Here is a 57,195-nt window from a genome sequence, read left to right as displayed (position 1 = left end):
GCGATTCAAGAAGTACAAAAAGAGTTAGAAATTCCTGTACATGCTTTGATTACCATGAAAGATTTGATGGACTATTTAGATGCAAAAGGTGAAAAAGAAGCCTTAGCTAAAATGGAAGCATACCGTGTGAAATACGGTATTTAATCTTTTAGATTACATAATTAAGATTTAAGGAGCGTATCGCTCCTTATTTTTGTTAAATAGATTTGCTTCAGGTTAATGCACTCATGGTGTTTTTAGTTTTGGTTGCTGTTGTTGTTATATTTGGTTTTGTTATTGTGCAAAAAATGGATGAGCGACGCTGGCAACGTTATCAGTTTGAACGAGATATGTTTTTTAGATCTCATCCCTTAGTTATTGAAGATACAACAGAATTTTCCTATCAACTCAAGATCAGCTATGCAGCTCAGCGTAAGATCATTACTGAGCAGATGTTGAAACCGACAGCACAGCCATATTATAAAAAAGTACGCTTACAACGTGTGCCAGAGTCTCAGCATGAAAAATATATGATCGATGTGATGTTAAAAGACATTAAAATTGGTCAATTAGATTATATTTATGCACAACAGCTTGGGCAGTATTTGGAAAAAACGGATTTTAAAGTTGGGCGCCCAATAGAAGTATTATCCGAAATTTTGGTTATCCAAAAAAGTGAATATGAATTAGGTTGTCAAATTCGTTTAAATTTGCCTGCTGACTCAACAGAAATTGAATATTTGGAAGTTAAAGAGCAAAGTAAATAATGCTCAATCATTTTCAGTCATACTTAGTTTTCAAAGTCCAAGAAGAAAAATAATAACAGGGACTGCTCTTTTAAGACAAAGCTGAAAAAAATAAAAATTAAAAGAAATTTACAACAAAAACAATTCTGTTATTGTCCTATTACTAGTATTCAGCGTATTAAATGTTATCTAGGTCAAATCTTGAAAATTGACTAGAATATGGATAGATCAGCATCGCCATCGCAAATTTTATGCAGCATTTATTTAGGATAAAAATATGACAAATACCAATTATAGTGAAATCTCTAATTCTGATGATTGCGAAAAATACGTCAATCAATTTATTCAAAACTTTCAAATTCGCTCTGCGGAGATCGGCAAAGGCACTGTGATTAAACGTGCTTTACCAAGCCGTCATAAGCGTATGATTGGCGCATGGTGTTTTTTAGATCATGCAGGACCTGTAACTTTTCCTCAAGGTGATGGCTTAGATGTAGGACCACATCCACATATTGGTTTACAAACCTTTACTTGGATGATTGAAGGGACGATGTTGCATAGTGATAGTCTGGGTACGACTAATCAACTCATTCAACCTAAACAAGTTAATCTCATGACCGCAGGTTATGGTATTTCCCATACAGAAGTCGCACCTGACAATGAAACAAAAATGCATGCGGCTCAGCTTTGGATTGCTTTGCCTGATGATAAAATAAATATGGCTCCACAGTTTGACCATTATCCTGAGTTGCCTGTGGTTGAACAAGATGAGGTTGAATTTACAGTTTTAGTGGGTGAGTTTCTAAAAACAACTTCACCTGTGAAGGTACATTCTGAACTGGTTGGAGTCGATTTTTATGCAAAAGAATCAACCACCACCATCATTCCTTTAAATCCAAAATTTGAATATGGTTTTATGGCACTCGAAGGTGAGGCTGTTGTGAATGGACATGAACTCAACAGCGATAATATGGTGGTATTAGAACCTGGTATTCATAAAATTGAAGTACAACTCCATAAAGGTGCTCGTCTATTGCTCATTGGTGGTGAGCCTTTTGAATCTCCAATTTTACTGTGGTGGAATTTTGTTGGTCGTACCCAAGAAGAGTTAAAGATCGCACGTGAGCAATGGGTTGCTGAAGATGCGCGTTTTGGACGTATTCCAAGTTATGACGGTCCTCGTTTAGAAGCACCTGTATTTCCTGATAAAATGCGTCCTTCAAAATAAAAATAGTGAAAAGTGAGTAAAAGAAAATGGCAATTATCGCAAATGCAAAGGTAAAAACATTGTCCGAAGCATGGTCAGGAGAAGTCAGTAGTGGTCAGCACAGACTCATTACAGATAAACCCGAGTCATTTGGTGGACAAGATCAGGGTTTAGCGCCTTATGATTTTATTTGTTCAGGGTTAATCTCATGTACCATGATTACGCTACGCATGTACGCACAGCATAAAGGTTTTGACTTAGGTGAATTTACAGTTGAAGCTGATTTTAATGCCAATAAAGAAGGCAAAGAATGGATAGATCGTCGTTTGGCTTTTGCACAGCCTTTGACTGAAGAATTACATCAAAAAGTTTTGGATATTTGTCAGAAAACCCCTGTAACAAAGACATTATTGCGTAGTGTAGAAATCAATACGTCTATTCTTTAGTCATAGAAAAATAAAAAATGGTGTTTTTTAAGGAAAATGCCATTTTTATATTGGGTTTTATTGATGAATTTGATCTTTTTACCTGGTGCGTCAGGCAATACCGCATTTTGGAATAATGTTATTCAGTGCTTAACCTTAGATGTCACTACACAGGTGATTGCCTATCCAAGCTTTGGTGGTCATCCTGATAATGATCATGTGCGCAGTTTTGAAGACTTACAACACCATGTATTGCAGCAAATTCAGCAACCTTCTGTATTGATTGCGCAGTCTATGGGGGGAATATTTGCAGTACAAGCCGCTTTACAAAAATCAACGCAGGTTACTGCTTTGGTTTTGATTGCAACTTCAGGTGGAATTGATTTGAGTCAGTTTGAGGTTGCCGATTGGCGTACAGATTATCAACTTAATTTTGCTGTACCTGATTGGTTTGTTCAACATCATGTTGAGCTTGATGCTGAGTTGGAAAAAATACAGTGTCCCGTTTTACTGATTTGGGGCGGTTCAGACCCGATCAGCCCTGTAACAGTTGGGCAGTATTTACATCAGAAAATCGTTCAATCTGAACTGCATATCATTGAAAATGGACAACATGATTTAGCACATGTGCATGCTGAGCAAGTTTCGGCATTCATTGAAAAATTTCTCATCACCCATAAAAAATGCCTAACTGAGGAAAGTTAGGCATGATCCATTTTAGATGTTTAAGCGAGACAATCTTGTTTAGAGATCAAGTCAGGGCATCCTAATGGATTTAACGCGCATTTAAGATCATCGATTTGCTCTTGGGTTACATAATCTTTTGACTTTAAATACTCTGCAACACGATCATCACGTAAACTTAGGAAAGCAGCATCATAAACTTCAAGATCAACAAATAAAGCTGCTGTTTCTAAGCTATTGAAACGATCTAAGAAAATGTCATCACCATACATTAAAAAGACATGATCATAATCTGCATGTGTGTCTACATTTAAGCGTTGTGCCAATGTGGTTGGTGAGGTTTTCACAAATAATAAGTCAGAAAGTTCATCAAATTGAGTTAAATCTAAACTATTTTCACCTGTTTTAACTTTACCTAGCCATGCTTTAAAAACCAGAACAGCACCACCTCGTAGCAACATACTCCAAATTTGATGGCGTGTTTCTTCATCTAAAGATTTGCATTCATCTTTAAGTTCTTGAATGAGTAATTCTTCTTGTTGTGCGATTTTATCAAATAAACCTAAACCTTGTGGTTGATACGCAGCAGGCAAAAACACATCAAATTTGAGCTCTTCAAAGACTTTCAAAGCCAAAGGAACGGCTGCCTGATAAAGCGCATTCAAAGCATTTAATTGAGTATTTTCTAATTTAGTATGTGGGAAAACAGTTTTCCAATCAATTTCAGGCAATATGGCATTGACGCCATATTGACGATGGAATTGTTGGGTTTGATGGATACCATGAGGCACTGATTCAGAAATATTCATGGAAAACTCCTAATTTTTAAAATTTTGTTTATGCATCATTCCAGATGCAAATTTATCTAATCAATAGGCTAATTTTATGATTTATCTAAGATGCAATAGGAATAAGACTAAAGTTGTATGTGGGTTTTTTTGTTTATTATATTTATAAAATTCAAATATTTAAATAATTGTAACCAAGTGTGCGAATGTATGGAAATAAATTTGATTGAATTTGCCATAGAAAATAGTTCAGTGAATTTTTTGGTCAATCAATTTGATTAAAAATCACTAATTTTTGATCATTTTTGCCTAAACTTGTTCGCAGGATTGCTATTTGTCTTAAAAAAATGCGCCTAAAAATAATTTTTTAGACGCAATAAATGTATCAAAACATATTTTTCAAACTTTTAGCTTGAGCTTATTTTGATATTTTTAGACCTGATAACCATGAACGTAATGAAGCAGGTTTGAGTGGTTTTTTCAGTAAGACAATATTTAACTCTTTTAAATGTTGTGGAAGTTCTGGATCAGAATCGGCTGTAATCAGTGCAACAGGAACATTTTCCTGACGATTTTCCAAAATAAAATCTAAACCAATTTTATGATGGTTAAGATGCTGATCAACTAACCAAACTTGAATATTTTCATTTTGGATAATTTCTAAAGCTTGTTCAGGTTCAGTGGCTTTAAAGACTTGATAACCCCATTTGGTTAATAAAGTATTCATGCCTTCTAAAATGGTTTCATCGTTATCTAAACATAAAATTTTATACGCTTTAGTCCGTAAAGGAACCGCTTGTACGGGTGTTGCAACTACTTTTGGTGCATCAACTATAGGCACTTCGATCATAAAGCATGAGCCTTTGCCTAACTCAGAAGCAACATGTACAGGATAATCAAGCAAACTCGTCATACGCTGTACAATGGCTAAGCCCAAACCTAAACCTTGCTCGCCCCACGGTGAAGTATGCCCACAGCGTTCAAACTCTTGGAACAGCTTAATACGTTGTTCCTCAGCAATACCCGGACCTGTATCCCACACACCTATGCGAATATGTCTAGGCTTTGAGGCGGAACGTAATACACCAACAACAACACGTCCTTTAGCGGTATAACGTAGCGCATTACTCACAAAATTTTGAATAATACGGCGAATCCATTGTGGATCAGTGTCTATCCAGAACTGAGCATCATGTACCACTAATTTGATATTACGCTGCGCTGCAATGGATTTAAATTGCAGTTCTAAATCACGTAATAAATCATGTAATGGGTAAATCTGGCGTTTAGGTTGAATAGTGCCGCCCTCTAAACGAGCAATATCTAGCAACGCAGAGAGCATGCTTTCTGCACCATATAAAGCACGATCAAGTTGTTGTAAAGTTTTACGGTCTTCATCGGTCTGTACACTTTGTTCAAGTGCTGTACTAAATAAACGAGCAGCATGCATGGGCTGCAATAAATCATGACTGGCTGCTGCAATAAATCGACTTTTCGACATATTGGCTTTGTCAGCTTGTTCACGTGCTAACTGTTGTTCTGCTAAAGCATTTGCTAACTGTTGGGTTCGATCTGAAACACGAGCTTCAAGAACGGCTTCATTTTCACGGAAAGCTGTAATATCAGCAAATGTCGTAACGAAACCACCACCTTCGATTGGATTTCCACGCATTTGAATGACGCGCCCATCTTTACGAATACGTTCAAACTCATGCGCACTACCGACTTTCATCCAATGAATACGTTTGCGTACATGCTCTTCGATTGAGCCTGGACCACATTCGCCACGTTCTGCGTTATAACGAATCAAATCTGCAATTGGACAACCGACATAGACCAAGTCTTTTGGATAATCAAAAAGTTTGAGATATTGATTATTCCAAGCCACTAAACACATATTCTCATCAACAACACTGACCCCTTGGGTCATGTGGTCGATCATGGTCATAATCAGGTTTTGATTAAAACGTTGCCACTGTGAAGCTTGGTCAAGAATATTAGCAACTTGTCCTAACGCTAAACCATTATTGACCATTGCCGTTGTGAGTAGAGTACGTGCTGAAGCAGCACCGATTGTTCCTGCGAGATATTGTTCGGTAAATCGCCACCACATGCCATTTGCACTACTATTTTCATTCAGTACCACATTATTCATGATACAAAATTGGCGGAAAGCTTGGACAGTTGGACCTTCACCCGTAATACGTTTTGCTAGAGCAATTAAATCTCCAACTTTTAAACGCGCAACATCATGGTTTAAATAACTGATATCTGTTGAGGTATTTTGTGCAGGTAAAGGCTTGGTTTCATAGTAAAAGAAACTTTCAGCTTGGATTTGTTCTGCAACAGAAGGGCGGTAAATACGAGAAACCCAAATATAAAGTAGAATATTTAAGCCCAAAGCCCAAGTGACGCCATGAGTCAGTGGCGCGAAGGACTCAAAACCAAAGAGTGCTTCAGGTCTTAGCCATTGAATATGCATGGGACCATGAACTAAAAACTGCTCTGCAAAAGCACTATATTCGGTAGGTAAACTACGTAAAACAGTCGGTAGAAGTAGAGTGTATATCCATAAAATAAAGCCAATGACTAAACCTGCATAAACACCTTGACGACTTCCTCCGCGCCAATATAACCCGCCAATCAGCGCAGGTGAAAACTGTGCAACCGCACTAAAAGCCAGTAAGCCAAATGTTGATAATTGGTCAATATCATTGAAGAAATGGAAAAATAAAAAGCCTAAAAACATCACTGCCAAAATACAAATTCGACGCGTGAGTTTTAATACTTGTGGGAGGCGCTTATCATGTCTGGATAAAACATTTAAACGCCAAAGTGCAGGCATAATTAAATCATTACTGAGCATAATCGACAGCGCTACAGAGGATACCAGTAACATGCCTGTTGATGCTGAAAATCCACCTAAAAATGCCAATAAAGTCAGCCAGTCTTGCCCATAACTCAGTGGTAAAGACAGCACAGCAACATCTGGAATACTTAAGTAAGCAGGTGCAGCATGGAGTGCCCAACTGGCGATCGGAATAATGGCAATGATGGTTAAAATTAAATAGGCTGCAAACCAACGACGTGCGCCACGAATATGTTTTTCGTCACGCAGTTCGACGACTGCAACGTGAAATTGACGAGGTAAACAGATGATTGCTAAAGCTGCAAGTAAGGTTTGCACCCAAAATGTTTCAGGAACTCCAAAAAGTTGTACTTCATGAAATGTTTTACTGACATCTTTGGAAATTTGTAACAGATTTTCTGGGTTTTCAAAAATAAAAAAGAATGCGACACAGAGTAAGGCAAATAATTTAACAAATGACTCAAATGCAACAGCAAGCATTAAACCACCATGTTGTTCGGTATTGGCAATTTGTCGTGTACCAAACATCATGGCTAAAATGGCTAAAACAGCAGTTAAGCCCAATACACCATTGGTGGTGGTTGAAATGACTTGCGTATTATGTTCGAGCATGACGGATGCACTGAGTGCGATCGCGCGTAGTTGTAAAGCTAAATAAGGAATAATCGCAATGACGGCTAAAATGGTGACTAAAGAGGCGAGTGTTCCACTTTTTCCATAGCGCGCCGCAACAAAGTCTGCAATGGATGAAATGGCATGATGCTGACGAACTCGACCTAAACGCCGCCAAATATCGTAGCCTAAGCCGACAAAAAGCAAAGGACCTAAATAGATAGGAAGAAAAATAATCCCTTCACGAACTGCCGCGCCTGTAGCACCATAAAATGTCCAAGAAGAGCAATATACGCCTAATGTTAGACTAAAGAGAAGCATTCGCCCACGTGTACTTAATCTACTTGCATGCTTCTCACCAAAGAAGGCGCAGGCAAATAAAATTATGATGTAAAGGGCGAGAACCCCAATAATCAACCAACTATTCATAATCACTACAGTCTAACAAGCTATGTCTATGATAACGCATCCCAGAACAGAGGCATTTATTCTGATTAAAATTTAACGACCAAAGTCTAAGTTACGTGAAGCTTCAACATTGTTAATTTTGTCTCATCAAAATAATGATTAAAAATTGCAACCAGTGGACTGGTCGCGAATCAAGGAGCGAGATGATGGATGAGAGACAGGTAGATGCAATTCTACAAAATCCAAAATTTAAAGAAATGGTAGCGAAAAAGAGAAATTTGAGTTGGACATTAACAGCAATTATGTTGTTTGTTTATGTTGGATTTATGCTTTTAGTCGGCTACAACAAAGAGTTTCTACTTACACCAGTATCGCAAGGTAGTGTAACGACTTGGGGAATTCCTTTAGGACTGAGCATTATTGTTTTATCTTTCGTTTTATGTGGCGTGTATTCATATATTGCCAACAATAAGCTTGATCACTTAAATGATGAAGCAATGCGAGAAGTAGAAGCGATTGCTAAAGAAAAAGGGAAATACTAAGATGAAATGGAATGCTTTAAAAACCAAAGCAGCGCTAGCATCTACAGCTCTGTTTTCTACACTTGCTCAAGCTGGTCCAGATCTTGGTGCAGCAGAACAACAAGCAACCAACTGGCATGCAATTATCATGTTTGCTATTTTCGTTGGCTTAACGCTATTTATTACGAAATGGGCAGCAAAACAAACCACAAGTACTGCTGACTTCTATACTGCTGGTGGTGGGATTTCAGGTTTCCAAAATGGTTTAGCGATTGCAGGTGACTATATGTCAGCAGCATCGTTCCTCGGTATCTCCGCAATGGTGTTCAGTTCAGGCTTTGATGGCTTGCTGTACTCACTTGGTTTCATGGTGGGTTGGCCAGTTGTACTTTTCTTAGTTGCTGAGCGTTTACGTAATTTAGGTAAATTTAATTTATCTGACGTGGTTTCATTCCGTTTAGAAGAAAAACCTGTGCGTACACTTGCGGCTGTGAGTTCATTGGTTGTTGTTGCTTTCTATTTGATTGCTCAAATGGTGGGTGCAGGTCAGCTCATTAAACTTTTATTTGGTTTGAACTATAACGTTGCTGTTGTGATCGTTGGTCTTCTGATGATGGCTTACGTTATCTTCGGCGGTATGTTGGCAACCACTTGGGTGCAAATCATTAAAGCAGTAATGCTACTTTCAGGTGCAACATTCATGGCATTTATGGTCATGAAAGCAGTTGGCTTTAGTTTCGCTGAAATGTTCAATCAATCGATTCAAGTTTTTGCAAAAGTTCATGATGTAAGCTTTGAAAAAGCAGCGCAAATCATGGGTCCAGGTAGCTTAGCTGCAAATCCATTAGATGCTTTATCTCTTGGTTTAGCTCTCATGTTTGGTACCGCAGGTTTACCACATATTTTAATGCGTTTCTTTACGGTTAAAGATGCAAAAGAAGCACGTAAATCAGTTGTTGTTGCAACAGGTTTCATTGGTTACTTCTACTTGTTGACGTTCATTATTGGTTTCGGTGCGATTCTTTTCGTATCAAACAACCCACAATTTATTGATGTTGCAAAAATGGCAGTCACTGGCAAGTTAGAACTTGTTGGTGGTAATAACATGGCTGCGGTTCACTTGTCTGATGCGGTGGGCGGTGACTTGTTCATGGGCTTTATTTCAGCAGTTGCATTCGCGACAATTCTTGCAGTTGTTGCTGGTTTAACACTATCAGGTGCTTCAGCAATTTCTCATGACTTGTATGCAAACGTATTGAAGAAAGGTCAAACGACACCTGAATCTGAACTTCGTATGTCTAAAATCGCAACTTTAGGTTTAGCTATTTTTGCCATGATTTTGGGAATCTTGTTCGAGAAACAAAACGTAGCATTCATGGTGGGTCTAGCATTCTCTGTTGCTGCATGTGCTAACTTCCCAGTACTTGTACTTTCAATGTTCTGGAAAGGCTTAACAACACGTGGTGCAGTGATTGGTGGTTTGGTTGGTTTGGTAACAGCGGTAACTTTAATTATCTTATCTAAAGCAGTTTGGGTAGATACATTAAATATTTCTGATACACCTGTGAACCCATTTAATGGTCCAGCAATCTTTGCAATGCCATTAGCATTTATCTGCTGTTGGTTGTTCTCTGTAACAGATAACTCACCACGTGCACAAGCAGAACGTAAAGCATTTGATGCGCAGTTTGTTCGCTCACAAACAGGTATTGGTATCTCTGGTGCTTCAGATCACTAAGTCAGTTTTTTTAAAGTAAAAAAAGTCCCAAAAGGGACTTTTTTTATGCTGAGGAGTAGATGTTTTGAGGTTAATGTCGTGTATAAATCTCACCATCTAAAATCAAACGCCATTCATTATCTTGTTGATAAGGTGCTTTATTAATTTTAAAGTCCTTTGATAAATCACCTTCACCAATATGCAAATGCTGCTGATTAAGTTGAGTAAGTGGTGCTTTGATATTTGAAATTGTTGAAGACTTCATATCACTTGAGGCATTTTTTTGTTCTGAATGCAGGTGCTGTGAAAACTTAATTTCACCATTCTTTTTAATCTCAAGTGTACTATTTTCACTTTTCCATTCACCAATATAGTTTTGATTTTTTTCAAGTAAAGGATCTGTTTTTGTACAGCCAAATAAAATTAGACTGCTACATAAAATAACCCCATATATTTTTATTTTCATCATGATGTCCTTGTATGATGTTTTTGGGCTAAACGATTTTGAGTTTAAAATCTGACATAGTATCGAATGAAAGATAGGCAATGTATTGATGATTTTTTAAAATTTTCTGTAAGATATCGTATCATTCACCACAAAAAAATAAGAACGAAAAGGAAAATATATGCAAACGCTAGTGCAGTTTTGGAGAGGTTTTAAGCTTTTGCCATCAGCATGGTTGTTATTGGTACAACTCAATATGCTTATTTTATATTTAGTGACAAGTACCAGTCGTAGCTACCAAACTTTAATGTGGGCACTTGGTGTATTGGCATTATTAATGATTGCAAAGGTCATTCGACAGACACCTGTTTATAGTGTGATCGGGCTTTTCTTTGTGACAGGTGCATTTATTTTTTCTATTTTGATGTTGATCGGTTTACGTTCTGTCCCTATGCAAATCACAGCACATTTATTTGAAGCGGCTGCTTATTTTTGTGCTGCTTATGGTTTAGTGCGCTATATGTTTGCAGACCGCTATTTAACCAAAGATGAGCTATTTGCAGCAGGAGCAGTATTTACATTGCTTGCATGGGGTTTTGCATTTTTATATAGCATTTGTCAACTAACCGTACCCAATAGCTTTCAAAACCCAAATCATGTTGGTGAATATCAAACTTGGTTGGACTTACTGTTCTTAAGTTTTAGTTTGCAGTCTGCAACAGGACTTTCTGATGTTATTCCAATTGCACCCGCAGCACGTATTGTTGCAATGTTACAAATGTTTGGCGGTGTAATGTACTTAGCACTAATTGTGTCGCGCTTAATTGCTTTGCATTATATTGCACATAAGACCGATTAATCACCGATTGTGTTTTTACAGTAAGCCAACGTTTTGACTGTTTTAGATGAATTATCATGTTTTACAAGTTCTTTTTAGCTGAACTTGCTCTTTTTTCATGTCATGTGAATGCCTTTATTGACCTTTTGGTCTGTCCTTTAAGTAAAAAAATGTGAGGAAGATATGCCTTCCAAAAAACGATCTTGGTTTGATAATGTCAATCCAAATGTATTTTTTAGTAGCGTTGGGATTATTGTTTTATTTTTAGCAGTTGTAATTTTTACACCTAATGCTTTTGAACTGATCACTCAACATATGAATCAGTGGATTACTGATTCATTTAGCTGGTTTTATGTACTCTCTGTCGCCATTTTTCTCATGGTATTGGTTTTTATTGCTTTATCCGATATGGGGAAAATTAAATTAGGTCCTGACCATAGTCAGCCGTCATATAGTAACGGCTCATGGTTTGCCATGTTATTTACTGCGGGCATGGGGATTGGTTTAATGTTTTTTGGCGTAGCTGAGCCAGTCATGCATTATGTCAATCCACCTACAGGTGAGCCTCAAAGTATTGAAGCTGCTCAGCAAGCAATGCGGATCACCTTTTTTCATTGGGGCTTACATGCATGGGCGATTTATGCTTTAGTCGGTTTAACATTGGCATACTTTGCCTTTCGTTATCATTTACCACTCAAAGTACGCTCTGGTTTATATCCCATTATTGGTCAAAAAATTTACGGTCCTTTGGGGGATGCTGTAGATACTTTTGCCACCATTGGTACAGTGTTTGGTGTGGCAACCACGCTAGGATTTGGTGTAACGCAAATCAATTCAGGGCTTAGCTACCTGTTTGGTTGGGAAACTCAAATCAGTACACAAATTATTTTGATTATTTTTGTGAGTGCATTGGCTTCTTTATCTGTATTTCTCGGTTTAGATAAAGGAATTAAACGCCTCTCTGAATTGAACTTAGTTTTAGCATTGGCTTTACTGGTCTTTGTATTTTTGGCAAGTTCAAGTGTCTATATTTTACAAACCACAATTCAAAATGCTGGGCAGTATATGTCCAATTTATTTTCCATGACTTTTAATCTCTATGCTTATCAACCCAATGGCTGGATTGGTGGTTGGACGATTATGTACTGGGCATGGTGGATTTCTTGGTCTCCATTTGTTGGTATGTTCATTGCACGTGTATCACGTGGACGAACCATCCGTGAATTTATTGTTGGTGTTTTACTTATTCCAACAGGATTTACCCTGATTTGGATGGGGTTTATGGGGAATGCGGCATTATTTAGTATTTTAGAACAGGGAAATACTAGCCTGATTGCCGCCGTGCAACAAGATTCCTCTGTAGCATTATTTGAATTTTTAAATCATTTACCTTTTGCGAGTATCTCTAGTTTTATTGCAACGATTTTAGTGATTTTATTTTTTGTCACCTCAGCTGACTCTGGTGCGCTGGTCACAGATTATTTAACAGCGAAAACTGAAAATTCACCTGCATGGCAACGTTTATTTTGGACAGCTTTAATGGCTATTTTGTCCATTATTTTACTGTTGGTCGGTGGGTTAGGTGCATTGCAATCGGCAACCATGATGAGTGCTTTGCCATTTACTTTGATTATGTTGCTGCTCTGTTGGGGGCTACTCAAAGCATTACGTTTAGATGTGACAAAAATGCATGCTTTACAAGTTGCACGTATTACGCCACGAGCAGTACAAAATCCAAGAAGTTGGCAACAACGCCTTGGGCTGATTATGCATTATCCGCATACCCATCACGAGGTTGAACAATATATACAAACAGTGGTACGACAAGCTTTTGAAAATATTCAACGTGAATTTAAACGCCGACATTTAGATGTGAAAATTCAGGAAATTGAAGAAGGTTTGGTGCTAAGCGTTGACCATCAAAGCGAAGTCAATTTTGTGTATAAAGTTTTTAATCATGTCACAGAAGCTGCGAGTTTTATGCTCGATGAGCAGCATGAAAATATTGATACATTTTATCAAGCAGAAGTCTTTTTACGTGAAGGTGGACAGGGCTATGATGTAATGGACTGGACACAAGAAGATGTTTTACAAGATATTATTGACCAATATGAACGTCATTTACATTTTTTAAATGTGATTCGTAATTCAAACCTAGATTGATTTTTCAGATCAACAATAAAAAAGGACTCAAATGAGTCCTTTTTTGCTTCTGAAGAAATATTCTTAGAAACGGAATTTAGCATTAACGCCCACAGTTTGGGTGTCGTTTGCTGCTTTAGAGTTCGCATTTACGTAGCTTGCACCCACTGCAACAGCAGGAGTGATGAAGTAATTTACGTTTGCGCCCCAAGCTGAATCAGGAGTTGCATCAAAGCTAGACTCTGCATAAGAAGCACCAACGCTTAATTGTGGGTTCAAATACAAATCAGTTTTTAATTGGTAAGCAGTGTCATCACCGTATACAAGACCAGTTTCAAAACCAATCGCCATATTTGTACCGTCAATGTTACCTACATATTTAGTACGTGCAGTGATTGCATCTTGGTCATCGCCAATTGTTGCAGATTCTGCAACAGCTTTTGCAATGCCTGTACCCATAACATTGAATGCATCAAGCGCAGCTTGGTCTGCAACACTTGTATAACCAACAGCAACTAAGAAGTTTTTAGTTGCAAGCGCACCCACTTCTAATGCATAACGATCACCATTGTCGTCAGCACGATTTTGGTTTTTGCTGTCTAAAATAGTATGACTATAAGAAGCACTTACATAAGCAGGAACAAATTTAGTTGGAATATAAGCTTCAGCTTTAGCACCAAAGTTATGAGCGATTACGTCAACACCATTTGAACCAACTTCGCCATAGTTATAAGCAAGCGAAACGTTAGAAGCTTGGTTTAAAAATGCAGCTTCAGCCAAAGGACCTTTAGAAGCATCAACGTCTTTAAGGTAATATGTACCTTGAATTCCACCTGTAAAATCTTTGTCATTTACAGTTGTGTCGATGTATTCAGATTGACCTTGAACTTCGAATTGATACGCTTGAGCACCGGTCATGGCTAATAATAAAGCAGTGGCTAAACCGAGTTTTTTCATAATCATTTCCAGTTTGTGAAATGGGTAAAATATACTGCATTGTATTGTAACAATGTATTAAGTCAATGAAGTATAAAGATATTATATTTTGAGTTTGTTTTTTAAATATGGTAGCGGTCGAAAATTGGACAAATGAACCTCAACCTGTCAACCCTGAAAAAATATCAATGAGAACAACTAACTAAACCTATAAAAATTATAAAATATGTATGTAGATTAGGTAAAAAAACCTTGAAAAGTGGATTGGTTTTATGGATTATTTTTATTTAATTGATCGAAATAATTGATTATTTCAGTTTTGTTTCAGTGGCTTTATCTGATGTGAATATGTGATTTGTTTCGTAATTTAAAAAGATAGATATTTTGCTAAAAAGCTTCTTTTGTTTAAAAAATAAACATACAAAATTATTTTTGTTGATTTTTTATCATATTGTACAAATTATGTGATTTATTTCAAATCCTACTAAAACAATCTGCTTTACTTTATTGGTTAAATTTCGCATAATTCTTATATCAAATTTATATGACAAATTTGATAATTTCTTCAAAGTTTTACTTTTTAATGCCCAACTTTCCCCAAGGTTGGGCTTTTTTTTGATTAATTTTTAATAACAGTAATATTAAAAAAATATTAATGTTTAGTTATTTTTCATCCTTAATTTAGTTGAAATATAAAATATTGTTTTGTATCGAAATTAAATAAATCAAAGACTTTTGTTGCACTATATTGGTGCGTATTTTTTATTCATTTAAGCGAAAAAGTTAAAAAAACCCCAGTTTTTTATCAAAACTGGGGTTTTTCGCCAAAATCTTCGGAAAATTTAGAAATTCTGCTGAGGAATATTCCTAAATCGCCCTAATGGGGTGCATTATGCACTTAATTGTTGCACTTGTAAATATTTTCTTACATCCTTGTGAAAAAAACTTACATTTTTTAAAAATTAGATCAATTATGATGCGGTTTAAATACTATTTATTGGGTAAATAATGAACTATATCAAATGTATAGTTATTTTAGGTTTAGTGGGTATAAGTTTGGGCTGCCAAAAGCAAATGTTATCTCAGACAAATGATGTGATAAAAGTGCAGCCAATGCCTGAAAACTTATCAAGAGTACAAGAAATTCCATACTTATTTGATGAAGCACATACACAAGCAGTGATGGTGATTTATGACGGACAGCATTTTCAACAGTTTGGCAATAATTTGTCTCGTGCCAATCAGGCTTTTATTCCTGCATCAACTTTTAAAATATTGAATGCTTTGATTGGCTTGCAGCATAACAAAGCAAGTAATACTGAAATATTTAAATGGGATGGAAAAAAGCGTAGTTTTTCGAGTTGGGAAAAAGACATGACTTTAGCTGAAGCAATGCAAGCATCAGCAGTACCTGTGTATCAAGAGTTGGCTCGTCGGATTGGTTTAGAGCTGATGCAAAGTGAAGTCAAACGTGTGGGCTTTGGCAATGCTGATATTGGTACACAAGTTGATCAATTTTGGTTGAAAGGTCCATTAAAAATCACACCACAACAAGAAGCAGCATTTGTATATGGTTTAGCAACAGAACAATTGGATTTTGATGTAAAAGTACAGCAACAAGTTAAACAAATGCTTTTGATCGAACAACGCGGTGACTTAAGACTTTATGCCAAAAGTGGTTGGGCAATGGATATTGAGCCACAAGTCGGTTGGTATACAGGTTGGGTCGATGATGGGCATGGTAAAATCACAGCATTTTCTTTAAATATGACGATGAAACAGGGTGATCATGTTGGAACAAGAAAAGAACTCACTTTAGATGTTCTTGATAAATTAAATATTTATAGTTATTTGAAATAAGAAATAAATAAAAAAAAGCCCAGTCGATAGAGAGGTGACTGGGCAGAAAATGTAATGCTAAGAAACTTACAGCGAATAAATTAAAAGCATTCATCAATTTGATAAGATTACTATATTCACTTTTTTGATATAAGTAAAACAGTTTATTTAAATAATATTAATTTAAAAAAACGATTATTGTGTAGTAAATATAGAAACTGAATTAAATATTTAGGCTTAATACAGTCATGAAGTCGATCAAGCCTGATCAAGCAATGTCACTAAAGGTATAAGGAGATACCTTTAGATGTATTGTGATTTATGACGATCCGTTCAAAATAAAATAAGAATATGGATAAGGATGTAAAATGGATTTAACACCAAAACCCACACAAATTTCACAGGTTGTGGATCAGAGATTTTCACCATATCAATGGTTTATTATTCTTTTATGCTTTCTCATCGCATTATTTGATGGCTTTGACACCCAAGCAGTTGCATTTACAGGTCCAGCAATTATTGATGCATTTCAACTCGATGCCAAAGCTTTAGCACCTGTATTGACTGCAGGCATTATTGGCATGACAGTCGGGGCGATGTTCTTAGGAATGCTCGGAGATAAGTTAGGTCGCCGTAAGACCTTGATGATTTGTATATTTATTTTTGCGCTCGCGACTTTTGCAACGGCTTTTGTCACGCATTTAGATCATATTTTTGTCTTGCGAGTGATCGCAGGGTTAGGTATGGGAGGCGCAACGCCTGTGCTTTTGGCATTGGCATCTGAATATTCACCAAAGCGTTATAAAGGCTTAGTGACGACAGGTGTACTTTTGGCACTACCTGCAGGGGCGATGATAGGCGGTATATTGGCGGCTAAAATTTTACCACTTTGGGGTTGGCAAAGTATTTATATTATTGGTGGTGTCATTCCGTTGGCATTATTAGTTTTGATGTTTTTTGTTTTGCCTGAATCTTTGGAGTATTTGGCGCAGCGTCCTACGGAAAAAAATAAAGCCAGTATTGCCAAAATTTTAAATAAAATTTCAGCTCAACCGATTCAGCTTAATGAAGATGTTTTTGCAAAATCAGAGATTCAAAAAGTAGAGCCAGCCAAGCTTTCGAGTTTATTTCAAAATGGTTTAGCCAAAACCACAGTGGGTGTTTGGGGAACATATTTCTTTAACTGGATTGCATGGTTTATGTTGCTGTCTTGGTTGCCAACGATTTTAAAACAATCGGGTCTAGATCCTATTCAAGCGCCTTATGCTTCTGTGACGGTAAATGCCGCATTTATTGTTTTTGCGATTCCATTGGCTTATTTTTTACCAAAAATTAATACAGTTAAAATTCTGTATTTTATGTTTGCTTGCGGAATTGCTGTTGCTATTGCTTTGGGTCTAAGTATTGAAACTGCTCAATGGTCAATGATTTTTGCACTGATTGCATTGGCAGGCTTTGGTATCGGCGGACAACAACTCGCGTTAAATTATTTGGTGGTTGCATCGTATCCTGCTGAAGTTCGCGCAACAGCAACAGGTTGGGCGATTGGTATGGGGCGTTTTGGTGCGATACTCGGTTCAGCGATCGGTGGTACAGTTTTATCTGGTTTTGGTAGCAGTGGTTATTTTTATGCTTTGGCTATTCCGTTGGTGATTGCTTGGGTTTGCGTGATTTTAATTCGTAAGCGTTATCAGCAAACAGGTGAAGTGGTGGTGAGTCACTAAGTATATTAAGACCTCGAAAGAGGTCTTTTTTTATCGCTGAGTTAGGATATTAATCTTTGGTTTTTTCAATCAAATAGTTGATGAAATTGGTACATGCAACGAGTTAATGTATTATGTAAATAACAGTTCTAAGTTAATACACTATTTAAGCTCAAGTAGAGATTTTTTCGAGCTTCCAAAATTTTAACTTTATATTCTATTGTAGTTTTCTCATTAACTTCACCATTTCTATATAAGGTATAGGAGTTAAATTTCCCTAAAAGTTCTCCATAGGTTCTTAATTTTTCTTGCTGTTGCGTATAGCCATGTAATAGTAGCAATCCTTCATTTTTACTAAGTAGGCTAAAATCATTGAAAAGAGTTGCTCTTAATGGGTCAAGCCGATCATATAATTTTTGGTTTTCAATAGGTGTTTTCTTTGTTTCAAATTCAAAAATAGCCCACATTTTTAATATTAAATGATTTATTTCCTCAACATCTGATGAAATATTGGCTAAAAAGTTTCTATTAAATTGCAGATTTTCCTTAGCAACAGAAGCCGATATATTTATCTTTTGATTAAAATAGGCAATTACACCAGTAATTAGTGCACCTAAACCAATTTTAATTGCAGTATCTAATATTTCTAATCCAGTCATAAAAATCAATATAGATTGATGAATAATGGTTTTACCACTAAATCACAGCGATTTGAAGCATATCCTTTTAATCTCCCCTAACCCCTCTTTTTAAAAAGAGGGGAACTCCATTTCTAAAAATGGTTGGGAGATTTTTATTTCAACATCGGCTTTAAAAACTTCGCTGTATGTGAAACTTTAGATTTCACCACGTCTTCAGGTGTACCTTCAGCAATGATCTGCCCACCGCCTGCACCACCTTCAGGACCCAAATCAATCACCCAGTCAGCAGTTTTGATCACATCCAAATTATGCTCAATCACCACAATAGTATTGCCCTTATTACGAAGCTCATGAAGAATATCCAAAAGTTTCGCAATATCATGGAAATGCAGACCAGTCGTTGGTTCATCAAGCACATACAAGGTTTTACCTGTATCACGCTTAGCAAGTTCACGAGCAAGTTTCACACGTTGCGCTTCACCGCCTGAAAGCGTGGTTGCAGACTGACCCAAACGGATATAACCCAAACCAACCTGATTTAAAGTTTCCAAACGACGGTGAATCACAGGAATTGCATCAAAGAAATGCATCGCATCTTCAACAGTCATACCCAAAACATCAGAAATATTTTTTCCTTTATAGCCGACTTCCAAAGTTTCACGGTTATAACGGTCACCATGACAGGCATCACATGGCACATACATATCGGGTAAGAAATGCATCGCCACTTTGATCATCCCGTCACCTTCACAGGCTTCACAACGACCACCTTTGACGTTAAATGAGAAACGACCTGCGGCGTAACCACGTGCTTTGGCTTCGGGAGTCTGTGCAAATAATTCACGAATCGGGGTGAATAAACCTGTATAGGTCGCAGGGTTAGAACGAGGCGTACGTCCAATCGGGCTTTGGTCAATATCGACGACTTTATCGAGGAATTGCAAACCATCAATCGAGTCGAATTTTTCAGCCGTGAGCGTGGTTGCACCATTCAGTTGCGTTGCTGCTAAAGGCAATAACGTACGGTTAATGAGCGTTGATTTTCCTGAACCTGAAACGCCTGTTACACAGGTCATCACTCCTAAAGGAATGGTCAGATCGACATTTTTCAGGTTATGTCCTGCCGCACCCATCAGCTTGATTTGCTCATCAGGCTTTGGTGGTTGCACACGCGTTTTCGGCACTTCAATTTTTAACTTGCCTGATAAATACTGACCTGTGAGTGATTCACTATTTGCCAAAATTTCATCATAGGTTCCTTCGGCAATCACATGACCGCCATGAATCCCTGCACCCGGACCAATATCAATAATATGATCGGCTGCACGAATCGCATCTTCATCATGTTCAACCACTAAAACGGTATTGCCTAAGTCACGAAGACGAACTAATGTTTCAAGCAAACGATCATTATCCCGTTGATGCAAACCAATCGAAGGTTCATCAAGCACGTACATCACGCCCATTAAGCCTGCACCAATTTGCGAAGCCAAACGAATACGCTGAGCTTCACCACCCGAAAGCGTTTCCGCAGAACGTGACAGACTTAAATAGTTCAAACCTACAGAGACAAGGAAGTGTAAACGTTCACGGATTTCTTTGAAAATTTTATCGGCAATTTCGCCTTTGGCACCTTCAAGATTTAAATCCTGATAATAATCTTCTGCGTCGCCAATCGACATCTTAGTAATTTGGGCAATGGTTTTGTCTTTCACCCGAACATGGCGTGAAATTTCATTCAGACGAGAACCACCACAGGCATCACAAGCAGCATTGGATAGATATTGTGCCAAGTCATCACGAACATAGTTGGACTCTGTTTCGCGATAACGACGTTCCAAATGTGGCAAAATGCCTTCAAAAGCCTGTACACGACTATGCTTACGACCACGCTCATCGATATAACTTAAATCAACTTTTTCTTTGCCTGTACCATACAAAAATTTCTTTTTGGTATCGGCATCGAGTTCATTCCATGGCGTATCCAAAGAAAAACCAAAATGATCCGCCACTTTCTGAATCATGCTGTAGTAATACGGGCGTTGTCTGTCCCAACCCCGAATTGCACCTTGACTGATTGAAACATCAGGGCTAGGAATCAATTTGTCCGCACTGAAATGACTGCGTGTACCTAAACCATCACAAACAGGGCAGGCACCAAATGGATTGTTGAATGAAAATAGGCGTGGTTCAAGTTCTGCCACAGCGCGGTCACATTCAGGGCAAGAGTGTTTTGCTGAAAATACCCGTTCAGGTTGTTCGCCATTCATCCACGATAAAATTGCAATATCGCCACCTAAACGCAGTGCGGTTTCAAAACTTTCTGCGATACGGTTGCCCAAGTCATCACGGACTTTAAAACGGTCTACCACCACTTCAATGGTGTGTTTTTTCTTTTTATCCAATTCAGGTGGTGTGTCGATATCAATCACTTCACCATCGACACGGGCACGGACAAAACCCTGACTTTGTAATTGTTCAAATAAATTGCTGTACTCGCCTTTACGCTCTCGTACCACAGGTGCAAGCAACATCAGTGCTGTACCTTCTTCCAGACCTTTGACTGCATCAACCATTTCCGAAACAGTTTGCGCCACCATTGGCAGGTCATGTTCAGGACAGTAAGGTGTACCCACACGTGCATAAAGTAAACGCAGATAATCGTAAATTTCAGTAATGGTTCCCACCGTTGAACGTGGGTTGTGACTGGTTGATTTCTGTTCAATGGCAATTGCAGGGCTTAAACCTTCAATCGAATCAACTTCAGGTTTTTCCATTTGCGATAAAAACTGACGGGCATAAGCAGACAAAGATTCAACATAACGGCGCTGACCTTCGGCATATAAGGTATCAAAAGCAAGTGATGATTTACCTGAGCCTGAAAGTCCCGTGATCACCACAAATTTGTCGCGTGGAATATCGAGCGATACGTTTTTTAAATTATGGGTACGTGCGCCTCGAATACGGATATGACTTTGACTCATAGAACGATCTCGAATGTATGCAATTTGAAGGCTATATATGATAGCGATTTAATTTTGTTCAAGCTGTATTAAATCGTTTTTTCGCGACATTTTATGTCGGATATGTGAAAGATCTATTAAATCAGAACCTTTCTTTGCATTTTTCAAATTCAATAAAATGAGCTTTTCATCAAGTTAAAGACAAAACTGTTCAAACGTCATTACTGTTGAATATGATGTTTGAGCAGTAAAATGTCCTATAGAATCAATCATTCGGTTTTATAAAAGCCTGATTAACATGCCATCGAATATGGGCGCTCGAAAATAGAATCTAAGTCTTCAAATGCAAATACTCTTGCAATATCATGGTGTTGTCTGGCATAAAAATTAACTTCCTTTTCAAGTAATTGTAGAAAATCATAATATTGATCTTCAAAATCATCTAAATCGAGTAAGTCCCAACCTTTTGCAAGATGGCAATTAAATTTTGTAATAAATGCCAACATCAATTTTTGAATATGTGTATTTGTATAATAAATCAGGTACGTTGCAGCAGCACCGCAATGCTGACACCCTTTTTCTAGATAAATTTCTTTATTGTTTAGCCAACAACATTGTAAAGTGAAAAATGTACGAATGGCTTCCGTTGCTAATGTTGGATCTTGCATCTGCACCTCACACCTTTGATGAATTGATAATGATAATTATTATCATTTATTCTGGCATTATTGTATGACTTTGTCCAGTTTTGATTTTATTGCTTCGTGCCGATGTGTAGCAGTATGAAAGAAATACAGTAAAATTATATCTTCAAGTCGATGCAGAGCAGCTCAACCATGCTGTCTTTATTTTTAAAATGTGTGATTGGAGCAGTGGTTGTTTTGTTGATCGCTGTATTGTCAAAAAGCAAGGTATTTTATATTGCAGGTTTGGTGCCTTTGTTTCCAACTTTTGCCCTAATTGCACATGTCATTGTCGCTCAAGATAAGGGTAGCTATGCTTTACAGCAAACCGCATTATTTGGTATGTGGTCTTTAATTCCTTATTTTGTCTATTTGCTAACGGTCTATTTATTGGCACCTAAAGTGCCTGTTTGGTCATGTTTAGGGCTCGCTACTTTGTGTTGGGTATTGAGTGCCATTGTGTTGATTTATGCTTGGAATTTTTATTATGCATCAGCGTAAAAGATGAAAAGTCATAGCAAGGTATTAATACCTGTCAGTTCAGTAAAATTATTGGATAAACTTCTAAAAAATCCTCCCAAATACTTAGTTATATAAAGCGAGAAACTTCCACTAACTAAAGTAATTTTTAGTCATGAAAATTCTACTGCTTTGCAAAGGGAGGATTAAAAAATATCAAGTTATAGATTCTAAATTATTGATTAATCTAAGCTTAACCATTGTCTTTGATGATAAGCGCTATCCCAGAATAAATATTCAAGCTCAGCACCTTTGGTATATGCTTGATGCATTTTTTCAATGGTATCAGCATCGCAACGCGCTGCAATACGGTCAATAGTGGCTAAAACATTTTGAACAGCTTCATTAAAATGCTCACCTGAATAGGTGTCGACCCATGCTTGATAAGGGTTATTTGCCACAGATGCATTGACAATATCTTTGCCAACTTCTGCATAAATCCAAAAACAAGGCAGCAATGATGCTAATACAATAGGATAACTCTCAGACCAAGCCGTTGCAGTAAGGAAAGACGTGTAGTGATGACAAGCCAAAGTCAAAGGCGTATTTTCAAAATCTGCTTTGCTAATCCCAAAATCTTTCATAAAACCATCATGTAAACTACGTTCTACAATAATGGCTTCTTTGGCACCTTGAGTGAATTGGATAATGTCATCTGCTGCAAATGCTTTTGCGCCACACACTGCAAGCGCACGTCCATAAGCAACTAAATAATGAGCATCTTGAATTACATAGTGGCAAAAAGCGTCTTTACTTAAAGTGCCTGCCGCAAGTTCTTGGTTAAAAGGAAGAGCAAGCGTTTTTTCATAAAGCGCTAAATTACGTTGCCAAACATCTTGAGAAAAAGACATTAATTTATTCCAAATAGTTTATAAATTATGCTTTAACTATAACAAATAATAATTTTTTTGCGACATGAAAATCCGTTTAATTTCGTTTAAATATTCAAAAAAATCATACGAAGAATTTGAGAATAGTGTGAAAAAGTTGTCATAATTACGACATAAAGCTTAATTTTATTTAAGTCCTCTATTTATCATTAGATAAAAATTTATTTATAGGTCGATCTATCATGTGGAAACATTTTGGTTTCTCAATCATCTTTACGGTCGTCTGTCTTGCTATTTCTGCATATTGGGGCTTTACCCATGGACCAGAAGCAGGCATTAAGACGATGTTTACGGCATTAGCAATCACAGCAATTTTGGCAGTGATGGAAGTGTCGCTTTCTTTTGATAATGCCGTGGTCAATGCGTCAGTCTTACGTGGTTGGGATCATTTTTGGAAAATGATTTTCTTAACCGTGGGTATTTTGATTGCTGTATTTGGTATGCGTTTGATTTTTCCAATTGTGATTGTTGCTGCAACAGCAGATATGGGCATGATGGAAGTGGTTAATATGGCATTAAATAATCCAAAAGATTATTCTGAACGTTTAATTGCACATCATGCTGAAATTGCGGCTTTTGGTGGTTCATTCTTACTTTTAGTTTTTCTTAACTTTTTCTTGGATGAAGGTAAAGATACGCATTGGTTTGCATGGTTGGAAAAACGCTTAGCACATTTAGCTAATGTTCCTGCGATGTCAGTATTTTTAGCTTTGATTGCATTGTTGATTATGGCGGCGAATGTCGAAGAAGCAAAACGTTTAGTGGTGACAATGGCTGGTATTTGGGGCATCGTGGTGTATGTAGGTGTGCAAGTCCTTAGTCATTTATTGGGTGGTGAACCTGAGATTGATGAAGAGGGTAATGCCGTTGGTCATGATGCTTCAGGCGCACCAACTGGTGCAATTAAAGCAGGTATAGGTGGCTTTATTTATCTTGAAGTTTTAGATGCATCTTTTAGTTTTGATGGTGTCATTGGTGCATTTGCCATCACTTCAGACGTGGTCATCATCATGTTGGGTCTTGCCATTGGTGCTATGTTCGTTCGTTCAATGACGATTTACCTTGTTGAAAAAGGAACACTCGATGCATATGTTTATCTTGAGCATGGCGCACATTATGCGATTGGTGCTTTAGCATTTATCATGATTGCCAGTGGTACAGGTTTGCATGTACCTGAAGTTGTTACAGGTTTAATTGGTGTTGCATTTATTGTTTGGGCAGTTTTAGCTTCAATCCAATATAACAAACGAATTGAACAGCAAAGTTAATTCTTTTTTAAGAAAAATGTTTACAATAAGGGACGCTTTGAAAGCGTCCTTTTTTATGCTCAATGTTTCCACACCGTCTGCAATATGCGATGATGTGGCTACAAATTAGCTCGCCAGTTTTGATAAGCCAGTAGATATGATGAATCCTTTAGAACGCCGCTCGACCTTTGCATTAAGTAGTATTTTTGCTTTACGCATGTTGGGATTGTTCATGATTATTCCTGTCTTTGCTGTTGCAGGACAGTCATATCAATATGCAACGCCAGCACTGATCGGTTTAGCCGTAGGTGTGTATGGTCTAAGTCAAGCATTATTACAAATTCCGTTTAGCCTTTGGGCAGATCGCTTTAGTCGCAAACCACTGATTGTATTTGGTTTACTGTTGTTTGCTCTGGGTGGTGCTGTGGCGGCAATGTCAGAAACGATTTATGGTGTCATCATTGGTCGTGCCATTGCTGGAGCAGGGGCAGTTTCCGCAGTGGTGATGGCATTGCTTGCTGATGTCACTCGTGAAGAAAACCGCAGTAAAGCCATGGCGGTCATGGGCATGAGTATCGGTTTGTCTTTTGTTGTTGCATTTAGTTTAGGTCCGTGGCTGACCAGTTTAGTGGGAATTTCAGGTCTATTTTGGGTTACGACCTTGATGGGCTTGTTGGCGATTTTGACTTTATTTTTAGTGCCAAAAACCACACGTCATCATAAGAATTTTAATCAGGGTTATTTCAATCAACTGAAACAAGTCTTGAAAATGGGTGATTTAAACCGTTTACATGTGTCAGTGTTTTCATTGCATTTATTACTAACCGCAATGTTTATTTATATGCCATCGCAGTTGATTAACTTTGCAGATATTCCATTATCTAAACATGGTATTGTGTATTTACCCTTACTTGTAATCAGTTTGTTTTTTGCATTTCCAAGTATTATTTTGGCTGAAAAATATCGCAAAATGCGTGGTATTTTCCTGACTGCCATTGCAGGCATCATTGCAGGCTTGGTGATTCTTATTTTTGGTTATGAATCTAAATATATCTTACTGTTAGGTTTAGCTTTCTTCTTTATTGCTTTTAATGTCATGGAAGCATTATTACCTTCGTGGTTATCAAAAGCTGCTCCTATTCAATCTAAAGCGACTGCCATGGGCGTCAATGCCAGTGCACAATTCTTAGGTGCATTTTTTGGTGGAACGCTCGGTGGTCAATTAATTTTACTTAATAATACGACAATGGGTTGGAGTGTTTTATCGGCAATTGCTATAATTTGGCTGCTCATTAGTTTTGGGCTGGCGCAACCACGTTATTTAACATCAATTGTATTGCGATTACCTGAGAATAAACAAACCGATGATTGGACTTCTCAGTTATTAACAATTCGTGGTATTGAAGAGGTCGTGGTGATGTCTGACCAACAAGTTGCCTATATTAAAGTTGATAAACAGCAAATAGATGATGCTGGGCGACAACATTTAACGCACTTGTTTGGTAAAGAGGTAGCCATTTAAACATAACTCTTATAAAGTAAAACATAGAATCGAATAGGAAGATAACGTCTGATGCGTGGTGTAAATAAAGTTATTTTAGTAGGTACTCTAGGTCGTGATCCTGAGACGAAGACTTTCCCAAATGGTGGGTCTCTCACTCAATTTTCAATTGCGACCAGTGAGTCTTGGACAGATAAAAACACAGGCGAAAGAAAAGAACAAACAGAATGGCACCGTATTGTGCTACATAACCGTTTAGGGGAAATCGCTCAGCAATATTTGCGTAAAGGCTCTAAAGTTTATATTGAAGGTTCTTTGCGTACTCGTCAGTGGACAGACCAAAATGGTCAAGAGCGTTACACCACAGAAATTCGTGGTGAACAAATGCAAATGTTAGATTCAAATCGTCAGCAAGGTGGTGAAGGTGGTGAAAACGGTGGTTATAATCAACCTCGTTTTAACAACAATAACAACCAAGGTGGCTTTAACAACAATAACCAAGGTGGTTTTAATAACAACCAAGGTAATCAAGGCGGTTATGCGAATCAGGGCAACCAAGGTAACTACGGTAACCAAGCCAATAGCAACCAAGGTAACTATGGCAATGCAGGTAACAATGTAAACCAAGGTTTTCAATCACCTAAGCCAGCAGCAGCGCCTGCTACACCTGCTCAAGCACCAGCAGATTTAGATGATGATCTTCCGTTCTAATTGATTAAAACAGCAAGTCATTATCAAAACCCTTTGCGAACGCAGAGGGTTTTTTATTGGGGAAATCAAGAAATGAGAAAATAAAAAATGGATAAAATAGATCAGTTTACACAAATATGGTTAGATTACTCACTTAAACTTCATGGACGTCAAGGAATTGATGAAGTGCTTTTTGCAGAAATGATTCAACTTTTAAAAGATATAGATGCTGAGTATCGAGCAAAGGATTATATTCCAAAAAAATTAGTTGAAATTTTTGTTGATATGTTTATTGCAATTGATGGCTCAGCGTCTTATTACGATGATGAATATCAACAAGAAATCTATCAAATGGCGGATCAACTTTCTTATTATGCACGGAATATTTGTACAAATTAAATCATCATCATGTAGACCACCTAAAGAATCTCCTTTGTGTTGCAAAGGAGATCGGGAAGAGCATTATTTCTTTGCTGATACCCACATCGTGATCACAGCTTTAAACACAGTCTCATTTTTTGTATCTTTGACTTCGACATTGACTAAATAATCACTGCCTTGATTCCATTGAAAATTTGCATCGGCAGGCGTCGCAATTGCGACTAAATCGGTATTGGCTTTTTTTAGATATTCAACCGTCATGCCTTTAGGAATCCAACGATGTGTAGAGGGTACCGTGGCATCGGTCATTGTTCCACCTGCGAGTTCTGCCATATTACACATTGCAATTGCATGAACTGTACCAATATGATTGAGGACAGCACGATGTTTCTTGATTTTGATTTCGCAATAATTTGGTTTAAGTTGTTCAAAGACAGGTGAAATACTACTGAAGTAAGGTGCTTTTAAACAGAGTAGTTTGGAGAATGTCCATTTTCCAGCAGGTTTATTTTTAAAGCTATTCCATAGTTTAAGTGCTTGGCTCATTGTTATTTCCCATTTTCATTGAATACAGACGATGATTTTAATACAGAATAATATTCTGTTATTGGCTCGACAGACATATTCTGCTTAAAATTGGTCAAAGTTAGCGGATGGAATTAAAGATTAATGGAAAATATCGAATTATTAGAACGAATTTATGTAGGAAAACGAGCAGAATTAAAACGTCAAATTCTTAAACAAGCTTTGCTTTGTTTTTTAGAAAATGGCGTGGAAACAACAAGTATTGAAATGATTCGTGAACGGGCAGATGCGAGTGTTGGCGCAATTTATCATCATTTTAAAAATAAAGAAGGTATCGTTGCAGCTTTATTTTTTGCAGCTTTAGACGACCAAGCACAGCGTCGTGAAGATGCTTTAAAGCAAACAGAAAATATGCAACAAGGTATTATCTCAATTGTGGAAAGTTATATAGATTGGGTAGTTGATTATCCTGACTTTGCTCGTTTTTTGTATGCAGCTCGTTTTGCATTAAAACAAAGTTCACTTTATCCAGATTTGCAACAGCGTAATCATTTGCGTAATCAATATTTATTACAATGGTTCCAACAACAGAAAGAATTTCATCTTTTAACTGATATTCCACGAGAGTTATTATTGTCTTTGGTCATTGGTGTGGCAGAAAATTATTGTCGTGCATGGGTGTCAAATAAAGTCAAAACTTCACCACAAAATTATAAAAAAATACTCGCAAAAACAGCATGGAATAATATTGTTAATTTTTCAGAAAGCTGTGTGGAAGTGAGCCAAAACTAGTTGGCTCATGCACTTTATTATATTGTTATGATTTATTTTGCCGCTGCTATGACTGAGATTTCAATGAGCCAGTCGGGATTGACTAAATCGGCTTGGATGGTTGCGCGTGCAGGTGTATTGCAGCCGCGTAGCCATTCAATCCAAATCGCATTTACGCTGTTAAAATCAGCCAAATTTTTAATAAATAATTGAGCCGATAATAAACGAGATTTATCTGTATTGGCTAAAGCCAAAAGTTGATCAATTTTTTCAAGCACTTGTTGAGTCTGAGCTGTAATATCTAAATCTGTATCGGTGGGTACTTGACCTGATAAATAGACAGTTTGATTAAAAACAGTAATCGCGCTCATCACTTCTGTACAGTTAAAATATTGAATATCTGTATGATTCATTGTGTCTTTTCCTTAAGTTTGACTGGATTGGTCTATTTGAAAATGAACTCGGTTGGTAATAGCACACATCAATTCATAGCCAATGGTTCCTGACATTGCTGCAACTTCATCAATCGGAAGAATTTCCCCTGTTTGTGCTTTGCCCCATAAAACCACTTCACTACCAATGCTGACATTTTTGAGATGACTCAGATCAACAGCAAGCATGTCCATGCTGATGCGACCTAAGGTTTGGCTACGTTGACCATTGACTAAAACAGGTGTGCCTGTGGCTGAGATTCTTTGATAACCATCGGCATAACCACACGCTACAATGCCTATACGCATAGTTTTTTCTGCTTGAAAATGCGAACCATAACCGACGGTGTCTTGCGGTTTTAATGTTTGAATTGCGATGATTTCGCTTTTTAAAGTCATGGTTGGTTTTAAATCCCAATCTTGAATACCATGATGTGGGAAGTCAGGTGAGCTACCATAGAGCATGATGCCTGCACGAACAAAGTCTGTATCTAAATGCGCATGTCGCAAAATTGCAGCACTATTACTTAATGATTTTTCACCTGCTAAATCTTTGGTGATTTGTTCAAAAATGTGTAACTGATGGGCAATACCATTTTCACCAAAACGCTCAGCATCTGCATCTGAAAAATGCATCATATGGGTAATAGAGTGGACTTTGTCACAGGATTTTAACTGTTGCCAAACCGTATGATATTGTTCAGGGGCAAAACCAAGTCGGTTCATACCACTGTTCATTTTCAGAAAAACATTAAACTGAGCCGCTTGGGAATGTTGCAATAGCCAGTCAATTTGATGCTGACTATGTAAGGTAAAACTTAGATTATATTGAACACAGTCAAATAAATCTTGTGCTGAAAATATACCTTCTAATAAGAGAATCGAACCTTGCCAGCCCAAAGCACGTAAGCGTTTTGCTTCATCAAAATCTAATAAAGCAAAACCATCTGCAGATTGAAGAGCATTATAAACACGTTCAATACCATGTCCGTAAGCATTGGCTTTGATTACCGCAAATACCTTACTTTTAGGGACAGTTTTGCGAACAACTGCTAAATTATGCGCCAAAGCATCTTGGTGAATAATGGCATAAATCGGGCGAGGCATAACATACGCTCCATGTATGAAGTGCTAAGGATTAAGCCACGTGGGCATAACGTTGCAGTGATAAACCATCCGTACTGATGTCAGGTTGATGACGTAAAACAATGTCACTAATCAATTTGCCTGAACCGCATGCCATCGTCCAACCTAAAGTACCGTGACCTGTATTTAAAAATAAATTTTTGTAGCGAGTCGCACCAATAATTGGCGTACTGTCAGGTGTCATTGGACGCAAACCTGTCCAAAAAGAAGCTTGTGCTAAATCACCACCTGGAAATAAATCTTGTGTGACCATTTCTAAAGTCTGACGGCGTGTTTGTTTTAAGCCAAGATTAAAACCACTTAACTCAGCCATACCTCCAACTCGAATACGTTGGTCAAAACGAGTAATTGCGATTTTATAAGTTTCATCTAAAACTGTAGATTGTGGCGCAAACTCAGGATGAGTAATAGGCAGTGTCAGAGAGTAACCTTTGACAGGATAGACAGGTAAATCAAGTGCTAAAGGACGTAAAAAGTCACGTGAATAACTGCCAAAAGCCAAAACATAACGGTCAGCTTTTATGATTTGACCATCTACCAGTACACCTTTGATTTCATCGCCTTCTACAATCAGTTTTTCTACATTGCGATTAAATTGAAAATCTACACCTAAGTCTTGTGCTGCTTTGGCTAAGGCATTGGTAAATAAGTAACAATCACCAGTCTCATCATTGGGTAAATGTAAACCACCCACTAATTTATCTTTTGCATGCGCAAGTGCAGGTTCAACTTTTGCAAGGTTGTCAGCATCTAATAGTTCATAACTTACACCGCACTCTTTTAAGACTTGAATATCACGCTGTACTGCTTCGAGTTGTGCTTCATTACGAAAGACTTGTAAAGTTCCTTTAGAACGATGCTCATAATGAATATCTGTTTCTTTGCGCAGTTCACGTAAACAATCACGGCTATATTCTGCAACACGAGTCATACGTTCTTTGTTAATGGCATAGCTGTTGGGATTACAGTTTTTCAGCATTTGTGCCATCCACTGCAATTGCCACATGCTGCCATCAATATTAATAGCTAAAGGTGCATGATGTTGAAACATCCATTTCACTGCTTTAAATGGAATTCCTGGTGCTGCCCATGGAGTGGAGTAGCCTGGTGAAATTTGCCCAGCATTGCCAAAGCTGGTTTCTTCTGCTGGACCTGACTGGCGGTCTAAGACAGTCACTTGAGCACCTTGTTTTGCTAGATAATATGCACTAGCGACCCCAATAACACCACTTCCAAGTACGAGGACATGCATAATTCATTCCTTTCATCATCATCTAGTTTATTTCACTAGTATATGAATGAATTAATAGTTTATTTCACTATTTTAAGGCTTATAATTTAGGTGAAATAATAGTTTTTCTCGCAAAAAATCTAAAAACAGGAAATAAATGATGCGTAAGCTAGATCGTATAGATTGTATGATTTTAGACATTTTACAAAAGGATGGACGAATCGCAATTAGTGAGTTGGCATCGAAAGTCAACCTATCTACAACACCCTGTTCAGAGCGAGTGAAACGCTTAGAGCGTGATGGGATTATTATGGGCTACTATGCACGTTTAAACCCTGCTGCTGTAGATCGTAATTTATTGGTTTTTTTAGAAATTAAGTTATCTGCAAAATCAGGTGATGTTTTTGATCAGGTCGCGAAAAGCTTAACTGAAGTACCAGAAGTATTAGAATGTCATCTTATTTCAGGTGAGTTTGATTATTTGGTCAAAGCACGTTTAAAAGAAATGGGCGCATATCGTCGTTTGTTGGGAGATTTATTAAAAAAATTGCCTGCTTCGGCTTCTTCTCACAGCTATGTTGTGATGGAGGAAGTAAAAGAAAGTTTATATCTCAATTTGAATTAAACAGTCAGATATTCTGCTTATTTTGTGAATGATCTTATTTTATAAAGTCTATTTGATCTAAAAAACAGATCATTTTTATTAAAAACTACTGTTTTACCGATTTTAAATTCTTTCGTATATTGGTTTCACAGACAAGCAATCCCTGAAACGAACTGAAGGAATACGACATGAGTTTAATCAATACTGAAGTTAAAGCATTCAACGCAACAGCATATAAAAATGGCGAGTTCATCGAAGTTTCTGAAAAAGAATTTTTTGGTAAATGGTCAGTTGTATTTTTCTATCCTGCTGATTTTACATTTGTTTGCCCAACAGAACTGGGTGATTTAGCCGACAATTATGCTGAATTCCAAAAAATGGGCGTTGAAATTTATTCAGTATCAACCGACACTCACTTTACGCATAAAGCATGGCATGACCATTCAGATGAAATCAAAAAAATCCAATATCCAATGATTGGTGATCCAACTTGGGCTTTGGCAAAAAACTTTGAAGTCTTGATCGAGGCTGAAGGTTTGGCTGATCGTGGTACTTTTGTGATTGATCCTGAAGGTAAAATTCAGATCATTGAAATCAATGCAGGTGGTATTGGTCGTGATGCACAAGAGCTTTTACGTAAGGTCAAAGCAGCACAATATGTTCATGCACACCCTGGTGAAGTTTGTCCTGCAAAATGGAAAGAAGGTGATGCGACACTTGCACCTTCAATTGATTTGATTGGTAAAATCTAAGCTCAATCTGCTTCAAAACATCGTATTTAAATTTGAAAAATCCAGAACCATGTTTCTGGATTTTTTATGTTTATTCGGTTCATTCCAATAAAACGAATTTAAATAAGACTATGTCAAATAGCCACGATGTTCAGTTGCCAACTGACGTAAACCTTCCACCAAATGATCAATCAGTTTTTCCATTGCCAGACGTTGACCTTTACGTGAGGCATACACCAACTGCACCGTACCAATATTGGAACACCATTCAGGTAGAACATGAATTAAATCACCATTTTTCAGATCTTCTTCAACTGCCAAATAAGGCAAATCTGCAATACCTAAACCATCTTTGGCTGCGTAATAGACCCCAGCAAGGTCATTGCATTTCATACGTGGCGTGAGAGGAATCATAATTTCTTCATGCTGTTTGAGGTTGTGTAAATGCCATTGATATTGTGGTTTTTGAGTCCCCAGCACAATACTGGGCAACAGATGTAAATCGGTAAATTGTTCCACTTTTTGATTTTTTAAAAGTTCAGGACTGGCGACCAGACAATGCGTGGTTTTAATCACGTCACGTACAATCAGACTTGAGTCTTCATTGGCTTGAAAATTGGTACGTATCGCTAGATCTATATCATCATGAATCAGATCGACTCGACGACTGGTCAATTCCAGTTCAATTTCAACTTTAGGATATTCTTTTAAAAACTGATTCAGCAGTTGGCGAATTTGGAAATGCATCATCAGGGCAGGGCAACTGATTTTAATCAGCCCTTGCGGCTCGCTTTTTTGACGCAGCAGGACGCTTTCAGCGCATTCCACTTCTGCAATGACTTTACAACATGCCTGATAAAACTCTTCACCGAGTTGGGTCACTTTAAAATGTCGTGTTGAGCGTTCAATCAAACGGACATTGAACTTGCTTTCCAGTTCCAAAATACGACGACTGAGTTTAGATTTGGTGATATTACTCGCTTCACTTGCCGCACTAAATCCGCCATGTTTGACCACCAAATAAAAATAGTAATAATCATCAAAAGAATACATGACAGATCTCGGCTTTGGACAGTTGTAAAAAAGTATAACATTGACTGCATATTTTTTATTTTGAAAAAAATAGCCTTCAGTTGAAGGCTATTGATCTACAACACAGATTTATTTTTTCTCAGTGTTTTTGACATAGCTTTGGATCAGGTTGCTATAGTCAGGAATGTGCGCACCAAATAATGCACCTAAACCTTCAATGTCATTACGCCAATCACGGTGTAACTCACAAGATGTACCGAACCAAGTCATGAGTTGAGCACCTGCCTGTGACATACGATCCCATGCAGCATCACGTGTTAAATGATTAAATGTACCTGATGCATCAGTGACGATAAAGACATCAAAGTCTTCTTCAAGTGCAGAAAGCGCAGGGAAAGCCACACAAACTTCTGTAACAACACCCGCAATAATTAATTGTTTTTTGCCTGTTGCTTTAACAGCCTGAACAAAATCTTCATTGTCCCATGCGTTGATTTGACCAGGACGAGCAATATAAGGTGCGTCTGGGAACATTTCTTTCAGTTCAGGAACTAAAGGACCGTTTGGACCATCTTCAAAACTGGTGGTTAAAATGGTTGGAAGGTTGAAATATTTTGCTGCTGCTGCAAGTGCCAATACATTATTTTTAAATTTATCTGGATCAATGTCACGTACTAATGAAAGTAAGCCTGTTTGGTGATCTACTAATAAAACCGCAGCATTGTCTTTATCTAAACGAACGTATTGTTTTCCCATTGTTGTATCCTCAGAAAGTAAATTTTTTAGTCAAAATGCACGGATGTGCAAAGTTGCGTTGTACCGTACTGAATTGATCATAGCCATAGGTGATTGCAAAATGAAGACCTAATATGAGAAGAATTATCTCAAATATAGGATATTTTGATTAAATAGTGATTATTTTTACTTTTTTGTTCTATTTGGTGTTCTAAAAAAGACGATTATCTCAATAATAGGAAGCTCAATATCAAGATCGTAGCAGTATCACACCTTTAAAAATATTATGATGGATTCATATTAAGCCCTATAGATAGGAGCAATAAGATGAAAAAAGTTGTAGGTGTATATCGCAATCAACACATGCATTGGGTTGGTGATGGTTTCCCTGTAAGAAATCTATTTTCTTACGATCGTTTAGGTCAGGCAATCAGTCCATTTTTACTGTTGGACTATGCAGCGCCTTACTATTTTGATCCGACCACAGCACAGCATGGCGTAGGTTCACACCCACATCGTGGTTTTGAAACAGTGACACTTGCGTATCATGGTGAAGTTGAACATAAAGACTCACATGGTGGCGGCGGAACCATTAAAACAGGTGATGTACAGTGGATGACTGCGGGTGCAGGACTGGTGCATGAAGAATTTCATTCACATGAGTTTGCTGCCAAAGGTGGACTGTTTGAAATGGTACAGCTTTGGGTTAATTTACCTGCGGCAGACAAAATGACAGCACCAAAATATCAGGCGATTGAAGCACAGCAAATTCCTGTAATTGAGTTGGAAGATGGTGCGGGACATATGCGTGTGATTGCAGGTGAGTTGATGGATCATGCAGGTCCAGCATCAACATTTAGTCCAGTCAATGTGTGGGATGGAACTTTAAAAGCAGGACATCAAACACATGTACATGTACCTGTAGATCACAATACATTGGTTGTGGTTTTAGAGGGTGAGATGCTCATTAATGGTCATCAAGCTGTACAAAATAACTCTATTGTATTGTTTGCAAATGATGGTGAAGCACACATCCAACTTGAAGCTGTACAAGATGTGAAATTTTTGGTGCTAACAGGTCAGCCACTCAATGAACCCATTCAAGGTTATGGACCTTTTGTCATGAATACCAAAGCTGAGATCATGAAAGCATTTAATGATTTTAACCAAGGTAAATTTGGCGAAATCTCTGTTGAAGCATAAGCTAAAAAGCGGATTGAATAATCCGCTTTTTTTATGAAAATTTGCGGCTTATTTCAAGATAAAAAAAGGGCTTCTATCCCACACTATAGAAGCCCTTTCACGCTGTAAGTTTTCTTTATACATTTCACAGATTACCGAAGTAAAATTTGTGAAGTAGTTATCATTTATGTAAATCATCATAATCAATGTTTTTTTGTTTGTAAATAGAACGAAAGGTAAAAAAAATAATTTATCTTTATATTTTTAAATGATTTTTCTTTAAAATTAATAAAAAATTGTTTAAATAAAATGGCTTATGGTATTGCGTAACAAAAAGTAATATTGAATTTTTTTATACACTAGCGCACTTTTTTGATTTGTGAAAAACCTGAAAAACTGGAACTTTTTAATAGCCTATTTTTACAAGCCTTCATTCATAATAAAAAAAATAGTTAACTCTCGGATAATAACTTTGAATATTGCAGTGATTGGTAGTGGCATGGCAGGGCTTGCTACTGCAAGAATTCTGAAAGATGCAGGACATGACATTACTCTTTTTGAAGCTTTACCTGGTCGTGGAATGGATAGCCACAGTATTGAATTTGAAGGTGGTTTGATCGATGCACCTTTAAGAGTCATGAATCCACACTTATGGGAAAATACTTTAAGTCTTGCTGCATACTTGGGAATAAAAACATTTCCTGTGCGCACATTTATGGCGTGTAGTTGGTTATTTGAAGACAAAACAGAAACATGGCTAACGACATCTCGTACACGCATTGGAAATTTTCCGATCATTAATAATCGTAAAGGCATTAAGCAATACGGTTGGCGTTTAGTCAAAGGGATGTTACAGCTCAAAACTGCGATTCATCAGTTTTTTAAATCGAAGAATCAAGACATTACCTTAGCCGAATTTATTAACCACAATGACATTGAAGAAGTGTTTTGGCATGGTGCAGTGATGCCTGTGCTTTATACCATTTGTACCTGTGATCCAAAAACGATTGGTGAGTGGCCAGCAAAACCATTATTGGTTTTTTTAAGACAACTGACAGATGGTGATGCTTTATTACGTTTACAAGGCGGTACTCCTGCATTAGTCGATAAACTTGTTGAGGGTATCGACATTCACAGCAGCTCAGCAGTTTCAAAAATTGAAGAACAAGGCGAACAAGTTTTAGTTGAAAATATACAGGGTGAGCAATTTCATTTTGACCGTGTCATTGTGGCAACACCAACCAATAAAATTGAAGATTTTTTAAATAAAGAACAATTTGCAGATGATATTGCTTTGTTAAAACAATTTAAATTTGAGCAAGGCGAATTGGTGATGCATACCGATGCGAGTGTCATGCCGCCTAATCGTAAAGACTGGTGTGTACTCAGTTATATGATGGATCGTAAGTTTACCAAGCAACAATTTACAGTTTGGTTGAACTCGGTAGAGCCAAGTTTAGTCGGTAAATCACCTGTTTTTCAGACATGGCGACCTGTAACTGAAATCGATGCGAAAAAAGTAATTTCTAGTGTGACGTTGACCCGTGCAGTTGTAAATTCAGATACTGTGGCATTGAATAAAGAATTGCAGCAACGACATCAACAAGCGAATCGTAAGGTGTTCTATTGTGGTTCTTGGTCATGTGATGGATTACCAATTTTAGAGTCAGCCGTCACTTCTGCAATGCATATCGCACAAACTTTTGGTGCGCCATTGCCATTTGTGGGTTTAAAACCTAAAGTTGAGGTTGCTCCCCAACTCGGTTATTAATTTTCAATGAAATGGTTTCAAGCATTACAGCAACAATTGTCACAACATAAATATGCGATTAATGCAAAAAAATTAGGTGATCATGCTGTTTATGCTTGGACGAATTTAGGATATTGGACGCCTGAAACGGAGTCATATCCACAAGCATGTTGCCAATTAGCAGATCAATTGGCGCATGCTGTTGCTTTAAATTCAAAAGATAAACTTTTAGATTTAGGCTGTGGGCAGGGGGCTAGTCTGTTAAATTGGCAAAATAAATATAAAATTCAGGATATTAGCGCGGTTGATGTGCAAGCTAAATGTATTGCGTTTTTACAAGAAAATTTAAATTCAAAGATTAAACTTTATTGTGCTTCATTTTTAAATTTAAAAAATATTTTTCCAACTGCTTGTTTTGATGTCGTTTTATGTATTGATGCTGCTTATCATAGCAATTTAAATTCATTTCTAAATGCCATACATGACGTTTTAAATTCAAAAGGACGTTTGGGTTTTCACTATTTAATGTTATCGGAAAAATGGCAGCAACTTTCACATTTTGAACAACAAAAATATCGTTATTTACTTAAATCGGCTGATATTAAAATTCAAAATTTAGAAAATCAGAAAAATACTGAAAAAATCATATCGAATTGTGGGTTTGCAGATATTCAAATCATTGATCTTTCTGAGCAAGTATTACACGGATTTTCACAATATATCAAAGCTGCTGATACTCAATTGACATCTTTAGACAATATCAAAATTCAAATGACAGCGCGATTATGTGAAAAATTATTTAAAGATGGTCTGATTCAGTATGTACAAATCAGCGCACATAAAAATGTATGTACATAAAAATGTAAAATATATTGTGGGGGCTAAAAACAACAAAACCTCACTAAAAAGCGAGGTTAAGTATAAAATGGTGCCGGCACACGGATTCGAACTGTGGACCTACTGATTACAAGTCAGTTGCTCTACCAACTGAGCTATGCCGGCAACGTGGCGAGAATTTTACAGAAAAATGACAGAAATGCAAGCCAAAAAATAACCAATTAAATATTTTTTTAAATTTTTCTCTAGTTTTATAGTAAATCATTGATCCTAAAAGTCTAAATAGATTATTTAGTGTACATTTTAAGGCGAGAAGACCTTATATAGTGGATATTTTAAGTGCTATATAAGGTCAATGAATTAAGATTTAGGGTTTAAATAAAAGTGATTGGAATGGATCATGAGTATCATTTTATCTTTATTTACTCCTTAAAATTTGATCTAAATCCTGCGCGCATTCTTCTAAAGTTAAAGCCATATCAATTTGCATTTGGGGTTTAAGCTCATTTGCAAGTTTTCTCCATTGTTCAATTAAGCGTATCGCCTTTTGAATTTTATGTTTATTAATATCCTTCGCAATAGTAGGGGTATATCCGCCACGTTTAGCATTTTTGAGTTGTTTTACATAATTTGTGCTGTTATTCATTATGACTCCCGAATACCAGAATCGACGTGTTCTATGTACTTCATCAACTGTTGATACTGCATCTTTCATCGTAGTGGCTCAACATTGCATCTAAATGATATTGAATAGAAATATTCGATAATTCTCCCATGAGGTATAAATGCTCTCTTTCTTGATTAATAACAAAATATTTATTTTAATCAAGTTAATATCGTTAATTTATGCAATTTTATTGTCATTTAAATCAGTTTTTAAAATTAAAAATTTGTATCTATATGTTGAATCTTAGGTTTTCTTGAGCTTATAAATTTAGATATTGGTGGTGTTTTTCTGATGATTGGCTTCAATAGCGTAAATAGAAACCTAAATTTTTTGACATTAAAAAAGGCTTGAACCCTTTAGATTCAAGCCTTTCGATACTGCTTTGGAGTGCAGTTCTTTGATATTTGGCGGTGAGAGAGGGATTCGAACCCTCGATACGCGCAAACGTATACACACTTTCCAGGCGTGCTCCTTCAGCCACTCGGACACCTCACCAAGGCGAGCGATAATAACTAAAAAAATCAATTCTGCCAAGTTGAAACAATTGATTTAGAGCAAAAGTTTTTTTGCAGTGATATGATTGCGAAAAAATAGTGTCTACAAATGAAGACTCATTTATGCAAAGTACTGCAAAAAAAGCGGCATTACCTGCCATCACCTTAGCTGCATTAGGTGTCGTGTTTGGGGATATTGGAACCAGTCCCTTGTATGCTTTAAGACAATGCTTTCTAACCGCCCATCTGGCGATTTCAGAAGCATCTGTATTAGGTATTTTATCGCTGATTTTTTGGTGCATGATGCTCACCATCAGCTTTAAATATGTCACCATCATTATGCGTGCTGATAACAATGGTGAAGGCGGTATCATGTCATTGTTAGCACTGAATCTACGTTCAAATCGTATCGCTGACAATAAAAAGATTTATCTCATTGCTTTAGGATTTATTGGTGCATCACTGTTCTTTGGTGACGGCATCATTACACCTGCGATTTCAGTATTATCTGCAATTGAGGGGTTAAGTATTGCAACACCTGTATTTAATAAATGGCTCATGCCCCTTGCGATTGGTATTTTGACCGCATTATTCCTTGTACAACGCCATGGTACTGGGACTATGGGGAAATTTTTTGGTCCTATTACTTTAGCTTGGTTTGTGTCAATTGGTGTGATTGGGATTTGGAGCATCAGTCAAACTCCCTTCGTATTAACCATGATCAGCCCACACTGGGCGCTGCATTTTATTTTTCATCAACCCTATGTTGCATTTTTAACGATGGGGGCAGTGATTTTAACAATGACAGGGGGTGAAGCACTCTATGCAGATATGGGGCATTTTGGGCGTTTACCCATTAAAGTTGCGTGGTTTGCTGTGGTTTTACCTTCGCTATTGTTAAATTATGCAGGTCAAGGTGCGCTACTTTTGCGTGACCCTTCTGCAATCGAAAACCCTTTTTATTTGTTGATTCCAGAATGGGCTTTATACCCCATGATTGGACTGGCAACAGCCGCAGCAGTGATTGCATCACAAGCAGTGATTACAGGTGTTTTTTCAATGGTCAATCAGGCAATTCAATTGCGTTATTTACCTCGATTAACCGTACACCACACATCAGATGTTGAACAAGGGCAGATTTATTTACCTTTTATTAATTGGGTATTGTTTGTTTCCGTTCTGATTTTGATTTTATTATTTGAAAATAGTGCCAATCTTGCCAGTGCGTATGGTGTAGCTGTAACCATGACTATGCTATGCGGTACGATTTTAATTTCAGTGTTAGCCTATGGTTTATGGCGTTGGCCGCTTTGGAAGGTTTTACTTTTTGCGATTCCATTTTTATTGATTGACTTTATTTTTGTAGCATCAACATCATTAAAAATTGTATCAGGTGGATGGGTGCCGATTTTGATTGGCGCGATCGTTTATACGATTTTGATGACATGGAAAGATGGTCGAGAAATTGTTTATGGGAAGCTTGAAAAAGAAGCTTTACCTCTGAGTTTGTTTATTAAAAGCGTTAGTCTCAGCAAGGAAACGATTTATGTACCAGGCGAAGCAATTTTTTTAACAGGAAATACCAATATTGTGCCTCATGCCATGTTGCATAATATTAAGCACAATAAAGTGCTTCATGAACGCAATATTATGGTCACTGTGATCACACGCGATGTCCCTTATGTGACGGATCAAGAGCGTATTCGGGTTGAAGTCTTAGATGATCGTTTTCAGCAGATTTTTGTCTATTATGGTTTTAAAGATCAGCCGAATATTCCTGTAGCACTTGAACAAGCGTATGGTCAATTACGTATTCCATATGACATGATGCAGATTAGCTTCTTTATTTCTCGTGATCGACTCATTCATACAATCGGTGATGGTATGGCGCCTTGGCGTGAAAAATTATTTATTTCAATGCAACGTAACACAAGTCCTGTGAGTGATTTTTACCAGATTCCTCCAAACCGTGTCGTGGAAATGGGAAGTCAAATCGAGATTTGATTATATTTTTATTTTTTAAAATCAAAAGCCAAGAAGATCCGCTTCTTGGCTTTTTTTGTTTTGGCATGCTGTGTTTGGTCGAGCCTTTAAATACAATGGCTCAAAACCGATGATAAAGACTTTAATTATTTTTAACTTTGTTTTAAAGTTATGCGACATTTTGTGGCGCTTGAGAATAGATTTGAGATATTGAAAATGTCATAATCATTCTGTGAATTTCAATTCAATATCACTAACTACATAAATTCACTCAAAAAAGCCTTGGGTAAAGGCAAAAAATATTCATTTTTTTGTATTTTTTGTGATGAAGAATGATAGAAAATTTATTCAATTGAAAATTCAGCATATTCCTTTCTGAAAATTAGCCTGATAAGCTAATTTATACTCAAGTGATCATAATATGGCACGCAAAAAACGTCGTAGTAAGACTCGTAATTTAGGGAAAGATTTGTTGAATAATTCAGTGGTTAAAGTAATTTTGGGCTTAGTTGCTACAGGCAGTTTCGCAATTGCATTTGGTCAAGAGAAAATAGCTCAATACATTCCCTTTGTTGGTTCAAACTCAACAGAATGCTTAAAACAATTTTATCGAGATGAACCGCCATTTCTCGTCAAAGAAAGCTTACAAAAAAATAGTTATCCATTATGTTTTAATGGATTTAATGTGATGTATTCAGGTGTTTCCAAAACACCACTTTGGACAGCCGAACATTTATCACCTGAACGTTTGAGTCAAAAAATTAAACGTGAAGATAGTTTTCATGAAGAAACACGTGTCAGTTTAAGTCATCGTGCTTTATTGTCTGACTATAAAGGGTCAGGTTATGACCGTGGGCATATGTCACCGAATGCTGATATGCCAGATAAAGCTTCGCAACATGATAGTTTTTCTTTGGCAAATATGGTGCCGCAAGCACCAAAGAATAATCAACAGATTTGGCGTGAGTTGGAGGAAGCAACTCGAGCGATTGTGACTAAACAAAAGAAAGATGTTTATGTGGTCACAGGTCCAGTATTTTCAGGCAAAAAATTAAAAACCATTGGTAAAGGTGTCATTGTTCCAAGCGCCGTTTTCAAGGCAATTTATATTCCTAAACAGGGTGTAATTGGTGCTTATTACGCACCTAATGATAATAGCTTGAAAGTCAACATCGTCAGTGTTTGTTATTTAGAAGAACAGTTAGGTATAAACTTATTTCCTCAATTGACTGAAGAACAAAAGCGTAATACCTATAAATTACCTTTAAATTCTAGCCAAGTGAAAGCAACAGGCAAAGTTGAATATTCACATTGGGATGCTGAAAGCCAGTGTGCGCCAAGTGTATCGGCTGATCAGATCAAGACATTGCAGAAACAATTTCAACCTGCAAATGGTACATCTAATAGCCAATCTTCATCATCGTCAACACCTGCTCAGGGAAACGTGCCCAAGATTGACGAGCAAGTTCAAGAGTCTTTAGTTAAACAATTGGTAGATGTATTACTGCAATATTTATTACAAATTTTAAAGTAATCTAACTCGCTTAAATGAGAAAAGTCCTTATACTTTTCTCATGAGATGACTTAAAAAGATGAGAAGAAAAAATGTTTAAACCCTTTGAAAATGGCACTGAATCTCATTCAATTCATGATTTAACTTTGGAAAATGATGAAGACCGAATTAATATTTATGGTAATTTACAAGTGACCAAAGACCAAGAGGGTCTAAAAGCGGCAAAAGCTTTACAGGCTTATCTCAATGAAATTGTGAAAACCTTGGAACAAGAAACAGATTTACCAGAAAAAATAACCACCCAAGTTGAAGGTGAGGTTGAAAATCCATTTCTCTAAAAATATTTTACAGATTAAAAAAACCTGCATGATGCAGGTTTTTTTTAACGGTTGTATTTGCGAGTATAACGGCATTACTTTTGTTGTTCGCCGCCCACAACTTTATAAATAATTGCTCCGATTGCAGCGCCAAGAATAGGTGCAACCCAGAATAACCATAACTGTCCAAGTGCTGGCGTTTGTGCAAAGAATGCAACAGCAGTACTACGTGCAGGGTTGACTGATGTATTTGTAACAGGAATGCTAATTAAGTGAATCAGTGTGAGTGCTAAACCAATTGCAATCGGTGCAAATCCAGCAGGTGCTCGTTTGTCAGTAGACCCCATAATGACGATTAAAAAGAAAGCTGTCAGCACAATTTCAATGATCAGTGCTGAAACCATAGAATATTTATTTGGGGATAAATCACCAAAACCATTACTTGCAAAGCCGCCTACACCTGCGAAGTTCGCTTGTCCCTGCACGATAATATATAAAATAAACGCAGCAACAGTACCACCAATCACTTGTGAAACGATATATGGGACTAAGTCTTTAGCATCAAACCGTCCGCCGACCCATAAACCAACACTGACAGCAGGGTTAAAATGCCCACCTGAGATATGCCCAAAAGCATAAGCACCTGTCAGTACAGTTAAACCAAATGCAAGTGCTACACCTGCAAACCCAATGCCTAATTCTGGATAAGCCGCAGCAAGCACAGCACTGCCACATCCACCAAAAACAAGCCAAAAGGTCCCTAAAAACTCTGCTAGATATTTATTCATTTAATTTGCCTATTGTTTTGTCAAATTTTGTTCTTTGGTTTTAATTTGTGATTTATATCACACTTTTTGTTTTTTGCATCCGTGTTATTTCGTTTTTTCTCCTTGATTTTTTCGCCATTGATGCGGCGTAAGACCTGACCAAAGTTTAAATGCACGTTGAAATGCACTTTGTTCTGAATAACTCAATAAGATTGCAATTTCATGTAAACTTAAATGCGGATCTTGCAAATATTGTGTGGCGAGTAATTGGCGGATCTCTTGAACACGCTCCTGATACGTGGTGTTTTGTTGTTGTAAATGTCGTTGTAGTTGTCGAACCGACATCTTTAATTGTGTGGCAATCGTTTCTATTTGATAATTATTTTTTTGTAAACCTTTGAGAATACTTTGTTGCAGACGTTCATCAAGTTGTGTGCCATCAGGTAGTTTATTGAGCAGTTCTTTGGCTTGTTGCATCATGATTTGATGTAAAGTCGAATCAGGGCTTTTGCAAGGCGCTGAAAATAGTTTTAAGGGTAAAAGTAGTTCAACTTTGGGCTGAGAAAACTGAATGGGTGCGTTAAAAAATTCCTGATATATACGTGTATTTTTAGGTGCTGGCTGAATAAAGTTCACTTGTTCAATTTGAATATATTCAAGCTGTATATAAAGGCGTAAAAAACGAACCAATAAAGCCAGTGCAATTTCATCTGTAATTTGTGTGGTTAGTTGGACAGGTAAAACTTCCCAACGAATTGAAACAGATTCATTTTGAACTTCAACTTTGAGTGGTCCACCATCATAGATTAAGCGATGAAAATCGTAATAACGTGTGAGTGCTTCACCTAAGGTGTCACATGATTGGGTAATATAGGCAATGATCCCTAAATGTTTAGGTTGAACATATTCCGCAATTTCTAAGCCAAGTGCAGGACTGTGTACTTGCTGATTGATTTCATCTAAAAGCTCACGCCAGATTTGAAATTCAAAGCGTTCACGATTTTGAACGCTTTTTAATTTTTCGGAAATGTCTAGATTTTTTGCTTGGGCATATACATAAAGAAGTTGTCCTAAACCTCCATACACGGTCCCAGAATAGTCTTTAGTTTGTAACATATTTTTTATTTTCAAATAATAATGGTGAATTTATCGGCGCATTTAAACACGCAGTGGATTGAGCGGACAAGTTACCATAAATTACGACAAACAAAAAAAGTAAAAAAATGTCGTAATATGTCAATTATGTTATTTTTTAGGTCAATATCTTTTATTCATGCTGCTTTATAGTGATAAAAAGGACGTAGGAGCATGCAGATGATAAAAGGTTTTGTAGCAGGTTTAATTTTTGCCAATGGTTTTGAATGGGTTGCACATAAATATATTTTGCATGGCACACACCGCACAGGAAAACCTCGTTTTAGCCCTGTTCCTCGTAGTATGAAGTCACATTGGGAGCATCATAGAGAGGTGCGCAAAGTCGAATTTCATGATCATAGTTACGTTGAAGGCGTTTCACATTGGCGTACACGTAACGAGATTATTTCTTTGGCTGTTGTCGCAAGTGCAGCGAGTTGTATTTTTTATCCTTTCTCTAAGGGAATGGCAGCAGCATCTATCTATAGTGCTGTTAATTATTATTATATTCATCGACGTGCTCATTTAGAGCCCATGTGGGCAAAGAAAAAAATTCCTTGGCACTATGACCATCATATGAATTCGAATCAGGATGCAAACTGGTGTGTCACCAAGCCTTGGTTTGATTATCTTTTAGGAACTCGCGTGGTGTCTTCAAGTGACTTAAAAGAACAAAACCCTTTAGGGGTTACCTTACCAAAAAGTACAGCAAAATGGTTGAGTGCTCAAGTTGAACATTTTTTTCCTGTGCAATGGGTACAACAAAAGCAATTGCTTGAATTGAGTGAAGTTAAATAAAACTCAATAAAATGAACAGGTTATTTTTGAAATCAACATTTTTTGATGAGATTTGTCGCACATTGTCATAAAAATAAGTTTTTTTTGTCAATATTGTCAGCGTAAATCATCGTAAATTTAACTTACCGAATGAGATAAAAGAATCTAAGCGTTGTAGTTTCCTTTTTTTCGGTTTATAAGGAGTCGTCTAGACTCCTTTTTTTTATCTATTTAATACCGCAGTACATTTATGATGTGATCTTATTTTTTAGAATTAAAAAAAAGAGCATTCATTTGAATACTCTTAAATTTGATTTTATAAATTATTGAGATCAAAGACGCATTTCAATGCCTTGTTCTGCAAGATATTGTTTTGCCTCAGGAATGGTGTATTGACCAAAGTGGAAAATAGACGCTGCTAAAACAGCATCTGCACCACCTTTTAAAATACCATCTGCTAAATGCTGTAAATTGCCCACACCACCTGAGGCAATGGTTGGAATGGTGACACGGTCATTGATGTTGCGCATGAGTTCGATGTCATAACCTGCTTTGGTGCCGTCTGCATCCATTGAAGTCACCAATAACTCACCTGCACCGAAGTCTGCCATTTTCACAGCCCATTCAATGGCATCAATACCTGTTTCTTTTCGACCGCCATGGGTAAAGATTTCCCATTTATTGTTGCCTGTTTTTTTGGCGTCGATTGCAACCACAATACATTGTGCGCCAAAACGCTGAGAAGCTTCTTGCACAAATTCTGGATTATAAATGGCAGCGGAGTTGATACTGACTTTGTCTGCACCTGCATTGAGTAGTAAACGAATATCTTCAACTTTACGTACACCACCGCCTACAGTGAGTGGAACGAACACAGATTCAGCCATGCGTTCTACAGTACGATACGTCGTATCACGTCCATTTGAAGTTGCAGTGATGTCAAGGAAGGTAATTTCATCGGCACCTTGTTCGTTATAGCGACGAGCAACTTCAACAGGGTCACCTGCATCACGAATATCAAGAAATTGTACACCTTTCACTACACGCCCATTATCTACGTCTAGGCAAGGAATAATACGTTTAGCAAGCATAATTTTTTCCAAAAATAACAGCCGATTATGAAACTGAGCGATGTTGGTGCTACACCTCGCAAGTCAGAGCGGGTATTCTATCAAACTTATGTAAGTTTTTTCGCAGGTTTTCTATGTCGGTTTATACCACTTTGAGTTTAAAGGAAGTTCAGGCTTTTGCAGCACCTTATGGATTGGAGGTGGTCGAGCTGAATCCGATTCAAGGCGGGATTCAAAATACCAACTATTTTTTGGTCTGTGCAGATGCGGCACAATATGTTTTAACTTTGTTTGAAAATATGGATGCACAAGCAGCAGGGGAAATCATTCCTGTTTTAGAACGCTTGGGTGAGCAAGGCTTAGCTGTGCCTGTCCCTTTAAAATGTAATGGTCAATATATTCAAATTTTAAAAGATAAACCTGCACAAATTGCACCACGTATGTCAGGAAAGCACCCGATGCCATCGACGCTTGCGCAAGTCGAGCAGATTGCGATTGCTCAGGCAAAAATGCATGTGGCATTGCAAGACTTTCCTTTACAGCGTCAAAATGCACGTGATCATGCCTATTGGTATAACGTTGCCCGTCAGATTAAACCGACTTTGAATGTTGCAGATACTGCATTGCTCAACAATCTTTTAGGTGTATATGAAGCATTGACTGCGATGTATCCTGACCGTCCTAAAGGCTTGATTCATTCAGATTTATTTCGTGACAATACCTTATTTGAGGGTGAGCAACTCAAAGGTATTTTAGATTTTTATGAATTAAATCATGATGAATTATTATTTGATATTGCCATTACCTTAAATGATTTCTGTACCGAATATCCTGATGTAGTTTTGAATGAGGCGAAGGCGATGGCATTTTTAAATGCATATAGCTCTATTCGTCCTTTAACTTCAGATGAAAAATCTTGTCTGGAGTTGTACTTGGCAATGGCTGCAGGGCGTTTTTGGATGATGCGTTTACAAGTCGCGCAAATGAATCAGGCTGAAGGGCGAACTGGCGAAGATATTTTGCAGAAAAATCCTTTAGAAATGCGTAATATGCTGGTAGAAAGATTGAAGTTTGTAACAGCATAAACAATCAAATAGCACTTACCCAAAATCAGGAAGGTCAAAATGCGTGATCAAGGACGTTTAGTTGAATGGTTTGATGATAAAGGCTATGGCTTTATCCAACCCAATGATGACTCTAAAGGTCGTGTATTTTTACATATCAAGGATTTTGCACAAAAAGGTCCACGTCCGATTTTGGGGTGCGCTTTAGAATATGTCGTACAGGTTGATGGTGATGGACGTTTTAAAGCGAAACAAGTTAGTTATTTAAAGGCATCACAAACACGTAAAAATAGCACGACAAAGCAATCTTTACAGAATAAACCACAAAAATTGCAACCCATGCAAATTTTATGTGTAGTTTATATTATTGCTTTGGCGGGCTTATCTATCAGTGGTTTGCTGAGTGGTATGGTGCTGTTATTGATCAGTATTATCAATATCATAACCTATTGGTTTTATGCACAAGACAAAGAAGCAGCTCAACTGGGTAAACAACGTGCTCCTGAAAATACCTTACATATTTTAGCATTTTTAGGTGGTTGGGCAGCGGCTTGGTTGGCACAACAACGGTTACGACATAAAACACAAAAACAACCTTTTAGAAAGATTTATTTCTGTACTATATTTTTAAATATTTTATTGATTTTATGGCTGATTTCACCTTTAAACGTTTTTAAAATTTGAGGTGAAAAACTAGACTTGTAAAGGAGAGCACATGAATAATTATGTAGACCCGAACAACAGTAAATCTCTCACTTTGATTTTATATATTCTTTATATTGTTGCGATTTTTTCCGCAGGACTTTTGGCAGTCATTGCTTTAATTATCAATTATGTAAAATTAGATTCTGTCCGTGGTACGATTTTTGAAAGCCATTTTAAGTGGCAAATTCGTACTTTTTGGTGGTATCTGATCTGGACGGTTTTGGCTTTTGTTCCATTTCTTTTTCTATTTTTTACAGGGGACAATGTCAATGCCTTTGCAGGCGTTGCGCTCAGTGCAACAATCTTCTGTGGAGCTGTTTTATTTTTTTCATGGGTGTGGATTGTTTATCGAGCAATTCGAGGCATCATTGCTTTAAATGATAATCAAGCTTTGCCTCTATAAAAACATGGAAACAAGATGATTATAGAACATGTTCACTTGACCATTCGCCCTGATCAAAGTCAGGCATTTGAAGTTGCATTTAAACAAGCCAAGACATTTATTTATCCAATGTCAGGTTTAAATGCACTGCAACTGATCAAAAATATTGAAGATGAGCATCGTTATATTTTGCTAGTGTTCTGGGACAAACTTGAAGATCATACTGAAGGCTTTCGCAAATCTGCTGAATATCAACAGTGGAAAGCCTTGTTACATCCATTTTACGACCCGATGCCAACGGTAGAATATTATGCACCCTGTATGATGTTGACCAAGAAAGAATGTCCTGAATAAAATTTTAATCTTTTACAGAATCAGTTTTGCTGACTTCTGAACGACGTTGTAAAAACTTGGGTCTCCATTCACTCACAATGACCCCGATGACAACAAGTAGACCGCCGAGTAAGGCGATAGCAGGTAAGCGTTCACCTGCAATACGCCCAAATAGCGCAGCCCAGACTGGCTCACCCGCATAAATAATTGCAGCTTGTGAGGGTGGAACAGAACGCTGTGCCCAATTCATTAAAGACTGTAATAACGCACTGGTTAAACCCAAGATGACAGCAAGTGAAACCAAGCCCCATGAAAATTGTGGAATATGATGTTCACCTGCTAAGGGCATTGCCATAAATGAAACCAATGAAGCAAAAATCAGTTGAATGACTGTGACGCGCTGTATATTTACTTTTCCAGCAAAATAACCAATTAAAATAATTTCAATCGCAATGGCGATAGAGCCTGAAATGGTAATGATTTGCCCTGCGTTTAAATGAATTTGGTCGAGATTATTTCCAGTGAGTAAGACCAGTCCCAAAAAAGCAAAAATGACGCCAACTAAGGTCATAATATGCGGAACTTTACGGAAAATAAGCCATAATAAAATGGGAACCAAAGGGACATATAAAGCAGTTAAAAAAGCCGACTCACTACTGCTGATGGTTTGCATGCCAATGGTTTGTGTACCATAACCTGCTGAAATGGCGATGCCAATCAAAGCACCTGCAAAAATCTCATGGCGTTGAATGCCTTTCAGATATTTCCAAGACAATAAACCCACCACAAATGCTGCAATCACAAAGCGACAACCGACAAAAAACATTGGAGAGCTATAATTTAAAGCATGCTGTACAACAACAAAAGTTCCTCCCCAAATCATGGTCATGATCACCAAGGCGATTTGGGGCATCTTTTGTTGAATGAAGGAGGAGTTCATAAAATAAAAAAATGACAAAATATTGGCGCTATGGTCTGCTTATTTTTTTTATTCTGCAATAGATCTGTGATAGCGTAATATTGGAAATAGACAATATTTTAAGGTTAAGATCATAATTTATAGTCTATCTATCGTCATGTTTTTATGTTTGGATAATCGTCGCTAAATAAGGAGAATAAGCATGGTGATTGAACAAGCTATCTTTCATATTATTGAAGGGCAACAAAATGCATTTGAAAAGAAGTTTTATGAGCTTTCAGATATTTTCCGACATGCAGAAGCGTGTGAAAAGTTTAAATTGATTCGTGGTATTGAAAATAAGCAACAGTATATTTTACAAATTTACTGGATGAGTCTAGAAGCACATACTGACGTATTTATGAAAACTGAAGAATTTAAACAGTGGTTTTTAGCCATGAAACCATTTCTAGCAGAAAAAATTCAGATGCAGCATTTTGAAAATACTTTGGCATAATATTCTGATTGGGCAGTAGATTGCATAATAAAAAGAGAACCTAAAGTTCTCTTTTTTATATCATTTTAAATGGCTTAACTTATAGACCTTGATCATCTAAAAGTAATTGTGCTTCACGAAGATTTAAAGTCCCTTCATAAATCGCACGACCTGTAATCGCACCTAAAATACCTGCTTTACCACGTAAATTACGGACATCATCCAGATTAGTTACACCACCTGACGCAATCACAGGTAAGCCTGAGAACTCAGCAAGATGTACAGTTTGCTCAACGTTAACACCTTGCATCATGCCATCACGGGCAATGTCGGTATAAACGATGCTTGAAACACCAGCATCAGCAAAACGTTTTGCCAAATCTGTCGCTTTGACATCAGTCACATTTGCCCAACCATCGGTTGCAACCATACCATTGATGGCATCAATGCCGACAATGATGCGACCTGCAAACTTTTTACATGCTTCTTCAACAAATTCAGGCTCTTTCACAGCTTTTGTACCAATAATGACAAAAGACACGCCAGCATCAAGATAATGCTCAATGGTTTCCAAAGAACGGATCCCACCGCCAATTTGAATCGGAAGATCAGGCTGAGCTTTGGCAATCGCTTCAACCACAGGTTTATGGATTGGCGTACCTGCAAAAGCACCGTTTAAATCCACTAGATGCAAACGACGAGCACCTTCATTTACCCAATGTTGTGCAGTTGCCACTGGATCATCAGAAAATACGGTATCGTCTTCCATACGACCTTGTTTTAAACGGACACATTTGCCATCTTTCAGGTCAATCGCAGGGATGATCAGCATGCTTTCGCTCCTTGCCTAATCTCATCAAAATTTAATGAGGCTCATCTTAGCAAAAACTTGATCATTTTCTAAGTGATAGTTTGCGCTTTTATTCAGCTAAATACGGCTATTCAATGGATTATTGCCAAACGTTGTAATTCTTTGAAAATAAGTACAGGCGCATAAGCATCGGCTGCGGCATATTCGATTTGGGGTTGGGTGAGGCTTTTACGTGCCCAGTTGGAGGTGCTGATGGTTTTGCTTTTTGGAAAATTCACCTGAAATAAAAGCGCCATTGCATTTTTAATCCCGACAGGATTTTTGATGCCAAAACTAGAAAAGCATTTGGATAAATCAACAATATTTTTAAATTCAATGCCTTTTTTTCGGAATAAATGCGCATCATTTTTTAAGCCAAAACCCACTTTGATTTGGTCTGGATTTTCCAATATGGGTTTTAAAAACAGTAGAATTTCTGCTGAAACCTGAAATAAATAAGCTTTTTCAGTAGTTGCGAGTTGAATCAAATGCGGTCCCGTCTGAATTTCACCTTTGTTAAATGTCGGTTTGGATTCACTGTCAAAACCTAAAATTTCAGCATTTTTAATTTCATTTTCAATTGTTTGGCATTGTTGTAATGAGCCAATCACGACAATATTTTTGATGGTTAAATTTTGAAACCGAGGTAATTTTTGAATGTCTTCTTTGCTTGGAAGGGGGGAAGTAAGAGGATTCACTGTTACTCAGCATATTAAAAAAATCATCGTATTGTTATAACAAACTTAGACAAAAGGTGGTAGCTTTGTGAGCTGAGTAATTGGGAGAACAGCTATGGCTGAAAAAGATGATGATCTTTTAATAGAAGGCGCAAAACGTTTAAAGCAGTTGATCCAAGATAAAAATATTAAAGCGAGTGATATTGTTAATGTTCTAGAGACCTCAAAAGGAACGATGAGTAAGTGGCTACAAAGCTCTACACCGTCTAGTGCACAGAGTTTAATTGAGTTGGCACGTTTGATTGGAATGACTGAACGTTGGAATGAAAGCAAGCAACAAGACCGTGAGGAATTAGTGGACAAAGCCTATGCTGAATCAGAGTTAGATTTGAGTCAGGCGACTATGGAACAATTGTTGAATGAAATTAAGCAACGTTATGCTGCTTTAAACTTAAAAGCCGAGATTAAAATCAGTGTTGAGCCTTTAGAGGGTGGTTTTGTAACGAAAAATGAGTCGAATCATTAAGCCCTGAAGGATTTAAGTAATCATTTATGAAAGATAAATAGAATCGGTATAACCTCATATATTGAATGATGATAAAAAGAAAATTGGCAGATTCGTATATTCATCAAGCCAAATGTCTTGGCTTGATTTTTTATTCAAATGAAAAATATTGATGCTGATGCTGATGCTGATGCTGATGCTGATGCTGATGCTGTATTATTCTGAATATTCAGCGGTTGGTTCTAGTTGCATTTGTTCCAACTGCATACGTAGTGCTTCTGTATTTTTGACATAACTTTGATAAGCAGGAATTGCTACAGCAACCGTTAAAATAAGGCTAAGTGGAATCATAATGATATAAATCCAGCCTAATACTTTTTCCCAGCCTCGAGTTTCTCTTGGTTGACCATAATTATTACGTCTTTCATCGCCTTTAGCACAAGAAATATAGATCCAGAAAAACAAGCTAATGACAGGAATGAGGAAAATCAGAGATAACCAGCCTGATTTATTTAAGTCGTGTAAGCGGCGAATTGTAAATATAACAATGAAATATAGCATCACAGCATAGATGAGAATAAAGAATAAAATCAGTCCTATAGATGGACCTGTTCCTGAAGCCATATTTGCCATCATACTTGGCATGATGATCGCGATAAGTACGCAGCAAAACATGACGAAGAAGCCAAGCAGCATATTCCACGCAAGATAGGATAAACGCCCAAAGCGTCCGTTAGCGCTCAGACCTGAGTCGCTAGATTGAATGTTATTATTCATTTTATTTACTCAATTGAGATCGATAGAAAATGTATTTTTAAAATTTAAACGTATGTTTTGTTTTAAATCTGATTAAATGGTAAACAAAAAAGAAAATAAATCAAATTAAGATTTTAATTGTTCGATGAAATTTTGGCTTAAACTGAGCCAAATTATCTTGGCTCAGTTCAAATTAACTCAAATTTAAATCTTCCATTCCACAAAGTTTTTCAGCAATTGCAAACCTGCGGTATGACTTTTTTCAGGATGGAACTGGGTCGCAAACAGGTTTTCTTTATGGATTGCAGTACAGAACTGTAAGCCATAATCACAAGTTGCAGCCACTAAGCTTTGATCTTTGGGTTCAACATAATAGCTATGTACGAAATAGAAACGTGCATCCTGCTCAATATCTTTCCACATCGGATGAGATGGATCGGCTTGATGCACCTGATTCCATCCCATATGTGGAACTTTGAGATTTTCGATTTCAGGAAAATGCTTTACAGCACCTTCAAAAATACCTAAAGCAGCAGTGCCACCATTTTCTTCAGAAGACTCAAGCAGTGCTTGCATACCGACGCAAATCGCTAAAACAGGTTTGTTAAATGCAGCTTGATGTATGACTTCGTCGATCCCTGCTTCACGCATGCCTTGAATACAGTCACGCATTGCACCAACACCCGGGAATACGATTTTGTCTGCTTGAGCAATCAGTTTTGGATCATTGGTCACATCTACAGTTGCACCGACATGTTCAAGTGCTTTTGCTGCGGAGTGAAGATTTCCCATGCCATAGTCAAGAAGGGCAATACGGGTCATTACAAAGTTCCTTTGGTTGAAGCAACAGTATTTTCTGCACGTGGATCAACTTCACACGCCATACGCAAAGCACGTGCAAATGCTTTAAATACACTTTCAATTTGGTGGTGGCTATTTTTGCCTTTTAAATTGTCAATGTGTACCGTCATCAATGCGTGATTTACAAAACCTTGGAAAAATTCTGAGAATAAATCGACGTCAAAACGACCAATCATGGCACGGGTAAATGGAATATCCATAAATAAACCTGGGCGACCTGACAGATCAACTACAACACGGCTTAATGACTCATCCAGCGGTGCATAGAAATGACCGTAACGTTTTAAACCTTTTTTGTCGCCCAATGCCTGAGCAAAAGCTTGTCCAAGCGTGATCCCACAATCTTCAACGGTGTGGTGATCATCGATTTCTAAATCGCCATCACAATGAATATCAATGTCAAATAAACCATGACGCTTGATTTGATCAATCATATGGTCTAAAAATGGAATGCCTGTATTCAGCGTGCCTTGACCTGTACCATCAAGATTCACTCGAACTCGAATTTTGGTTTCGTTGGTGTTTCTTACCACTTCACTGATACGTTGTGCCATAGACACGTTCCTCAAAAAACGTCAAAAATTAAAAGTTTGATGTAAAGATGTTTCGCTGTGACGAAAGTGACAGCATATTAGATTGCTCAGGAGGGTTAATCAATGCCTATTACCGTACATGCTAAAACTTCACTAGAAAATGCAGAAGTTCGTGATCAACTTGAGCGCCTTTATGATACCAGTCCCGAATTTGGAGATGGTAAAGATGCTATTGAGCAACTTGAGCAAAACTTAGCTCATTATACCCTACTTTACACAGCAGAATTTAATACCAAAATTATTGGTGCAATTTGGTGTACAGGACAGGGTGAAAGTAAAACTCTAGAAAATATCGTGGTTCATCCTGCAAATCGTGGACGAGGTGTTGCTGAGCGTTTAGTTGCTGAAGTATGTCGCATGGAAGAGGAAAAAGGAACGAAAAAATTTGAACCAGGTTGTGGTGCTATTCATCGCTGTCTTGCTCACTTAAATAAACTATAGTTTTTTAAATGAGCCTTATGAATAACGGTCTTTTTTAATCAATTTAGTTCAAAAACACTCAATATTGCTGTAAAAATAGACTATTGAATAAATTTATGCATTTATAGACTTGACGTGAAATGCTTTAAATTGTTTAATACGCCCCATCGGCGTGATAGCTCAGTAGGTAGAGCAACGGATTGAAAATCCGTGTGTCCCCAGTTCGATCCTGGGTCTCGCCACCATATTCAAAACGTATTTGTGTTTTCAATCTCTGATCCCATCAGAGATTTTTTTTGCCCAAAAAATACTCGAACGAATAAAAAATTGATGATTTTTATTGACTAATTCATACAGATACGGCTTAATACACGGCATCGGCGTGATAGCTCAGTAGGTAGAGCAACGGATTGAAAATCCGTGTGTCCCCAGTTCGATCCTGGGTCTCGCCACCATATTTTAAAAAGCCTCAAATATTTATTTGAGGCTTTTTTTATTCTATGTGTAAAAATAAAATTGTACTATGAAGTCATCTGACTGGTTTTAAATCAGGTATATTCAATTTTATGATTACATATTCATCTATTTTAGGGAATGAATTGTTAGACAATATGCTCAATATTCAATTTTATGATGTGTATATTAGTGAATAAATGAGAACTATGTCGCACAATATAAAAATGAAAGATTTATTTTCCAATAATAGTCAGCTCTATCAACAGGCTCGACCCAGTTATCCTCAAGAAGTTGTATTAGAGGTACTTAAGCACGTCCCTGAAAAAAGCTTTGCATGGGATTGTGGTGCAGGTTCGGGACAGTTTACACAATTACTTGCCCCTTATTTTGATCATATTGTGGCAACGGATATTAGTCCAACGCAGTTACAAAATGCACCTTATTTTGAAAATGTCAGCTACCAAGTACAGTCTGCCGAAAAAACAAACTTTATTAAACAAAGTTTTGATCTGATTTGTGTGGCACAAGCAATTCATTGGTTTAATTTTAAAAATTTTTATCAAGAAGTGCAGCGTACTTTAAAGCCAGAAGGCATATTTGCCGTGATTGGGTATGGTTTAATTCATGTTGAGCATGAGGCTGTAAATGCACTCATTCATAAGCTTTATACAGAAAAGCTGCATTCTTATTGGGATGCGGAGCGTCGTTATATTGATGAGTTATATCAGACCATTCCATTTCCCTTTGAGGAAATCGTTGTACCTGCATTTAAAATGCAATATCAGTGGTCATCTGCACAGCTTTTGAAATATTTATCAACTTGGTCTGCTGTTAAACATTATCATCAAAAAAATCAAGATGAGCCTCTTTTAGAGTTGGCAGAACATCTTCAGCAATATGAAGGTGTATTTGAGGTTGAGTTTCCAATTTTTTTACGCATTGGCAAGCTTAAAGCTGTCAAGAAAAAGCGCTTTTTGAAAAAGTAGGACAACATTAATATTTGATGTTCTTGTTGTAGCCTTGAGTTTGATATTTAAAATTTTAATCCTGAATCAAACGTTTGCCTAAACAGACCACCTCAATTTCCTCATAGCCCAATTGTTCATAGAAGCTTTGTACATCAATATT

General features: G+C 37.3%; 59 protein-coding genes and 4 tRNA genes (2 of these 63 only partly in view). 36 read left to right on the top strand and 27 right to left on the bottom strand.

What is annotated here, in order from left to right; translation table 11 throughout:
• The 5 genes from pyrE to HX005_RS02225 form a co-directional block, all read left to right on the top strand.
• Positions 1-144 carry the 3' end of an orotate phosphoribosyltransferase gene (pyrE, locus tag HX005_RS02245; protein ID WP_107007255.1) on the top strand. It extends 507 nt beyond the left edge of the window, so 144 of the gene's 651 nt are visible here — the last part of the coding sequence; the start codon falls outside the window, past its left edge; it ends in the stop codon at positions 142-144.
• Between the two features lie 83 nt (positions 145-227).
• Positions 228-746, top strand: coding sequence for a hypothetical protein (locus tag HX005_RS02240; protein WP_286376132.1), 519 nt, complete (start codon positions 228-230; stop codon positions 744-746).
• 256 nt (positions 747-1,002) lie between these two features.
• Positions 1,003-1,953, top strand: a complete 951-nt coding sequence (locus tag HX005_RS02235; RefSeq protein WP_286376131.1) for a pirin family protein — start codon at positions 1,003-1,005, stop codon at positions 1,951-1,953.
• Positions 1,954-1,979: 26 nt separating this feature from the next.
• The gene (locus tag HX005_RS02230) at positions 1,980-2,378 is read left to right on the top strand and encodes an OsmC family protein (RefSeq protein WP_286376130.1); all 399 of its coding nucleotides are present in this window, start codon (positions 1,980-1,982) and stop codon (positions 2,376-2,378) included.
• Between the two features lie 63 nt (positions 2,379-2,441).
• Entirely contained in the window at positions 2,442-3,062 is a 621-nt protein-coding gene (locus HX005_RS02225; RefSeq protein ID WP_286376129.1) for an alpha/beta fold hydrolase, read from the top strand.
• A 20-nt stretch (positions 3,063-3,082) separates the two neighbouring features.
• Here the strand turns inward: HX005_RS02225 and HX005_RS02220 are convergent, their stop codons facing one another.
• A complete protein-coding gene (locus HX005_RS02220) occupies positions 3,083-3,850 on the bottom strand; it encodes a hypothetical protein (protein WP_107007250.1) in 768 nt (255 codons plus the stop codon).
• 397 nt (positions 3,851-4,247) lie between these two features.
• Entirely contained in the window at positions 4,248-7,739 is a 3,492-nt protein-coding gene (locus HX005_RS02215) for a hybrid sensor histidine kinase/response regulator (protein ID WP_107007249.1), read from the bottom strand.
• A gap of 185 nt (positions 7,740-7,924) precedes the next feature.
• Between HX005_RS02215 and HX005_RS02210 the strand changes: the two genes are divergently transcribed.
• On the top strand, positions 7,925-8,260 hold the full coding sequence (locus HX005_RS02210; RefSeq protein ID WP_107007248.1) for a DUF485 domain-containing protein: 336 nt from the start codon (positions 7,925-7,927) through the stop codon (positions 8,258-8,260).
• A 1-nt stretch (position 8,261) separates the two neighbouring features.
• A complete protein-coding gene (locus HX005_RS02205) occupies positions 8,262-9,977 on the top strand; it encodes a cation acetate symporter (RefSeq protein ID WP_286376128.1) in 1,716 nt (571 codons plus the stop codon).
• A 70-nt stretch (positions 9,978-10,047) separates the two neighbouring features.
• On the opposite strand, the gene HX005_RS02200 is transcribed toward HX005_RS02205, so the two are convergent.
• Entirely contained in the window at positions 10,048-10,422 is a 375-nt protein-coding gene (locus tag HX005_RS02200) for a hypothetical protein (RefSeq protein ID WP_286376127.1), read from the bottom strand.
• Between the two features lie 160 nt (positions 10,423-10,582).
• On the opposite strand from HX005_RS02200, the gene HX005_RS02195 reads away from it, so the two are divergent.
• Together HX005_RS02195 and HX005_RS02190 are read left to right on the top strand one after the other, a co-directional pair.
• Positions 10,583-11,260: an ion channel gene (locus HX005_RS02195; RefSeq protein WP_107007245.1), complete on the top strand. Its 678-nt coding sequence runs from the start codon at positions 10,583-10,585 to the stop codon at positions 11,258-11,260.
• Positions 11,261-11,422: 162 nt separating this feature from the next.
• Positions 11,423-13,402: a glycine betaine transporter gene (locus HX005_RS02190; RefSeq protein WP_286376126.1), complete on the top strand. Its 1,980-nt coding sequence runs from the start codon at positions 11,423-11,425 to the stop codon at positions 13,400-13,402.
• Between the two features lie 63 nt (positions 13,403-13,465).
• Here the strand turns inward: HX005_RS02190 and omp33-36 are convergent, their stop codons facing one another.
• The gene (omp33-36, locus tag HX005_RS02185; RefSeq protein WP_265935919.1) at positions 13,466-14,344 is read right to left on the bottom strand and encodes a porin Omp33-36; all 879 of its coding nucleotides are present in this window, start codon (positions 14,342-14,344) and stop codon (positions 13,466-13,468) included.
• A gap of 1,047 nt (positions 14,345-15,391) precedes the next feature.
• Between omp33-36 and blaOXA the strand changes: the two genes are divergently transcribed.
• Both blaOXA and HX005_RS02175 read left to right on the top strand, forming a co-directional pair.
• Positions 15,392-16,177, top strand: coding sequence for a class D beta-lactamase (gene blaOXA / locus HX005_RS02180; RefSeq protein WP_286376180.1), 786 nt, complete (start codon positions 15,392-15,394; stop codon positions 16,175-16,177).
• Between the two features lie 347 nt (positions 16,178-16,524).
• Positions 16,525-17,880: an MFS transporter gene (locus HX005_RS02175; protein WP_286376125.1), complete on the top strand. Its 1,356-nt coding sequence runs from the start codon at positions 16,525-16,527 to the stop codon at positions 17,878-17,880.
• Positions 17,881-18,008: 128 nt separating this feature from the next.
• Here HX005_RS02175 and HX005_RS02170 read toward each other — a convergent pair whose 3' ends face one another.
• The 3 genes from HX005_RS02170 to HX005_RS02160 form a co-directional block, all read right to left on the bottom strand.
• A complete protein-coding gene (locus tag HX005_RS02170; protein ID WP_286376124.1) occupies positions 18,009-18,518 on the bottom strand; it encodes a hypothetical protein in 510 nt (169 codons plus the stop codon).
• Between the two features lie 134 nt (positions 18,519-18,652).
• On the bottom strand, positions 18,653-21,484 hold the full coding sequence (uvrA, locus tag HX005_RS02165; protein ID WP_286376123.1) for an excinuclease ABC subunit UvrA: 2,832 nt from the start codon (positions 21,482-21,484) through the stop codon (positions 18,653-18,655).
• Positions 21,485-21,756: 272 nt separating this feature from the next.
• A complete protein-coding gene (locus HX005_RS02160; RefSeq protein WP_286376122.1) occupies positions 21,757-22,131 on the bottom strand; it encodes a hypothetical protein in 375 nt (124 codons plus the stop codon).
• Between the two features lie 168 nt (positions 22,132-22,299).
• Between HX005_RS02160 and HX005_RS02155 the strand changes: the two genes are divergently transcribed.
• On the top strand, positions 22,300-22,647 hold the full coding sequence (locus HX005_RS02155) for a GlpM family protein (protein WP_286376121.1): 348 nt from the start codon (positions 22,300-22,302) through the stop codon (positions 22,645-22,647).
• Positions 22,648-22,847: 200 nt separating this feature from the next.
• On the opposite strand, the gene tenA is transcribed toward HX005_RS02155, so the two are convergent.
• The gene (tenA, locus tag HX005_RS02150; protein WP_286376120.1) at positions 22,848-23,516 is read right to left on the bottom strand and encodes a thiaminase II; all 669 of its coding nucleotides are present in this window, start codon (positions 23,514-23,516) and stop codon (positions 22,848-22,850) included.
• A 221-nt stretch (positions 23,517-23,737) separates the two neighbouring features.
• Here tenA and HX005_RS02145 point away from each other — a divergent pair, with 221 nt between their 5' ends.
• From HX005_RS02145 to HX005_RS02130, 4 genes are all read left to right on the top strand, one after another.
• Entirely contained in the window at positions 23,738-24,823 is a 1,086-nt protein-coding gene (locus tag HX005_RS02145) for a DUF475 domain-containing protein (protein WP_286376119.1), read from the top strand.
• Positions 24,824-24,959: 136 nt separating this feature from the next.
• Positions 24,960-26,324, top strand: a complete 1,365-nt coding sequence (locus HX005_RS02140) for an MFS transporter (protein WP_107007235.1) — start codon at positions 24,960-24,962, stop codon at positions 26,322-26,324.
• 51 nt (positions 26,325-26,375) lie between these two features.
• A complete protein-coding gene (gene ssb, locus HX005_RS02135) occupies positions 26,376-27,014 on the top strand; it encodes a single-stranded DNA-binding protein (protein WP_107007234.1) in 639 nt (212 codons plus the stop codon).
• 87 nt (positions 27,015-27,101) lie between these two features.
• A complete protein-coding gene (locus tag HX005_RS02130) occupies positions 27,102-27,392 on the top strand; it encodes a hypothetical protein (RefSeq protein WP_286376118.1) in 291 nt (96 codons plus the stop codon).
• 63 nt (positions 27,393-27,455) lie between these two features.
• Here HX005_RS02130 and HX005_RS02125 read toward each other — a convergent pair whose 3' ends face one another.
• Positions 27,456-27,920 (bottom strand): hotdog fold domain-containing protein, encoded by a 465-nt coding sequence (locus HX005_RS02125; RefSeq protein ID WP_286376117.1) that lies wholly within the window; start codon positions 27,918-27,920, stop codon positions 27,456-27,458.
• A gap of 123 nt (positions 27,921-28,043) precedes the next feature.
• On the opposite strand from HX005_RS02125, the gene HX005_RS02120 reads away from it, so the two are divergent.
• Positions 28,044-28,691 carry a TetR/AcrR family transcriptional regulator gene (locus HX005_RS02120; protein ID WP_286376116.1) on the top strand — a complete coding sequence of 216 codons (648 nt, stop codon included), beginning with the start codon at positions 28,044-28,046 and terminating at the stop codon, positions 28,689-28,691.
• 32 nt (positions 28,692-28,723) lie between these two features.
• Here the strand turns inward: HX005_RS02120 and HX005_RS02115 are convergent, their stop codons facing one another.
• The 3 genes from HX005_RS02115 to HX005_RS02105 are packed head-to-tail and all read right to left on the bottom strand — an operon-like array spanning position 28,724 to position 31,499.
• Complete coding sequence (locus HX005_RS02115) at positions 28,724-29,083, bottom strand: RidA family protein (protein WP_286376115.1); 360 nt, start codon at positions 29,081-29,083, stop codon at positions 28,724-28,726.
• A gap of 12 nt (positions 29,084-29,095) precedes the next feature.
• Positions 29,096-30,208 (bottom strand): alanine racemase, encoded by a 1,113-nt coding sequence (gene alr / locus HX005_RS02110; protein ID WP_286376114.1) that lies wholly within the window; start codon positions 30,206-30,208, stop codon positions 29,096-29,098.
• 31 nt (positions 30,209-30,239) lie between these two features.
• Positions 30,240-31,499 carry a D-amino acid dehydrogenase gene (locus HX005_RS02105; RefSeq protein ID WP_107007228.1) on the bottom strand — a complete coding sequence of 420 codons (1,260 nt, stop codon included), beginning with the start codon at positions 31,497-31,499 and terminating at the stop codon, positions 30,240-30,242.
• Positions 31,500-31,638: 139 nt separating this feature from the next.
• Between HX005_RS02105 and HX005_RS02100 the strand changes: the two genes are divergently transcribed.
• Together HX005_RS02100 and ahpC are read left to right on the top strand one after the other, a co-directional pair.
• Positions 31,639-32,103, top strand: a complete 465-nt coding sequence (locus HX005_RS02100; protein ID WP_107007227.1) for an Lrp/AsnC ligand binding domain-containing protein — start codon at positions 31,639-31,641, stop codon at positions 32,101-32,103.
• A 167-nt stretch (positions 32,104-32,270) separates the two neighbouring features.
• Positions 32,271-32,834: an alkyl hydroperoxide reductase subunit C gene (gene ahpC / locus HX005_RS02095; protein WP_286376113.1), complete on the top strand. Its 564-nt coding sequence runs from the start codon at positions 32,271-32,273 to the stop codon at positions 32,832-32,834.
• A 108-nt stretch (positions 32,835-32,942) separates the two neighbouring features.
• Here the strand turns inward: ahpC and HX005_RS02090 are convergent, their stop codons facing one another.
• Positions 32,943-33,866, bottom strand: a complete 924-nt coding sequence (locus HX005_RS02090; RefSeq protein ID WP_286376112.1) for a LysR substrate-binding domain-containing protein — start codon at positions 33,864-33,866, stop codon at positions 32,943-32,945.
• A 108-nt stretch (positions 33,867-33,974) separates the two neighbouring features.
• Positions 33,975-34,601: an isochorismate family cysteine hydrolase YcaC gene (ycaC, locus tag HX005_RS02085; protein WP_286376111.1), complete on the bottom strand. Its 627-nt coding sequence runs from the start codon at positions 34,599-34,601 to the stop codon at positions 33,975-33,977.
• A gap of 306 nt (positions 34,602-34,907) precedes the next feature.
• On the opposite strand from ycaC, the gene HX005_RS02080 reads away from it, so the two are divergent.
• The 3 genes from HX005_RS02080 to HX005_RS02070 all read left to right on the top strand — a co-directional run bounded on the left by HX005_RS02080 (position 34,908) and on the right by HX005_RS02070 (position 38,370).
• The gene (locus HX005_RS02080) at positions 34,908-35,783 is read left to right on the top strand and encodes a pirin family protein (protein WP_286376110.1); all 876 of its coding nucleotides are present in this window, start codon (positions 34,908-34,910) and stop codon (positions 35,781-35,783) included.
• A 451-nt stretch (positions 35,784-36,234) separates the two neighbouring features.
• A complete protein-coding gene (locus HX005_RS02075) occupies positions 36,235-37,533 on the top strand; it encodes an FAD-dependent oxidoreductase (protein WP_286376109.1) in 1,299 nt (432 codons plus the stop codon).
• A gap of 6 nt (positions 37,534-37,539) precedes the next feature.
• On the top strand, positions 37,540-38,370 hold the full coding sequence (locus HX005_RS02070) for an SAM-dependent methyltransferase (protein WP_286376108.1): 831 nt from the start codon (positions 37,540-37,542) through the stop codon (positions 38,368-38,370).
• Between the two features lie 68 nt (positions 38,371-38,438).
• Here HX005_RS02070 and HX005_RS02065 read toward each other — a convergent pair.
• From HX005_RS02065 to HX005_RS02055, 3 genes are all read right to left on the bottom strand, one after another.
• Positions 38,439-38,514, bottom strand: a tRNA-Thr gene (locus HX005_RS02065).
• Between the two features lie 253 nt (positions 38,515-38,767).
• Positions 38,768-38,995 (bottom strand): hypothetical protein, encoded by a 228-nt coding sequence (locus HX005_RS02060; RefSeq protein ID WP_107007276.1) that lies wholly within the window; start codon positions 38,993-38,995, stop codon positions 38,768-38,770.
• A gap of 426 nt (positions 38,996-39,421) precedes the next feature.
• A tRNA-Ser gene (locus HX005_RS02055) sits at positions 39,422-39,511 on the bottom strand.
• Positions 39,512-39,633: 122 nt separating this feature from the next.
• On the opposite strand from HX005_RS02055, the gene HX005_RS02050 reads away from it, so the two are divergent.
• The 3 genes from HX005_RS02050 to HX005_RS02040 all read left to right on the top strand — a co-directional run bounded on the left by HX005_RS02050 (position 39,634) and on the right by HX005_RS02040 (position 43,344).
• Positions 39,634-41,514, top strand: a complete 1,881-nt coding sequence (locus tag HX005_RS02050) for a potassium transporter Kup (RefSeq protein ID WP_107007206.1) — start codon at positions 39,634-39,636, stop codon at positions 41,512-41,514.
• Between the two features lie 400 nt (positions 41,515-41,914).
• Entirely contained in the window at positions 41,915-43,027 is a 1,113-nt protein-coding gene (locus HX005_RS02045) for a DNA/RNA non-specific endonuclease (RefSeq protein WP_107007205.1), read from the top strand.
• Positions 43,028-43,098: 71 nt separating this feature from the next.
• Positions 43,099-43,344: a hypothetical protein gene (locus HX005_RS02040; RefSeq protein WP_107007204.1), complete on the top strand. Its 246-nt coding sequence runs from the start codon at positions 43,099-43,101 to the stop codon at positions 43,342-43,344.
• A gap of 74 nt (positions 43,345-43,418) precedes the next feature.
• Here the strand turns inward: HX005_RS02040 and aqpZ are convergent, their stop codons facing one another.
• Together aqpZ and HX005_RS02030 are read right to left on the bottom strand one after the other, a co-directional pair.
• Positions 43,419-44,111 carry an aquaporin Z gene (gene aqpZ / locus HX005_RS02035; RefSeq protein ID WP_107007203.1) on the bottom strand — a complete coding sequence of 231 codons (693 nt, stop codon included), beginning with the start codon at positions 44,109-44,111 and terminating at the stop codon, positions 43,419-43,421.
• Positions 44,112-44,195: 84 nt separating this feature from the next.
• Positions 44,196-45,206 (bottom strand): AraC family transcriptional regulator, encoded by a 1,011-nt coding sequence (locus HX005_RS02030; RefSeq protein ID WP_107007202.1) that lies wholly within the window; start codon positions 45,204-45,206, stop codon positions 44,196-44,198.
• A gap of 198 nt (positions 45,207-45,404) precedes the next feature.
• On the opposite strand from HX005_RS02030, the gene HX005_RS02025 reads away from it, so the two are divergent.
• Complete coding sequence (locus HX005_RS02025; RefSeq protein WP_107007201.1) at positions 45,405-46,022, top strand: hypothetical protein; 618 nt, start codon at positions 45,405-45,407, stop codon at positions 46,020-46,022.
• Between the two features lie 311 nt (positions 46,023-46,333).
• Here the strand turns inward: HX005_RS02025 and hisF are convergent, their stop codons facing one another.
• Positions 46,334-47,092: an imidazole glycerol phosphate synthase subunit HisF gene (gene hisF, locus HX005_RS02020; protein WP_107007200.1), complete on the bottom strand. Its 759-nt coding sequence runs from the start codon at positions 47,090-47,092 to the stop codon at positions 46,334-46,336.
• A gap of 113 nt (positions 47,093-47,205) precedes the next feature.
• Here hisF and HX005_RS02015 point away from each other — a divergent pair, with 113 nt between their 5' ends.
• The 4 genes from HX005_RS02015 to HX005_RS02000 are packed head-to-tail and all read left to right on the top strand — an operon-like array spanning position 47,206 to position 49,576.
• On the top strand, positions 47,206-48,156 hold the full coding sequence (locus HX005_RS02015) for a homoserine kinase (protein WP_286376107.1): 951 nt from the start codon (positions 47,206-47,208) through the stop codon (positions 48,154-48,156).
• Between the two features lie 39 nt (positions 48,157-48,195).
• Positions 48,196-48,819: a DUF1294 domain-containing protein gene (locus tag HX005_RS02010; RefSeq protein ID WP_286376106.1), complete on the top strand. Its 624-nt coding sequence runs from the start codon at positions 48,196-48,198 to the stop codon at positions 48,817-48,819.
• A gap of 31 nt (positions 48,820-48,850) precedes the next feature.
• On the top strand, positions 48,851-49,243 hold the full coding sequence (locus HX005_RS02005) for a DUF4870 family protein (RefSeq protein ID WP_107007197.1): 393 nt from the start codon (positions 48,851-48,853) through the stop codon (positions 49,241-49,243).
• A 15-nt stretch (positions 49,244-49,258) separates the two neighbouring features.
• Positions 49,259-49,576 (top strand): antibiotic biosynthesis monooxygenase family protein, encoded by a 318-nt coding sequence (locus HX005_RS02000; RefSeq protein ID WP_107007196.1) that lies wholly within the window; start codon positions 49,259-49,261, stop codon positions 49,574-49,576.
• A 4-nt stretch (positions 49,577-49,580) separates the two neighbouring features.
• On the opposite strand, the gene HX005_RS01995 is transcribed toward HX005_RS02000, so the two are convergent.
• Positions 49,581-50,468, bottom strand: coding sequence for a DMT family transporter (locus tag HX005_RS01995; protein ID WP_502872708.1), 888 nt, complete (start codon positions 50,466-50,468; stop codon positions 49,581-49,583).
• Positions 50,469-50,676: 208 nt separating this feature from the next.
• On the opposite strand from HX005_RS01995, the gene HX005_RS01990 reads away from it, so the two are divergent.
• A complete protein-coding gene (locus tag HX005_RS01990) occupies positions 50,677-50,970 on the top strand; it encodes an antibiotic biosynthesis monooxygenase family protein (protein ID WP_107007194.1) in 294 nt (97 codons plus the stop codon).
• Positions 50,971-51,049: 79 nt separating this feature from the next.
• Here the strand turns inward: HX005_RS01990 and hisA are convergent, their stop codons facing one another.
• Together hisA and HX005_RS01980 are read right to left on the bottom strand one after the other, a co-directional pair.
• A complete protein-coding gene (gene hisA, locus HX005_RS01985) occupies positions 51,050-51,781 on the bottom strand; it encodes a 1-(5-phosphoribosyl)-5-[(5-phosphoribosylamino)methylideneamino]imidazole-4-carboxamide isomerase (protein WP_107007193.1) in 732 nt (243 codons plus the stop codon).
• A 110-nt stretch (positions 51,782-51,891) separates the two neighbouring features.
• Positions 51,892-52,497, bottom strand: coding sequence for a 3'-5' exonuclease (locus HX005_RS01980; protein ID WP_286376104.1), 606 nt, complete (start codon positions 52,495-52,497; stop codon positions 51,892-51,894).
• Between the two features lie 94 nt (positions 52,498-52,591).
• Between HX005_RS01980 and HX005_RS01975 the strand changes: the two genes are divergently transcribed.
• Positions 52,592-53,002 carry a transcriptional regulator gene (locus HX005_RS01975; protein ID WP_286376103.1) on the top strand — a complete coding sequence of 137 codons (411 nt, stop codon included), beginning with the start codon at positions 52,592-52,594 and terminating at the stop codon, positions 53,000-53,002.
• 195 nt (positions 53,003-53,197) lie between these two features.
• Here HX005_RS01975 and HX005_RS01970 read toward each other — a convergent pair whose 3' ends face one another.
• The 3 genes from HX005_RS01970 to hisB all read right to left on the bottom strand — a co-directional run bounded on the left by HX005_RS01970 (position 53,198) and on the right by hisB (position 55,152).
• Complete coding sequence (locus HX005_RS01970) at positions 53,198-53,758, bottom strand: DUF805 domain-containing protein (protein WP_286376102.1); 561 nt, start codon at positions 53,756-53,758, stop codon at positions 53,198-53,200.
• Between the two features lie 183 nt (positions 53,759-53,941).
• On the bottom strand, positions 53,942-54,559 hold the full coding sequence (hisH, locus tag HX005_RS01965; protein ID WP_107007189.1) for an imidazole glycerol phosphate synthase subunit HisH: 618 nt from the start codon (positions 54,557-54,559) through the stop codon (positions 53,942-53,944).
• On the bottom strand, positions 54,559-55,152 hold the full coding sequence (hisB, locus tag HX005_RS01960; RefSeq protein WP_107007188.1) for an imidazoleglycerol-phosphate dehydratase HisB: 594 nt from the start codon (positions 55,150-55,152) through the stop codon (positions 54,559-54,561). Before hisB ends, hisH begins: the two co-directional genes overlap by 1 nt.
• A 102-nt stretch (positions 55,153-55,254) precedes the next feature.
• Here hisB and HX005_RS01955 point away from each other — a divergent pair, with 102 nt between their 5' ends.
• The 4 genes from HX005_RS01955 to HX005_RS01940 all read left to right on the top strand — a co-directional run bounded on the left by HX005_RS01955 (position 55,255) and on the right by HX005_RS01940 (position 57,053).
• Positions 55,255-55,632, top strand: coding sequence for a GNAT family N-acetyltransferase (locus HX005_RS01955; RefSeq protein ID WP_107007187.1), 378 nt, complete (start codon positions 55,255-55,257; stop codon positions 55,630-55,632).
• A 148-nt stretch (positions 55,633-55,780) separates the two neighbouring features.
• Positions 55,781-55,856 (top strand) — tRNA-Phe (locus HX005_RS01950).
• Positions 55,857-55,990: 134 nt separating this feature from the next.
• Positions 55,991-56,066, top strand: a tRNA-Phe gene (locus HX005_RS01945).
• A 225-nt stretch (positions 56,067-56,291) separates the two neighbouring features.
• On the top strand, positions 56,292-57,053 hold the full coding sequence (locus HX005_RS01940) for a class I SAM-dependent methyltransferase (protein WP_286376179.1): 762 nt from the start codon (positions 56,292-56,294) through the stop codon (positions 57,051-57,053).
• Positions 57,054-57,108: 55 nt separating this feature from the next.
• Here the strand turns inward: HX005_RS01940 and HX005_RS01935 are convergent, their stop codons facing one another.
• Positions 57,109-57,195: the 3' portion of a GNAT family acetyltransferase gene (locus tag HX005_RS01935; RefSeq protein ID WP_107007185.1), read on the bottom strand. The gene runs 333 nt beyond the window's last position; only the last 87 of its 420 coding nucleotides appear in the window; its start codon lies off the right edge, out of view; it ends in the stop codon at positions 57,109-57,111.

It is taken from the genome of Acinetobacter sp. R933-2, assembly GCF_030325485.1.
Classification (GTDB): Bacteria; Pseudomonadota; Gammaproteobacteria; order Pseudomonadales; family Moraxellaceae; genus Acinetobacter; species Acinetobacter sichuanensis.
The sequence above is the reverse complement of the archived record's forward strand: the minus strand, read 5'-3'. Positions and strand labels throughout refer to the sequence as shown.

Excerpts from the sequence above, each read along its gene's own strand:
- aqpZ (WP_107007203.1), bottom strand. The coding sequence starts at position 44,111 with ATGAATAAATATCTAGCAGAGTTTTTAGGGACCTTTTGGCTTGTTTTT.
- HX005_RS02025 (WP_107007201.1), top strand. The coding sequence starts at position 45,405 with ATGATAAAAGGTTTTGTAGCAGGTTTAATTTTTGCCAATGGTTTTGAA.
- HX005_RS02190 (WP_286376126.1), top strand. The coding sequence starts at position 11,423 with ATGCCTTCCAAAAAACGATCTTGGTTTGATAATGTCAATCCAAATGTA.
- HX005_RS02125 (WP_286376117.1), bottom strand. The coding sequence starts at position 27,920 with ATGAGCCAAGCACTTAAACTATGGAATAGCTTTAAAAATAAACCTGCT.
- HX005_RS01940 (WP_286376179.1), top strand. The coding sequence starts at position 56,292 with ATGAAAGATTTATTTTCCAATAATAGTCAGCTCTATCAACAGGCTCGA.
- HX005_RS02045 (WP_107007205.1), top strand. The coding sequence starts at position 41,915 with ATGGCACGCAAAAAACGTCGTAGTAAGACTCGTAATTTAGGGAAAGAT.
- HX005_RS02130 (WP_286376118.1), top strand. The coding sequence starts at position 27,102 with ATGGATAAAATAGATCAGTTTACACAAATATGGTTAGATTACTCACTT.
- HX005_RS02200 (WP_286376127.1), bottom strand. The coding sequence starts at position 10,422 with ATGAAAATAAAAATATATGGGGTTATTTTATGTAGCAGTCTAATTTTA.
- ahpC (WP_286376113.1), top strand. The coding sequence starts at position 32,271 with ATGAGTTTAATCAATACTGAAGTTAAAGCATTCAACGCAACAGCATAT.
- HX005_RS02000 (WP_107007196.1), top strand. The coding sequence starts at position 49,259 with ATGATTATAGAACATGTTCACTTGACCATTCGCCCTGATCAAAGTCAG.
- HX005_RS02145 (WP_286376119.1), top strand. The coding sequence starts at position 23,738 with ATGTGGAAACATTTTGGTTTCTCAATCATCTTTACGGTCGTCTGTCTT.
- HX005_RS02215 (WP_107007249.1), bottom strand. The coding sequence starts at position 7,739 with ATGAATAGTTGGTTGATTATTGGGGTTCTCGCCCTTTACATCATAATT.
- HX005_RS02105 (WP_107007228.1), bottom strand. The coding sequence starts at position 31,499 with ATGCATGTCCTCGTACTTGGAAGTGGTGTTATTGGGGTCGCTAGTGCA.
- HX005_RS02195 (WP_107007245.1), top strand. The coding sequence starts at position 10,583 with ATGCAAACGCTAGTGCAGTTTTGGAGAGGTTTTAAGCTTTTGCCATCA.
- hisA (WP_107007193.1), bottom strand. The coding sequence starts at position 51,781 with ATGCTGATCATCCCTGCGATTGACCTGAAAGATGGCAAATGTGTCCGT.
- hisF (WP_107007200.1), bottom strand. The coding sequence starts at position 47,092 with ATGCTTGCTAAACGTATTATTCCTTGCCTAGACGTAGATAATGGGCGT.
- alr (WP_286376114.1), bottom strand. The coding sequence starts at position 30,208 with ATGCCTCGCCCGATTTATGCCATTATTCACCAAGATGCTTTGGCGCAT.
- HX005_RS02240 (WP_286376132.1), top strand. The coding sequence starts at position 228 with ATGGTGTTTTTAGTTTTGGTTGCTGTTGTTGTTATATTTGGTTTTGTT.
- HX005_RS02115 (WP_286376115.1), bottom strand. The coding sequence starts at position 29,083 with ATGAATCATACAGATATTCAATATTTTAACTGTACAGAAGTGATGAGC.
- omp33-36 (WP_265935919.1), bottom strand. The coding sequence starts at position 14,344 with ATGATTATGAAAAAACTCGGTTTAGCCACTGCTTTATTATTAGCCATG.
- blaOXA (WP_286376180.1), top strand. The coding sequence starts at position 15,392 with ATGTTATCTCAGACAAATGATGTGATAAAAGTGCAGCCAATGCCTGAA.
- HX005_RS02015 (WP_286376107.1), top strand. The coding sequence starts at position 47,206 with ATGTCGGTTTATACCACTTTGAGTTTAAAGGAAGTTCAGGCTTTTGCA.
- HX005_RS02050 (WP_107007206.1), top strand. The coding sequence starts at position 39,634 with ATGCAAAGTACTGCAAAAAAAGCGGCATTACCTGCCATCACCTTAGCT.
- HX005_RS02070 (WP_286376108.1), top strand. The coding sequence starts at position 37,540 with ATGAAATGGTTTCAAGCATTACAGCAACAATTGTCACAACATAAATAT.
- HX005_RS02210 (WP_107007248.1), top strand. The coding sequence starts at position 7,925 with ATGGATGAGAGACAGGTAGATGCAATTCTACAAAATCCAAAATTTAAA.
- HX005_RS02040 (WP_107007204.1), top strand. The coding sequence starts at position 43,099 with ATGTTTAAACCCTTTGAAAATGGCACTGAATCTCATTCAATTCATGAT.
- HX005_RS01955 (WP_107007187.1), top strand. The coding sequence starts at position 55,255 with ATGCCTATTACCGTACATGCTAAAACTTCACTAGAAAATGCAGAAGTT.
- HX005_RS01970 (WP_286376102.1), bottom strand. The coding sequence starts at position 53,758 with ATGAATAATAACATTCAATCTAGCGACTCAGGTCTGAGCGCTAACGGA.
- HX005_RS02005 (WP_107007197.1), top strand. The coding sequence starts at position 48,851 with ATGAATAATTATGTAGACCCGAACAACAGTAAATCTCTCACTTTGATT.
- HX005_RS01975 (WP_286376103.1), top strand. The coding sequence starts at position 52,592 with ATGGCTGAAAAAGATGATGATCTTTTAATAGAAGGCGCAAAACGTTTA.
- hisB (WP_107007188.1), bottom strand. The coding sequence starts at position 55,152 with ATGGCACAACGTATCAGTGAAGTGGTAAGAAACACCAACGAAACCAAA.
- HX005_RS02010 (WP_286376106.1), top strand. The coding sequence starts at position 48,196 with ATGCGTGATCAAGGACGTTTAGTTGAATGGTTTGATGATAAAGGCTAT.
- HX005_RS02080 (WP_286376110.1), top strand. The coding sequence starts at position 34,908 with ATGAAAAAAGTTGTAGGTGTATATCGCAATCAACACATGCATTGGGTT.
- hisH (WP_107007189.1), bottom strand. The coding sequence starts at position 54,559 with ATGACCCGTATTGCCCTTCTTGACTATGGCATGGGAAATCTTCACTCC.
- HX005_RS02140 (WP_107007235.1), top strand. The coding sequence starts at position 24,960 with ATGATGAATCCTTTAGAACGCCGCTCGACCTTTGCATTAAGTAGTATT.
- uvrA (WP_286376123.1), bottom strand. The coding sequence starts at position 21,484 with ATGAGTCAAAGTCATATCCGTATTCGAGGCGCACGTACCCATAATTTA.
- HX005_RS01995 (WP_502872708.1), bottom strand. The coding sequence starts at position 50,468 with ATGCCCCAAATCGCCTTGGTGATCATGACCATGATTTGGGGAGGAACT.
- HX005_RS02220 (WP_107007250.1), bottom strand. The coding sequence starts at position 3,850 with ATGAATATTTCTGAATCAGTGCCTCATGGTATCCATCAAACCCAACAA.
- ycaC (WP_286376111.1), bottom strand. The coding sequence starts at position 34,601 with ATGGGAAAACAATACGTTCGTTTAGATAAAGACAATGCTGCGGTTTTA.
- HX005_RS02170 (WP_286376124.1), bottom strand. The coding sequence starts at position 18,518 with ATGACTGGATTAGAAATATTAGATACTGCAATTAAAATTGGTTTAGGT.
- tenA (WP_286376120.1), bottom strand. The coding sequence starts at position 23,516 with ATGTCTTTTTCTCAAGATGTTTGGCAACGTAATTTAGCGCTTTATGAA.
- HX005_RS02155 (WP_286376121.1), top strand. The coding sequence starts at position 22,300 with ATGCTGTCTTTATTTTTAAAATGTGTGATTGGAGCAGTGGTTGTTTTG.
- HX005_RS02160 (WP_286376122.1), bottom strand. The coding sequence starts at position 22,131 with ATGCAAGATCCAACATTAGCAACGGAAGCCATTCGTACATTTTTCACT.
- ssb (WP_107007234.1), top strand. The coding sequence starts at position 26,376 with ATGCGTGGTGTAAATAAAGTTATTTTAGTAGGTACTCTAGGTCGTGAT.
- HX005_RS02060 (WP_107007276.1), bottom strand. The coding sequence starts at position 38,995 with ATGAATAACAGCACAAATTATGTAAAACAACTCAAAAATGCTAAACGT.
- HX005_RS02175 (WP_286376125.1), top strand. The coding sequence starts at position 16,525 with ATGGATTTAACACCAAAACCCACACAAATTTCACAGGTTGTGGATCAG.
- HX005_RS02030 (WP_107007202.1), bottom strand. The coding sequence starts at position 45,206 with ATGTTACAAACTAAAGACTATTCTGGGACCGTGTATGGAGGTTTAGGA.
- HX005_RS02100 (WP_107007227.1), top strand. The coding sequence starts at position 31,639 with ATGCGTAAGCTAGATCGTATAGATTGTATGATTTTAGACATTTTACAA.
- HX005_RS01990 (WP_107007194.1), top strand. The coding sequence starts at position 50,677 with ATGGTGATTGAACAAGCTATCTTTCATATTATTGAAGGGCAACAAAAT.
- HX005_RS02120 (WP_286376116.1), top strand. The coding sequence starts at position 28,044 with ATGGAAAATATCGAATTATTAGAACGAATTTATGTAGGAAAACGAGCA.
- HX005_RS02230 (WP_286376130.1), top strand. The coding sequence starts at position 1,980 with ATGGCAATTATCGCAAATGCAAAGGTAAAAACATTGTCCGAAGCATGG.
- HX005_RS02225 (WP_286376129.1), top strand. The coding sequence starts at position 2,442 with ATGAATTTGATCTTTTTACCTGGTGCGTCAGGCAATACCGCATTTTGG.
- HX005_RS02235 (WP_286376131.1), top strand. The coding sequence starts at position 1,003 with ATGACAAATACCAATTATAGTGAAATCTCTAATTCTGATGATTGCGAA.
- HX005_RS02205 (WP_286376128.1), top strand. The coding sequence starts at position 8,262 with ATGAAATGGAATGCTTTAAAAACCAAAGCAGCGCTAGCATCTACAGCT.
- HX005_RS02090 (WP_286376112.1), bottom strand. The coding sequence starts at position 33,866 with ATGTATTCTTTTGATGATTATTACTATTTTTATTTGGTGGTCAAACAT.